Origin of the sequence: Paenibacillus sp. V4I7 (assembly GCF_030817275.1) — a bacterium.
Taxonomy (GTDB): domain Bacteria; phylum Bacillota; class Bacilli; order Paenibacillales; family NBRC-103111; genus Paenibacillus_E.
The window spans coordinates 6,571,662-6,629,332 of the sequence record NZ_JAUSZD010000002.1 but is presented as its reverse complement, the minus strand read 5'-3'; the positions used below and the strand labels follow the sequence as shown (position 1 = coordinate 6,629,332).

Here is a 57,671-nt window from a genome sequence, read left to right as displayed (position 1 = left end):
GGGCATTATCTTTATTGGAATGGGATTAAAGCTCCTTCAAACCAAGGCTCCTCAATAATTCGCATTAGCGGAAAAATAGAACGAAAGCTATGAAGCGACCCTCAGGGGTCGCTTTATAGCTTTCCAGGAACTTCTCAGCGGCTCAGTCCAGCAGCTTCTTCAGTAATTGGGTCCGGTTCGTTGCGTCAAACTTAGCGAACATTGACTTGATATGCTTCTTCACAGTGACTTCGCTGATGTATAGGCTTGCTGCGATTTCCCCATTCGTACAACCTCTCTCCAGCAGCTTTGCGACTTCTTTTTCTCGGGGAGTAATGTCCATTCTTTCCGATATCCGGTCATATGAACGATCCTCCTGTAAGATTTGCATAGCTTGTGGTAGAGGAGCTTTTTCTTGCTCTAGAAGCTGCTGCTGCCCAGTGATGGCAAGCATCCGATGAATATAGCTAACCACCTGCTCGTTCTGCAGATCCAAAACAAATGTATCCGTAGGCGTTATGCCATCATAATTAAAGTGCCTGCCGTTCGGGACTACCTCGAAGCCTAGACTCTTGTGCGCCTCTATAAAATACGTGATCGGAGCGGGGGATTCAACGATCAATTCCCCTGTGAAAATCAACGAATGGAGCAAATGCCCCATCGCTGCCTGCTGGGAGGCATCAGCGAAATCCGCCGTATCGATCGTTTCGATAAACCAACCGGCGCGCGTGTGTGAAGGCACAGATAAACGCTCGCTCATCTGCGGTGATAAACTGCTGAAATAAGCGGAGGAGCGGGGTGCCCGCTTTAAATATGGCAGGGTATCGCGGTGGATCGGAATGATGACGGCAAGCCCGATAATTTCCCCTGCCGCATCCCTCATAACACGCACGACGTCAAAGCCAAGCGAGAAGAGCGCTTCAAAATCTAACTTTTGTACCGTGAAACAAGTTTCCTTCGACGTGAGGAGAAAATTGAAATGTCCGTTTGTATGGGGGTCATATAGTTCAATTCTGGTATCCTTGGCGTTTGCCACCCTTTTGGCTGCGTAGGCTTCCAGCTCCTCACGGTGGTGGCTGCCGACCGTTTCATAGTGTCTTGGCGAGAGCTCGAACCAGTTCATAAACGCACGAATCAGGGAATCACCAATGTAATACATCAGCTCGATGGCTTCCCTTGGATCGGGTACCTGTTTGCTGTTGTCGGTCAAGCGCTCATAATAATACAGCAGCGCCCTTGCCCTGATTTTTTCATACAGCTGGGGAGTACGGGACAGAAGCTCGCGATTGACTGCGTCTCTCATTAAACTGTGTACCGTCCATCCCCGATCCACCCTTCGGATGAAGGAGAAGCGAATAAGCTGATAAAATTCAGACGCTGCGATCTCTCGCTCCATTACGAAGGACAAGCTTTCCTGATTGAAGTGCCGGAGAACGCAGGATGCTTCAATGAAAGGCCGTAGATGCTCCCCAGGAACCTCGCGGAGCCACTGGCTGACGAGATAAGGCAGCGAGTCATCGCCGCCCGGATGCTCAGCTTTGTCTGAGTAGTCGGGTTGGCTGAACAGGAAAGCGATCAAGGATAGTGTCAAGGGGTGTCCCTTGGAATAGCGCCAAATTCGCTGGATAGTCTCTTCGTTCGTAATGTATGTATTTTCCGCAAACCGGGCGACAGCCGCATAATCCAGCTCTGATAAGGGCATGCGCATAATAAGCGGTCTCCAGGCAGGGGAAAGATGCCACGCTTCATTTAGCGGGTATCTACCGGCAATAACGGTCAGAACGTTGTTGTTCAACTTCTTCAGAAAATAATCCCGAAGCCATTGGTCCATACTCTCCATCTGCTCATAGACATCAATAAACAGAACGATCGGCCGTTCCGAGGACAATCGATTAAGCGCCTGTAGACACATAACGGGAAGGTCTGATGCTTCCATGGCTTCGGGGCTCTGAGCAGGAAGCAGGGTAAGGATGTGTTCACATAACGCCTGGGGCGTTTTGACGAATCCCTCACTGTCGATCGACAGGGTGAAAGCCCCTTTAGCCTTAGCCTGACGCTGAAATTCATCTAACAGAGAGCTTTTGCCAATGCCTGCGGTACCGTAGATATTCACGATTTTTTGGGGTCTAGAGGAATCCTGAAGCAGCTGCAAAAAATCAGAAAGTTCTCGCCTTCGTCCCACTAACCATCTGCTCTCTAATTCTTCATACTGTTCATCGATCATGTTTTTCTAATCACCTACTTATGGAGGTTTCATGTAAGCCTTTATTTCCCATTTTACACGGACTGCTTCATGCGGTATAGATGCAAAATTTGCTAGGGGTATCCTTTTGGATACCCCATTTGCATCTCATGGGATAATTATGCGTCGTCGTTCACCGTGATATCTTTGATACATATTTGTAGAAAGGTTGGGTGAGCAATGAGGCGTCGCTTACGGCTGGGAAGTGTTGGTCTCTATGCCCGTGACAGAGGAAGGTTGGCTGTGTTCTACCAAACAATCTTTGACATGAAGCTGATTGCTGCTGATGCGGATTATGAGGTTTCGCAGCTAACCCTCGATGAAGAGGGTGGCTTGTGCAATTTAAGTATCGTGAGTAACCCTATTGCGGTGCAGATAGTATTCCATGCAGGTTCACTGCTTGAAATGAAGGAACTATGGGAGCGAGTTAAATCCAAGGGTGTCCCTGCGCGTGGGCTGTATGTTCAGCCTGAAGGGATCTCTTTTCGTTTCCCTGATCCCGAAGGTAACGAGATTATGGTGTTATGGCCGCAAAACTTGGGACGCTGAGAATTCATAGAATAATGGTTGTTTTACTTATTTTTAGTATATTTATGACCTCATCTTTTCCGTTATGGAACAAGGAAGTGGTTGCGGCAGCGACCGGCAATAAAGAGGCTGCAGATCAAGGGAACTGCGACCCTTAGGGAGGCTTTGCCGGAATGGGCCAAGGTGCAGATAGAAGAGCTGTTCGCAGCTGGCCTGATTGACGGTTATGAGGATGGTACTTTTAAACCAGACCGTTTGGTTACTAGAGCCGAACTGACAGCTTTATCGAGTCGCGCTGCTGAAGTATTGTGAATAACAATCCGATCCAGTATCGGGATCCGTGCGGCTTGTTCTGTGTCGGAGCAAGTGCGTATGAAGGCTTGGGCGGCGCAGGCAAGATATGTATCACAGACGAAGGGTTCTCTGCCTGCATTGAAGCGGGTGTCGGAGTCGGCGACAGCTTCGAAATCAACCCGTTGGAGGATTTGTCCAATACCGAGCTAGTGGCCGAAGCAACGTTTAAGGCTTCCTGGGGACCGGCTTCCTTCTCGGATGGAATTAAGCTAACAAGCAAATGGAACGGCGATTGTCCGGAATTTTCGTTGGGTGCTAAGGTTGAGATTGGACCCTTCGGCTATGACTTCATGAGTCCAACCGAATCGTCGATCAGTCTCGAGCAGGAGCATTTCATTACAAAAGTGAAGGATGTCAAGCAATTGTTTAAAAAGACGGGTACCAGCTTTGAAGCAGCGCTGAAAACGAAAGCCTGCGCGCAATATAAGTGGTAATACCTTTTACAAGAACGGCTGCGGCAGGGAATCCTGCTGGAGCCTTTTTTTGTGTAGAAGTTTCTCCGGCACGGCTGGGGGGTATTACCAAAATGTTTATAAAGAATGGAATCAGCTTTTATGGAAGTTCACGTTGAAGAAAAGCTGAAAGACGGTAAAGTAAGAATGAACGTTAGACATTTTATAAAAAGGAAGGTGAATGGCTGGATGGATAAAATAAGCCATTAAACCGAACTATTGGAGTTTATCCAATGTTTTTCCCATTCCGGCATGTCCATAACATCTACTATTGGATATTTCCAATCAAAATGCCTCCAAATATTAATTTTCATGGAAAAATCGTAGATTACATTGGAATTTTTTTTCAATTAAAGTAGGATATCCAAAGTCTGATAATGTGTTTCATTGGATTTCGTCCAATGAAATTCAGATATTACAGCCCATGTCTAGTATCATGCCAAAAAAAGCGACCCCGCAGGGTCGCTATCACTATGCACAGATATTTACTTCGCAGCGTCGTAACGTTTGCCAACTTCGTTCCAGTTGACAACGTTCCAGAAAGCCGCGATGTAGTCAGGGCGTTTGTTTTGGTAGTTCAGGTAGTAAGCATGCTCCCATACGTCAAGACCAAGGACCGGCGTTTCGCCTTCCATGATCGGGCTGTCTTGGTTAGGCAAGCTGTATACTTTCAATTTGCCAGCTTTGTCAACAGCTAGGAAAGCCCAGCCAGAGCCAAAACGTGTTGTAGCTGCTGCAGCGAAGTCTGCTTTGAACTTGTCAAAGCCGCCAAGCTCGCTCTCGATAGCTGCTGCTAATGCGCCAGTAGGTGCACCGCCAGCTTCTGGTCCGATTGTTTCCCAGAAAAGGGAGTGGTTGGCGTGTCCGCCACCATTGTTGCGAACGGCAGTACGGATATCTTCAGGAAGGCTGTTCAGGTCAGCGATCAGGTCGTTTAAGGATTTGTCATGCAGAGCAGGGTGTTTGTCCAGAGCTGCATTCAGGTTGGTTACATAGGCGTTATGGTGACGATCGTGGTGAATTTCCATCGTTTTTGCATCGATGTGTGGCTCAAGTGCGTTGTTTGCATACGGAAGAGCTGGTAATTGATGTGCCATTGTATAAATACCTCCTAAAATTATGTAGTTTCAACTTCATTATGAAGGAATTTCGATAATAAAGCAACATGTATGTTTACTAAGTCAGACGCCGCGGCGCTCAATTTCCTGGATGATTTGACTGTGAATATGGGTTCCTTGTTCATTGAGCCAAGGGGATAAATCACTCATTGCTCTGTGATTATAGTGGAGTTCGATCTCCGTCCATTCACTAGGCTTCATTGAGCTTAACTCCTGAAAATCACGTATATTTCGTGGGTATGACGCCGCGGACTCATCTTTGTTTGACATGGATTCACCTCCATTCCTTGCACATCCTTCTATAAAATCCGACGTTAGCACGATTTTTATACATGAGGTGATATCTTTTAGACGATAAATATGCTAAATATTTGAAATAATTTGGTGAAAACGCTTGCATTTAAGCGCTTTCAAGAGGAAAACCGAAAAAAACTAAGTTTTTTGTGAATTTTAACACATTTTTAGCAGGATTCCGCACTTTTTTGTCGTATTTACTACTTTACCAAAAAATTATTCCTAACAAATAAAAGTGGAATTGGGAGAGAACCGTATGCACGTTCGTTCATTTCAGCTTGGTGATACCTCTTCGGTGAAGACACTTCTGCAGGATGTTTTATCGGAAACCTGCTATGAAGAAACGATTGAAGCTTTCGCACGTCAACTATCATGGGATACAGAGCTTGTTTTAATCGCTCAAGAAGAAGAGCAAGTTGTAGGCATGATTATCGGTACGATTGATAACAACAATGGCTACTACTATCGGATCGCAGTTGCAACAGAGTATCAACGTAAAGGTATCGGTAAAGCTTTGATCGAAGCAATGAAGCAAAGGTTCCTTCATCGGAACGTGAAGAAGATTATGGTAACGGTGGATGTTCATAATGAAATGGTGCTGCCTGTGTACGAGTCTGCTGGTTACAGCACATCGGACTTTTCCCGTACCGCACATCGTCTCAGCATTGTGAAGAAAGTCAGTGTTTAACTGATCGTTCGGATATCCATGAAATGAATAGATTTGGAACGAGGGAAGCATATCTGTGCCGCCATTGCAATTGGGGGTCAGATATGCTTTTCTATATAATATGGGAACTTTTCGGCAGCTACCAATAGAGGAGCTTTGGACATGGATAATTTCGCGCCGTATGTGATAAAAAGCTTCAAACATGATGGCCATCTTCACCGGATGTGGCTGACGAATTGGCGAGTACCGCAGCACATCCTCCATGCCGATCACCAGAAGCAAGAAATGATGGTGTTTATTAACAGCCAGACCAAGATTCAGGAAGCTGACGGCAAGGAGTGGGTTAGCCGTATTCCAGGGGTATCTTTTTTTATTCCCAAAATGTGGTTTAATATTGTTGCGCTTATAGAAGAAACAGGTGTTAGATATTACTGCAATGTCGCATCTCCCCTGTATGTGACCCAGCAAGTACTGACTTATATTGACTACGACCTTGATGTTATTCGAATGCCGGATCGTTCCGTGCATATCGTAGATCAAGATGAATATGAACGCCATAAACTGAATTATCACTATTCTTCTCTTGTGGAAACGAAGGTGAAGGAAGGTCTTGCAGCTTTACTTGCGCTGGTGAACGCGGACAAGCCGCCGTTTCAAGATGATATGGTTATGTATTATTACGAGCAGTGGGAAAAGTATAGAACGGAGGAGCATAAATGAGCTTCTTTGTAGGACGCACTGAATCGAATAAAGCAGCTTCTCAGCCTAAGAACTATCATGAGGCTAAAAGCCTAACCCATGAGCTATGGGATTGGACGAAATCCATTCTTGTAGCTCTTCTTGTCGTTATTCTCGTACACCAATTCGGATTCAATCTCTCCACGGTTCGAGGTCACTCCATGCAGCCAACCTTGCAGGAGGGGGAATGGTTGTTCGTGAACAAAGCCATTACGTACGTGAAGGCACCCAAACGCGGAGAGATTGTCATTCTCAAAGAGTCTGAGGAGTTTGTCACAGTGACGCATCCTTTCTTGGTTAAAAGGATTGTCGCAATTGCTGGCGACGAGGTGCAGGGCCGAGCCGGTTTTCTGTATGTAAACGGCGACAAGATGGAGGAGCCGTATACAGATACGCTCATCGAGGACGGAGACTTTGGACCGACACGCGTCGGGCAAGGTCACGTCTTCGTGATGGGCGATAACCGCCATGCGGCGGCAAGTGGCGACAGCCGCAGGTTCGGGGATGTTCCGACGGGTCTGATCCAAGGCCGAGCTGAATATGTACTGTGGCCATTCGCAATGGCCAAGAAGCTTTAAAGTTAACGGACGCGAAAGAAGAGAGAGGTGAGAGGGTTGGCGGTTTCCATAGCAGCAGGAACAGATGCGGATTGGCGCAAGCTTCAACAAGAGATCGTGGAAGCCGCGTCGTCCCTCGGTATTGATAAGATCGGCTTCACGTCAGCAGAGCCGTTCACGGAACTGAAAGAGATCCTTCTCCACCATAGGGAGAAGGGGTTTGAATCCGGCTTCGAGGAGCCGGATATCGAGAAGCGGGTACATCCAAGCTTAAGCTTCGACGCTCCTCAGTCGATCATTTCCATCGCTGTTGCGTACCCGTCGAAACTGCCGAACCCACCCCGATCCGAGCCTGGGGCTTATCGGGGGATTATTTCGCGCTCCTCGTGGGGGAGCGACTACCACGACGTGCTTCGCGATAGGCTCGCGAAGCTGGAGGCTTTCATCGCACAGCGCGTGCCTGATGCGAGACTGCAAAGCATGGTTGATACCGGTGCACTGGTCGACCGCGCCGTGGCCGAGCGGGCTGGGATCGGTTGGACCGGCAAAAACTGCGCCGTCATCACCCCCGAGTGGGGATCGTGGGTTTATTTGGGCGAAATGATCACGAATATACCGTTTACATCCGATACATCTATTATGGATCAGTGCGGGGACTGCACGATTTGCATCGATGCCTGTCCCACTGGAGCGCTAGTCGGTCCAGGGCAGCTGAATTCAAGCCGCTGCATCTCTTTCGTCACGCAGACCAAGGGCTATGTCGATGACGAGTTTAAGCTGAAAATCGGCAACCGCCTCTATGGCTGTGACACCTGTCAGATCGTCTGTCCGAAGAACAAGGGGATGAACTGGACGCATCATCCTGAGCTCGAGCCTGACCCCGAGAAGGTCAAGCCGCTGTTAATCCCCTTGCTGACTATGTCGAACAAGGATTTCAAGGAGCAGTACGGGCGCATTGCAGCGTCCTGGAGAGGCAAGAAGCCGATCCAGCGCAATGCCATTATCGCGCTCGGGAATTTCAAGGACAGGACAGCTGTATCCGTCCTTAGAGAGCTGCTGCTGACGGATCCTCGCCCTGAGATCAGGGCTACGGCAGCGTGGGCGCTAGGTCGGATTGGCGGCGAAGACGCGGCAGCTGCTCTAGATAAAGCTCAAGAAGCCGAGCAGGAAACCGCTGTTATGCAGGATATCGAGAAGGCGCTCGACGTAATAAGCCATTCTACAGCTGATAAGGGGGAGAAAGAGCAGATATGACACAGCAACAGACACAAGCTGCGACCGTCCTTTCCTATACGGAGGTTAATTCTCCAATAGGTCCTCTTGTTCTAGTATCGACCTTACAGGGAATTTGCAAGGTTGATTTCGGCACCTACGAACAGAACCAAGAGAAGCTGCAGCAATGGGCTAACCGCTGGTTTGGCAGGCATGAGCTGCAAGAGAATGCCTCACGGCTCGAACCGATTGTACAGCAGTTGGAGCAATACTTTAGAGGAGAACGTTTAAGCTTTGAGGGTGAACTGGATTTACAGGGAACTGAATTTCAGAAACAAGTCTGGACAGCACTGCTCTCTATTCCATATGGAGAGACAGCTTCCTATAAACATATTGCAGAAACCATAGGCTCGCCGAAAGCCGTCAGAGCGGTTGGTGGAGCTAACAATAAAAACCCAATTCCCGTCATTATCCCTTGTCATCGCATTATTGGCGCTAGTGGCGACCTTGTTGGTTACGGCGGAGGTCTCCCAATAAAAGTGCTCTTGCTCGATTTGGAACGGAGCCCGAATACGGTAATAACTAATAAATAAAACGTGGAGTGAATCCTATGAAATATGTGCATTTGGATTCCGTTGAGCCGGGTCAAATTTTGGGCCGAACGATATTTGCCAGCAATGGAGCTGTTTTGCTTTCAGAAGATGTGCAATTAACGGTGTTTATGATTAACACGCTAAACCGAATCGGAGTCACAATGATTTACATCAAAGATCCGAACCTAGAGGATGTAGAAATCCCGGAAATCCTTTCGGATGAAACCAAACGTATCGTTATGCAGCAAATGGGTCAAACGTTTGCGGCTATCCAGTCGGGTAAGGAATTTAACTCGCGTGCTATGAGCATTTCGATTAATACGCTGCTGGATGAGATCATGAAAAATAGGGATGTCCTCGTGCAGTTGACGGATATTCGTACGCAGGATAACGAGATGTATATCCATGCAACGAATGTCTGTATGATGGCCGTGCTCATTGGGATTAATATGGGATTCAATGGAACCCAATTGAAGGAACTAGCCATTGGTGCGCTTCTGCATGATGTGGGTAAGGTGGAGCTTGTTTGCGATGATGAGTCGCCCGACATGAAGAAGCATCATACTTGGCGCGGCTTCGAGCTTCTGAAGAACAAGCGTGAATTCAGCCTGCTCATTGCCCATGTAGCCTTCCAGCATCATGAAACGCTTAACGGTCAAGGGGTTCCAAGAGGACTTATGAGTGAAGATATTCATATTTATGCGAAAATTACGGCCGTCGCGAATAGGTACGATAATCTGCTCTTTGATGTCTCCTTAGGGCGCCGGATGCTGCCGCATGAGGCTTGCGAGCATATGATGGCGGTAGCGGAGACCCAGCTTGATCGCGATGTCTTGATCCAGTTTCTGAAAATCGTCTCGATCTATCCGACGGGAGCTTCCGTTCGTTTGTCCAATCGGGAGACAGGTGTCGTGGTCGGACAGCATAGAGGACTGCCAAGCCGTCCAATTGTGCGAATCGTGAAGCAAAATACGATGGATAAAGAGCTAGATATCAAAGAAATTGATTTGGCCAAGCATACGACCATTTTCATCGAACAGGTTCTGTAATAAAGGGATAGTCATTTGTAAAGAGATGAACAGAAATGATATGATAAGGCAAGCAATCGATATCAATTTGTACATGCAGGGGGCATAAATATGTGGAGTTATCTGATTCCCATTCTCACGTTAATTGTTGGCTTGGTCGGTGGGTTCTTTATCGGCGTATTCTATTTAAAAAGACAGCTGGAATCCATGCAGAACAATCCGGAAATGCTGCAAAAAATGGCGAAGCAAATGGGCTACAACATGAATAAGCAGCAACTGAACAAAGCACAGCAAATGATGAAAAACCAAAAGTGGAAATAGGACGTAGGGTTAGAATAACCCTTCAAAAGGGCTCTGCTGTTTAACCGTACGAACGGTGGGCAGCAGGAGCCTTTCCTAATATAGAGTAGGACATACCAGTACTATTCAGAGGTGGCTCAAGCGATGGCTAGCAACAAAGACCGCATCATGGAAGCAGCCATGGATTTATTTCATGATCATGGTTTTCAAGGAACGGGTCTGGAAGATATATTGACGAGCAGCGGGGTATGCAAGAGCAATTTTTACTACCATTTTAAAAGTAAAGAAGAACTAGGTTTGAAAGTTATTGAGCGCAAGGTTCAGGAGATGCGGCAATCTGTGATGGAGCCTAGTTTGGGTAATTCGCAATTATCGCCGAAGCAGCGGGTGCTGGCATTGTTTGAACGCATGCTGGCTTTTTGTGAGGAGCATGAATGCCGCAGAGGCTGCTTCTTCGGTAATCTGGCCTTGGAGCTGAGTGACAGCTCTGAGGAGCTGCGTAAGCCGCTGAGCCGCTTTTTTAGGGAGTTGGAGGCTGAGGTAGAATCCTGTTTGCAGGAAGGTAAGAGACAAGGCGAGCTGCTGCTGCAGGGGTTAACCCCAGTGGAGCTGGCGACCCCGATAGTATCCCTTCTACAGGGTGGGATGCTGCTTACCAAAACGCACAAAGACAGCAGAGCGCTGCGAGACAGTATCAAGGTTTTGACCGTTTGTATAGGGTAGAGGAGAAGAAAGAGGAGTGATAAAAAGATGGCGTCTATTGACTACAAAAATACAAGAGTTGCTGAAAATCGGGAGCTGATTGAACAGCATGTCCGAGAGATTTTACGGCTGATTGGCGAGGATGTAGATCGGGAAGGATTATTGGACACACCTGCTCGCGTAACCCGTATGTATGAAGAAATTTTTTCGGGCTATGAGGCGAATCCGCGCGATGTGATGGGTGTAACTTTTGATGAACAGCACGAAGAGTTGGTTATTATTAAGGACATTATCTATTACAGTCAATGTGAGCATCATATGGCGCCCTTTTTCGGGAAAGTGCATGTAGGGTACTTGCCTAGCGGAAAAGTGGCTGGACTTAGCAAATTTGCTCGTCTGGTTGATGTGGTCACTCGTAAGCTGCAGGTGCAGGAGCGGATTACTTCAGAAATCGCCGACATTCTAGATGATGTGCTAAAGCCGCACGGCGTCATGGTTGTCGTGGAGGGAGAACATATGTGTATGTGCTCCAGAGGCGTGAAAAAATACGGAAGTCAAACGATTACCTCGGCTGTTCGCGGTTCTTTCCGCACGGACTCAACACTTCGTACCGAATTTCTGTCTTTGTTGAAATAAAGCAATGCGTAAGAGGGATGTGCATGGAGACAATAGTCTTGTGCAGCATCCCTTTTTTTGTTCAGGAAGCGCGTCATGACTTGTTGCGAGGTAGACGATATAGTATTATTTTACCACATAAGTAAGTTTAAAATTTTCGAAGAGGTTTATCTCGCGGTCGCTCAACTTTGAATGCTCGAGGGAAGTTTTCTCACATAATTCAAGATCCCCAAGGGACTATCGTACATGCAGTAGCATAAACTGATAGGAAACATGAAGAGGTTTACGGAGTGGCTAATTGAACAAATAAACTACGAACTATACCGGGCGTCCGGCAACAGCACTAGAGGAGGCAAGCTTATGAACAACATACGAAAATATCGGCCAGGTGAGGCCGGTTCCTCTAAATTGAGTGAAGAACGGGATGAATTTGAGCGGGATTATGCGAGGTTAATTCAATCTCCGACCTTTCGTCGGCTGCAGGGTAAATCTCAGGTGTTCGGCGCAGGATCAGGTGATTACTATCGAACACGTTTAACACATTCGCTCGAAGTATCCCAAATTGCCAGAGAAGTGGCGAAGCGTTTAGAACGGACGAATCCTTTTTTGAGTAAAAGAGAGCACCCTGGCTTGATCATTGATCCTACTGTCGTTGAGTGTGCGTCGATCGCTCATGACTTCGGTCATCCGCCTTTCGGGCATAAAGGGGAAGAGGTTCTGAATCATATTTTAATGAGGGATCATGACTTAAAATATGAAGGCAACGCCCAAAATTTCCGTATCCTGATGTTTCTCGAAAAAAGAGCAGGCAGTGAAAGCGGCCTGGATCTTACAGCTGCAGTTCTTCTTGGAATTAATAAGTATCCATTTTTGATTGAGGAAGAAGGCCGACTTAAGGGTGTCTATGCCTCGGAGTGGGAAATCATTCGTGATCTGCGCTCGCAATGGAACATGCCGGAGGGCACTTCGACCTTGGAAGCACAATTGATGGATTTATGCGACGATATTGCGTACTCCACCCATGATATTGAAGATGGAATTCGTGCTGGTAAAATTCAAATGAACGCAACCTTTTTTGAGGATCAAAGACTGATTCGTCATGTGGTCATGGAAATATTAAATGATCCTAATAAGCATAAATTCGGCTGGGAGCAAGTCAATATCGAGCAAATGGTCAGGCAAGTTCTGTCAGACTATCTGGACCAATGGGAGCAAATTTTCTCAGAGTGTAACGGGGAAGAATCGCGTACGCGCAGAGAGATGAAAGCACGCTGGGTGAGCTCTTTCGCAAGTAGCCTGGACATACTGGATGACCCTGACCGAGGCTGGAAAAAGGTTGCGCTCGTGAAAGACGGAGCCGAGGATATGAATCTGCTGCGAACGATGGAAATCCTCAAGAAGCTTGCATGGGTCACGCTGATCAAAGACTTTCGCGTGCTGCGTCTGCAAAAACGCAGCGAGATCATCGTCGAGCGCCTGTGGGACAGCTTCATCGACAAGGACAAGGGGCAGTGGATCATGCCTCCCGACTGGATAGATAGCTACGAGCGCCGTAATGCTATCTGGAGCTGGCCGCGTTTCGTCGCGGATTACATTTCCGGTATGACCGACGCCTACGCGGAGAAAGTCTACGCCGAATTGTTCGCAAGCAAATCCGGCTCGATTTATGAGATGGATTAGTTGGGTGAAACGATGCGAAAGCGAGTAGGCGCGGTATAATTAGACGCAAAAAAATATCGGCCCGCGAGGGGCCGATTTTATAGGGAGGAGGGAATACCAAGGTTAGCTTGCATTGGAATAGTTGTGATACCGTTAAGGAAATTCATCGTTCGGCGCATATACGATTTCGGCTCTGCTCGGTACAGCAGCTCATGCTGCGCTTTTGGGATGATCCACAGCTTGGATTTTGAGTCTTTTTGCTGCTTGAACATATCTTCTACCAGGCCATAGGGTGCTTTGTAATCTTCCGTTCCATGGATGAAGAAAATCGGCATCGGATAAGCTGTTGAGGTTACTTTGTTGTAAGGCACTTCTTGCAAGCTTACACCATTGAGCAAAGGGAAGAATAAGCGTACAAGCGGTAAAGATGGAAATTTAGGCACGTTAACGACTTGCTTCATATTATGATAGAGTGTGTCTGGATTAAGCAAAAAAGTGCTGTCCAGAATCATCCCCGAAATATCGTTGCCACTTTGAAGAGCAGTCTGTAGTGCTGTTCCTGCTCCCATTGAGAAGCCCCAAATATAAATAGGACCGGTAGATTCCTGCTTGATATAATGGATGGCGCCAAGCAACTCTTGCGATTCTTGAATGCCGCCAGTCATAATTCGTTTGCTGTTAGGGTGCACATAGCCATAGTCGAACATGAGAACATTGTAGTTTTGCAAATGAAGTTCGCGGGCTAAGTTGTAAATGGGAACCCAAAGTTCTTCGCGATTACCGCCGTAACCATGGGAGAAGATAACAGTTTTGTCGGACTTACCAGGAATGAACCAACCGTCTAGGTTTGACGTACCATTCAGACTTGGGAAGGTCACATTGTTGTAAGGAAGACCAACGGCCCTCATCGGATCCGAATATAGCGGGTCAATATGCGGCCGAGCCAGTGTCCAAGCAATATAGGCGTGAAAACCAAGAAGTAAAGAAGTGCATAGAATTAGAAATGAAATGAGGATGGTAAAAACCAGCCTTTTTTTGCGCAAAATCGGTCGGGTGACCACTTGCTCCATTGTGGGTTGTAGTGAACCAGTTCCAGGGGATAGAGATGTTGTTGACATCGTAGTACCCTCCCTCCATTAAAATTAGTGAGATTATGCTTCTGCGGGTTAGAGGTTAAAGGGAGAATAAATTATTTAAATATTCAGATAAGTATTCTATTAACTTAATATTATTCTGTATGCGCTTACAAGTCAATGAGATTGCGCTAATTGTAAGCCCTTTGTAATCGTCCTGTAACAATGAGAAAACAGATGTTTGACTATATATAGGGATCTTTGGTCAAGACCAAAGTCTCTCCTTATAGGGATCTTTGGTCAAGACCAAAGTCTCTCCTTATAGGGATCTTTGGTCAAGACCAAAGTCTCTCCTTTACGGGTTAAAAGAGTTTCGTTATACTAAATATAACTGAGTTTCATATAGTGAAACTTTTTCACACGGATGAAAGTGGTGTAAAGCGATGGAAGATGGCAAGCTGACGGTGCGTGCTGTAGAGCGTGCTTTAGATATTTTGCTTTGTTTTACAGGGGCGTCGGAATTGACGCTGACCGAAATAGCAAGTCGTGCCCAGCTTCACAAAAGCACGGTGCACCGCCTTCTGGCATCCCTAGAAGGCAAAGGCTTCATCATGCGAGATGGCTCGACGGAAAAATACAGACTCGGTTATCGGCTATGGGAGTTGTCCGCTAACCTCTCCAAAGAGGGAGACCCCGGCATCATTCTGCTGCCGGAAATGGAACAGCTGCGCGATCAACTCGGCGAGACGATCTCGCTGTACGTGCAGGACGGACTGGTGCGCGTACGCGTCCAAGCCGTACAGAGCAACCACGCCATTCGCCGCGTTGCCCCAGTCGGGGCACGAATGCCCTTATACGTCGGCGCCTCGAGCAAGGTGCTCGTCGCCTTCGCTGAGCCAGGGCTGCAGGAGCAGCTTCTAGCCTCGGCCGATTGGCCGACAGGGCTAGATCAGACTGCATTCCTGCAGCAGCTCAGCGACACCCGACGCGCTGGCTTCGCCACGAGCGTCGAAGAGCGCGAACCCGGTGCGGCGGCTGTGTCCGCACCAGTTCTGGACCGCGGTGGCCGGCTCGTCGCCGCCCTCGCGGTCTCGGGTCCAGCGAACAGGCTCACGCTGGAGCTGATGCAAGAGCAGGCGCCGCTCATTGTGGAGGCGGCGCGGCGTATGGGAACGATGCTGCGCTAGCGCATCGTCCTTTTAGGCGGCTTCGTGCTGGCGCGAAGCCGCGGCCCTACTCGTCATCCGTCGTCAGGATGACGGATGCTTTGCTTCTAGGAGGTCATACTAGAAGAGGGAAAGGGAGTGGCAAGTGATGAATAAGACAGCCTCGATGCTGGCGATCTGGATCAGTCTTGCCAGTAATATCGTACTGACCGCCATCAAAATCATCGTCGGCCTCAATTTCAAAAGCCAAGTGCTTATCGCCGACGGCATCCATAACGCGGGAGATGTCATTGCGACTGCAACTGCTTATAGCTCGATGCGCGTTTCCTCCAAACCAGCGGATGTGGATCATCCTTACGGGCATGGCAAAGCTGAGGTACTAGGAGCCTTCATTGTCGCTATCATTTTAGGTGGAGCAGCCATTTACATGGGCTACCACTCTATTCATGCTTTATTTGAGCCAGCGGGAGAGGCGCATATTATTGCATTTATCGCGGCGATCATCTCGCTAGTTTGGAAGCAGATTCTTTATGTCTACACGAAACGTATCGGCAATAGGGTCAATAGCAAAGGATTAATTGCCACTGCTTATGACCATTTGGCCGATGTATATGCTTCCATTGCGGCTTCGATTGGCATAGGTTTGGCTTTAATCGGGGATCACTACGACTATAATATATTGGCTTATGGAGACCCCGTGGCTGGTATCATTGTCTCGTTTTTAGTGCTGAAATTGGCGTACGAAATGGGCAGCGAGTCTTTCGACATTCTTATGGAGCGCAGTGTAAGTACGGCGTACATTGAACAATACGCGGCATTGATCCGAACTGTACCAGAGGTCAAACGAATCGATCGCCTACGAGCCCGTGAACACGGTCATTACATACTAGTGGACGCCAGACTTGCTGTTTCGGGTGAATTAACCATCCAAGAAGGCCATGACATTAGCCGCCTTATTAAACAAAAGATCAAAGAAGCGCATAGTGATGTGGATGAGGTGCTGGTTCATTTGAATCCTTGGTATGAGGAGTCAACTAAATCAGGCAGCGACTGATCTTGTAACTCTTGATCTAACCCCCACATTTAAAGCGAAATTGATGTACATTTTACATCTATGTAAAAACACCTCTACACGAGGTCGCTCACATGGAGCGGTTTCGGTAGAGGTGTTTGTGTTTGCTTCTCATACATCTTTTTCTTCTTTAATTACTTCGCAAAAATATGACTCCCAATCCGCACAGTCTGCGGACGTGACCAAATCCAAGCGCTCGTCGCTGTATCAGGATTAAAATAATAGATGGAACCCCTAGTAGGATCCCAGCCCCGAACAGCATCCTGCGCTGCCATGTAGGCTGTCTTATCGGGCTTCAACCAGTATTGGCCGTCACTAACGGCGGTAAAAGCCCCAGGCTCAAATATAATGCCTTGAATGGTAGTCGGGAACTTACTCGATTGTAGACGATTCATGACAACGGCCCCAACGGCAACTTGTCCCTCATAGGATTCACCGCGAGCCTCGCTGTAAATCACCTTCGCCAACATATCCAATTCAGCTTGATTCACCGAATAGTTACGTAAAGCCTCCCATGTGTTCGCTCCAATGATGCCGTCAACGGTTAGACCATAATTATATTGAAAATTGCGAACAGCAGCGGCTGTAATCGGACCATATCTGCCATCCGCATTTTGTTGATAGTAGCCTAAAGTCTCGAGTCGGAACTGAGCGTCCCAGACATCACCGTTTTGACTGCCTTGCTTCAAAGTACCTGCTGCAGAAGCCGGCTGGCTCCATTCGCTTACGGTAAAACCTAGACCCATTGAAGCTAACAGCACGACAAGGACGAGTTTTTTTATCAACTTCATCTTCATCTCCCCTTTCGTTCTATTAGTATAGGTGCCGAGGAGGGGAGGCTCAACCCGCAGTTTTTGGTAATCCACACCAAACGCTTGGTGCTCTAAGGGAATTTAGGTTGTAAATATGGTTCAAATTACTTGCTGATTTGATCTTTTGTAAAAAATAAAAAGCCCGAGACCGCCAATAAGGCAATCCCGGACTTTTGCTGTGTGCAATGCGTTTTGTGTGTGTTTGCTGTATGCTGTATTAGTTTTTCTCAGAAATGATTTGACGAAGAACGGTTTGCAGGATACCACCATTACGGTAGTAATCTACGTCAACCATGCTGTCCAGACGCACAAGTACATTGAACTCGAAAGTTGTACCATCTTCACGAGTAGCTGTTACTTTTACAGTGGAACCTGGTTGTACATCGTTGCTCAAACCAGTGATATCGAATGTTTCGCGACCTGTGATACCTAGTGTTTTCCAACCATTTCCTTCAAGGAATTGAAGTGGAAGAACACCCATACCAACAAGGTTACTGCGGTGAATACGCTCGAAGCTTTCCGCGATTACGGCTTTAACGCCAAGTAGGAATGTACCTTTTGCCGCCCAGTCACGGGAGCTTCCAGTTCCGTACTCTTTACCCGCGATAACTACGAGGTTTTGGCCTTCAGCTTGATACTTCATAGAAGCATCGTAGATGGATTCAACTTCGCCAGTTGGCAGGTAAGTTGTTACGCCGCCTTCTGTTCCTGGTGCCACTTGGTTACGAATACGGATGTTCGCGAACGTTCCACGCATCATCACTTCGTGGTTACCACGACGGGAACCGTAGGAGTTGAAGTCTTCTTTTTTCACACCATGGTTAATCAGGTATTGGCCTCCAGGGCTGTCAACTTTGATGTTACCGGCAGGGGAGATATGATCCGTTGTAACGGAATCTTCCAAGAGTGCTAATGTTTTGGCATTGCGAATATCTGCGATATCATCCAGAACCGTACCCAGATCCGTGAAGAACGGAGGCTCTTGAATGTATGTGGATTTGTTGTCGAACTCGTACAGGTCGCCTTCTGGAATTGCGATTTGGTTGAAACGCTCATTCGCACGGAATACGTTGCTGTATTTATCACGGAACATGTCAGCGCTCATTGCTATGTCAAGAGCTTCTTGAATCTCTTGGTTTGTAGGCCAAATATCTTTGAGGTAGACAGGTTGATTGCTATGGTCGTAGCCGATTGGATCGTTAGCCAAATCAATGTTCACTGTTCCTGCAAGTGCATAGGCAACAACAAGCGGAGGTGATCCCAGGTAATTTGCTTTCACTTGAGCATGTACGCGGCCTTCGAAGTTACGGTTACCGGAAATAACGGCAGCCACAGTCATATCGTTATCGATGATGGCCTTGCTTACTTCTTCTGGAAGCGGACCAGAGTTACCAATACAAGTTGCGCAGCCGTAGCCTGCAACGTGGAAGCCAAGTGCTTCTAGAGGCTCAAGCAAGCCTGCTTTAATCAAGTACTCGGTAACAACCAGGGAACCTGGTGTCAATGAGCTCTTAACGAAAGCTGGTTTTCTCAAACCGCGAGCTACCGCTTTTTTCGCCACAAGTCCGGCACCTAACATAACGCTTGGGTTGGATGTGTTTGTACAGGAAGTAATCGCCGCGATGACAACTGCGCCTGTACCCATTGTGACAGTTTCGCCGTTTGGATAAACAACATCAACGACTTCTTCGATTTTCTCATCGGTAAGGCCATAGCCGCCTTTGTCGATAGGTGTACGGATGATGGAGTTGAAAGACTCCTTCATGTTCGTAAGCTCGACACGGTCTTGCGGACGTTTAGGACCAGCTAAGCTTGGTACTACAGCGCCAAGATCAAGTTCAATGATATCAGTGAACTGAGGATCTGGTGTGCTGTCTGTACGGAACATGCCTTGTGCTTTGTAGTAAGCTTCTACGAGTGCGATTTGATCTGCGTCACGACCTGTACTTCTCAGGTAGTTCAACGTTTCGTTGTCGACTGGGAAGAAACCGATTGTTGCGCCATACTCAGGAGCCATGTTCGCTACAGTTGCACGGTCAGCCAAAGAAATGTTGCTTAGACCAGGACCGAAGAATTCAACAAATTTACCAACAACGCCTTTTTTACGCAAAATTTGTGTAACAGTCAGAGCCAAGTCAGTTGCTGTGGCGCCTTCTGCCAAGTGGCCTGTTAATTTGAAACCAACAACGTCCGGAGCTACGAAGTAAAGCGGTTGTCCAAGCATACCAGCCTCAGCTTCAATACCGCCTACGCCCCAACCTACAACACCAAGTCCGTTGATCATTGTCGTGTGGGAATCTGTACCTACGAGGGAATCAGGGTAAACAACAGTTTCGCCATCGATCGTTTTCGTAGCTGCTACGGAAGCCAGGTACTCCAAGTTAACTTGGTGAACGATACCTGTTGAAGGTGGAACAGCACGGAAGTTGTCGAATGCCGTTTGTGCCCAACGTAGGAAACGGTAACGCTCTTCGTTTCTTTCGAACTCTAGGTTAATGTTGTAGTCAAGTGCATCCGGGGATCCGAAAGCATCGACCATAACAGAGTGGTCAATAACAAGGTCTACAGGAACGAGTGGGTTGATCCGTTTTGGATCTCCGCCTTCACGAGCCATCGTCGCACGCATTGCCGCAAGGTCAACAACGACGGGTACGCCTGTGAAATCCTGAAGAACGATACGAGCAGGAATGAAAGGAATTTCTTTGTTTTCATCGCGGCCTTCAGCCCAACCAGCGATTTGTTTAACATGTTCACTTGTGATGGCACGACCGTCGAATTGACGAATAGCGGCTTCGAGCAAAACGCGAATGGAGACAGGCAGATTGCTAACAGTTCCGTGGCCTTGATTTTCAAAGTCAGGAAGACTGTAATACTGGAACGATTTCGTTCCCACAGTTAACTGCTTACGCACAGAAAAAGAGTCCTTGTTGGACATGGGTAATTCCTCCTCAAAATATGTTATCCATTGGTTTCATCTAGTGAAACTCAATTTCATTAATCCCTCTACATCAAGTATAGCGTTTCGCTGTGTATGAGTAAAGATTAATTTCAATCATTTTTACCGTCAAAATGTCATATATTGAATCAATTCAAAGCAATTCGGGCTCGTCCTAAGGAGGATACCAAGATGTCCTGGAAAACAGCGCTCTATAACTACGTTCACGCTAAGAACCAGGCAGAGATCGATGGCTCTGCTGCACCTTTGGAAGCTTATGTCTCAGACAGCGCTTATGTACGGAAACAGGATGTCAAGGTACGTAGGCTCCTGAACAGTTACCGTGACCGTGATGCTAAATTGCTGCGTGGAGAAACAAAGCTGCGTCTTACTGGTGTCAAAGAATCACCTCAAGTGATTATCGCGGATATCCAATTACATCGGTTTCTAAACTATCGGATTGGGTCCATCGATCATCTTGAGGAACGTATTGAACCTGAACGTGTGTTCATAGATAGTACAGCGAACCGCTGGCAGGTCCGGTACACAGAACCTCTCCATGGAGAAAAGTCGCTTCCGAGCAAGCAGCGAGGCGTCTTTTTGCCTGACCATGAAGGTTTTGTGGATGGGCTCCGCAGAGCGCCCTCACTTCCTTATATCAATCATAGTATACTCAACAGCGGTGCTCAGGAATCAGCTCCTCGCAAAATCATTTATAATCGCGCCAAAGCGGTCCATTATGCAGAAACTTGGTGGCAAACCCCGAATCCCAAATACGAGGAATTTGAAGTCGATTGTACGAATTTTGTATCGCAGTGCCTCTTTGCAGGCGGGGCTCCTATGGACTATACTGGGAAAAGGGATTTGGGCTGGTGGTATGCTGGCAAAAAAGGCAATCAAGAGCTTTGGAGCTTTAGTTGGGCTGTTGCCAACAGTCTTCAATCATTCCTATCACATAGCCGCAAAGGTCTGCAAGGTCGTGCGGTAGATGATCCGCGAGAGCTTCAACCGGGAGATGCAATTAGCTACGACTGGGATGGCGATGGCCGCTATCAGCACAATACGATTGTGATAGGCAAAGATGCCAACGGGATGCCGCTGGTCAATGCGCATACATATAATAGCCGTAATCGCTATTGGGCTTATAAGGATTCACCTGCTTGGACAGAGAGAACGAAGTACGCTTTCGTTCGGGTTGCTGATGTAATGTAATAGGAAGCGTAAACGCAAATACTAAACGGAGGTACGTAATGAGCCGCAAAATACGAATTGGACTAATTTATGGGGGGAAATCCGGAGAACATGACGTGTCCCTGCAAACAGCTTTGGCGGTTATGAAAGCTGTGGACTTCAATAAATATGAGATCACACCGTTTTATATATCCAAAAAAGGTGAATGGAGAAGCGGTGCCCCCCTATTAGGTCCGGCTGAATCTAAGGAAGTATTGACTTTTAGCAGTGGAGAAACCGCTGCAGCCGCACCTGCTTCCAATGCTTTGGCACCCATATTTGGGGCCATTCAGACAAAGGGCGATGTAGCCATAGCTGCAACGAATACAGCTGGCACGAAGGACACAGGCTTAGACGTTATTTTCCCGCTGTTACATGGTACTTTCGGCGAAGATGGGACCATTCAAGGATTACTTGAAATGGCGAACATTCCATACGTAGGCGCAGGCGTGCTTGCATCTGCTGTCGGGATGGATAAAGTCATGATGAAAAAGGTATTTGCACAAGAAGGGCTTCCACAGTGTGTTTTCCGCCATTTCACTCGTACCGAGTGGGAAAAGAACCGTGCATATCACTTGATAGAACTTGAAACGGCTATCGGATATCCATGCTTCGTGAAGCCGGCTAATCTTGGCTCCAGTGTTGGTATTTCCAAAGCAAGAAATCAAGAAGAATTAATTAAAGCGGTCAATTTCGCTTTCCAATATGATCGCAAAGTTATTATTGAAGAGAATATCGATGCCCGCGAGATTGAAGTAGCCGTTTTGGGCAATGATGAACCTATTGCTTCTGTTGCTGGTGAAATCGTGTCCTCGAACGAATTTTACGATTACAAAGCAAAATATATGGATGGCAAATCAGCAATGGTTATACCTGCGGACATCCCCGAAGAAACGTCCGAACAGATCAGACAGCTGGCGCTTCAAGCATTCCTTGCAGTGGATGGCAGCGGCTTATCGCGTGTTGATTTTTTCTTAGGCAAAACCGATCATAAGATCTATATCAATGAAATCAATACAATGCCAGGCTTTACACCATTCAGTATGTACCCGCTGCTATGGAAAGAAACAGGTAAACCCTACAAAGAGCTGCTCGACGATCTTATTCGTCTCGCTATCGAACGGCATACAGCGAAGCAGAATATCCAATATTCTTTTGATGTGGAGTAGATGCATATGGGATTTCAAACAGAGTTCAATTCAGTCTGTAAGTTTAAGTCCGCACAGGAGCTGTATGAGCTACTAGAGTACGGCCGCGGCAAAATGGTGAAGAGCGGCTTCCGCGTCTTCCCGACCGGTCAGAAGGTCATTGCTTACACACCTGAGAATCAGGCAATTGCCATTGTCCGAATCGTTGCCTCTATCGCGGAAATTAATTTCCAAGGTGATGAAGTGACGCAAGTGGAGATGGAGCTCATTCGCCGTCTGACGGAAGAAGAGTCACGGATTCAGACCTCACTTGCTTATGAGATGTTTTTTGGTGAACAAGCATAGCGTATATAGAAGACATCGTCCGATACGGACGGTGTCTTTTTTTGAATACTTCATACAGAGGTTTATCTCAACTTTGTGAGTGCGGGGCTCGACTGATCGATATTGTTGTTTTCCGTTCCGTAAGGATGATTTACATCACTAAAGTATGCGCGAATGTAATAAGACCACCATGCAAAAGCCGCTATCACCATAGGTACTACAAGAACTTAGTACTTATTCTATCTAGCTTGAAGAACTACAATGTACCTATAGATATTCAGATTGGAGCGTGAAAAGGATGAGACAAAAATTCTTGACGGACAGAAAGTTTATTGCCTATTGGCTTTTCAATATTGGGTTAGGTATACCTACTCCATATGTACTTATTTATATGATTTTTGGGTTTTATGGCTTTATGTCGCCTCCATCGATGCAAGATCGGTATATGGCGGCGGGGGTGCTTTGCGTCTACTTGTTGGTTTGGTTTATCGGAAACTACATGTGTTTACGAAAAGAAGATCGAGGCACCAAGTTCGGTATGTTAGCGTTAAGCCTGCTGCCACTGGCGATTTCGTCTTTTATAAGCTTCAAAATCATAGCATCCATCTCATCCTAATTAGTTGAGTTGTGTATGTGCAGCTGCTCCAGAGGGTACCCTATGAAAGGAATTTTTTCATCAACCATAACAAATGCATTCGTCCAACAGGACGATGTAAGCCGTTTATCCTTGCATACTCTTCTTGGAGGTTAACCTTGCATGATTATTCGCCTTGGGTATGTGGCTATGTCGACGGTAGTCAAGAACGCTTCTCCTTCCAAAACGATGACAGTCACGAACTTCAGTAAGCTTTTGGATCGAGACGCGGCCATTCGGAAGCTAGAGCGACTTGGCGCCGAAAATTTGCATAATACGCTTAGATTGCTAAGGCACAACCGTGCGCATGACATCATGGTGTTTCGTTTTTCCTCCAGGCTGATCCCTCTCATTGGACATGAAATGTTAGGTGACTGGGACCCCATTGCCACGCTTTCTGCGGAATTCCAAGAGCTTGGCAGCTACGCTAAGCAGAATGGCATGCGCGTAAGCTTTCATCCAGATCATTTCACCGTCCTGAGTACGCCAAAGGAAGATGTTCTGCAGAAATCAGTGGAGGATCTAGAGCGGCATACGGCTATGCTTAACGCGATGGGGCTGGGTATGGAAGCCATGTGCACAATTCATATAGGTGGTTCCTACGGCGATAAAGAGAAGGCGGCTAAGCGATTTATTCAGAATTTTTCCGCGCTGCGCCCTGAAATTCAGAGGAGGATCACACTTGAGAATGATGATAAAACCTTTACAGCGCAAGAGACACTTGATATTGCAGAAAAAGTAGGAGCGCCTATGGTGCTCGATATTCATCATCATGCGGTCAATAACAACGGGGAGGATGCGGCAGATCTGTGGCCGCGGATCCGACAAACGTGGTCGAGACAGGAGAGTGAGCAGTCGGAACAGGCTGCAAATGTCCTCCCACCGAAAATCCACGTTTCAAGTCCAAAAAGTGAAACGGATCTAAGAAGTCATGCTGATTACGTGAAGGTAGGACCTCTTTTGGCATTCTTACGTGCGATAGCTCCAACCACACCAAATCTCGATATCATGATTGAGGCAAAGATGAAGGATGAAGCGTTATTTCGCCTAATGGGAGACCTCAAAATGCAAGAGGGAGTTTCGGTTCTCGATCAAGCCTCCATCCAGCTATAACCGTTCAGATTTAATTCTTGAATTGTTGGACAAAATGGGGTACTTTGGAGAGTGGGAATGAACGACGCACAATCCATTGTGAGAGGGGCTTCTTAATACATGAGTCAATTGTTAACCGGAAAAAATATACTTGTAATGGGTGTTGCCAACGACCGCAGCATCGCTTGGGCTATTGCTCAATCCTTAGCGGCACAAGGAGCCAATCTTGTTTTTACGTTTGAAAATGAGCGTGTTGAGGAACGCGTTCGCAAGCTCGCAGATACGATTCCAGGCTCAACCCTGATGCCTTGCAATGTAACTGTAGATGCTGAGATCGAAACACTTGCATCTACACTCAAAGAGAAGTTCGGTGTGCTTCACGGTCTCGTACATAGTATTGCTTTTGCTAAAACCGAAGAGCTGGACGGGCTATTCGTTGACACATCGCGTGATGGTTTCGCATTAGCGCATGACATCAGCGCTTACTCCCTTGTAGCGGTATCGAAACGGATTTACCCGCTGATGACAGAGGGCGGCAGCATCATGACGATGACCTACCTCGGCGCTGAGCGCGCGATGAAGAACTACAACGTCATGGGTGTTGCCAAAGCAGCGCTGGAAGCTAGCGTGCGCTATCTGGCGAATGACCTCGGTCAATTCGGCATTCGCGTCAACGGTATCTCCGCTGGCCCGATCCGTACCTTGGCTGCCAAAGGCATCAAAGACTTCAACTCCATCCTGCGCCAAGTGGAAGAGAAAGCGCCGCTGCGCAAAACAACGGATACAGCCGAAGTAGGCGACACAGCGATGTTCTTGATGAGTAACCTTTCCCGCGGTATCACGGGTGAAGTTATCTATGTAGACGGTGGATATCATATCGTTGGCATTTAAACCAGCATACTAAGAAATTCCGTATTGCCTTATGGGTGATACGGTTTTTTTATGCAAAAAACAGGCTGATTCTTGTTAAAATGTAAAATTATACGAATATTTTGGGATGAAACGCACTAGTATTTAAAACGTATAATTTACTATACTGGAATTACCAATTAAATTAATGAAAAAGAAAGAGTTGATATAAATGGTTGATAGTAAGGTTGAGCCTTTCGTGGTGGGCAGTAAGAGCTTTACAGCGGTGGCCATTAATACGGCAGCTAAGGCTGGGCAATGGATTAAGAGCAAGCTGGGAGACATTAATCGTGTGGATACGAAGTACTCCTCTCAAGATTTGGTCACAGAGGTGGATAAAGGTTCGGAGAAGCTAATTCGTAATTTGATTATGACTCATTTCCCAGATCACTCCATTCTTGGTGAGGAAGGCGTGGAGCCTGGACCAGAGGCTTCGGCCAAAGCACTTCAAGCAATGAGCGATGAGGAGTATCTCTGGATCGTTGATCCGATTGATGGGACGACGAACTTTGTTCACGGCTTTCCTTTCTATTCCGTTTCGATTGCGCTGGCACATAAGGGTGAAATTATTGTAGGTGTCGTCTATGACCCTTCGCGTGACGAGCTTTTCGTCGCTGAAAAAGGGAAAGGCGCCTATATGCACGGCAATAAGACCGCTGTTTCGCTCGATAGCAAGCTATCCGAGAGCTTGGTGGCAACCGGCTTCCCTGCGGACCGTGACGGCGCGCTCCCGATCAATCTTAAAGGGACGTTGGCTTTGGCGCCAAAAGTCAGAAATCTTCGCTCGGGTGGATCAGCAGCGCTGCATATGGCTTATGTCGCAGCAGGACGATTAAGCGGGTTCTGGGAGATTGGTCTCAGTGCATGGGATGTTGCTGCAGGCTCGTTGTTGATTCAAGAATCCGGCGGTAAAGTGAGTGATACGGCTGGAAATCCATACAGGCTAGCCGTACGAAACGTGCTTGCTACCAACGGTCAAATTCATGACGAACTTCAGCAGGAGTTGGCTGGAGCGGGAGCGACAGGTTTGTAAGGAAGTGTTTTCGTTGCGGGGGCTACAATTCAGTGGTTGCGTGACGGTCTAAAACTTATTGAGACTAGCATGGAGAAGAGAGTCACAATGTGGCTCTCTTTTTTCTGCGCTATGGGCAGGACGGAAGAGAAGGAGGGAAATTTTTGAAATTAACCATCGCATGATCGAAGATCTCGAGCGCCATGGACGGTAAGTCAAGTCTGGTATAAACGCTCAACTTGCTCTATAATATGAGATATATCGTTTATTTAAACGTTTCAATTAACTGGACACGCACAGGCGTGATCGGGAAATGGATGGAGAGCTTCTATGACAGCAAATACGCAATCGCATTCAGGATCTAGCCCGGATATCATCACTTTTGGGGAAACGATGGCACTGCTCATGCCCTCCGGCGGCAAGGGACTGGAATACTCTTCTGAGCTTCACAGCTTGTTTGGTGGTGCCGAAAGTAATGTAGCTATTGGTATCTCACGGCTTGGCGGCAAGGTCGGCTGGTTCGGACGGTTAGGCAAAGATCCATTAGGTCGCCTGATTTTCAAAAAAATCCGTGGTGAAGGCGTCGATGTTTCACGTGCTGAGTTGACAGCAGAAGCTCCTACGGGGCTGATGATGCGTGAAGTACTTATGGGCAAAACGTCTGTCTACTACTATCGCAAAAATTCAGCAGCGAGTCAGATGAGTGCGAAGCATTTGGATGAGGCTTATATCGCTGGGGCCAAAATATTGCATATCACAGGCATTACTCCTGCCTTGAGCGAGTCTTGTAAAGAGGCGGCTTTCGAAGCTATTCGAATTGCGCGTAAGCATGGCGTTAAGGTCAGCTTTGATCCTAATTTGCGTTTAAAGCTTTGGAGTATCGAGGATGCACGTCCCGTGCTGTTAGAACTGGCTAAGCTGTCTGATATTTTCTTACCTGGTTTAGATGAACTGAAGCTGCTCTACCAGACAGAGGACTGGGATGTTATCGTGAGTAAGCTGCGTGAATTATCAGCGATATCCATCGTCAAGGGTGGGGAAAATGAGACGTACGTCGTAACCTCAGATAGCGTTACAGCAGTTCCTTATTTCAAAGCGGAGCATGTGGTTGATACCGTTGGAGCGGGTGATGGTTTCTGTGCGGGCTTTTTGGTTGGCTTGTTAAAAGAGTATGAATATGTGGAAGCCGTGCGCATCGGTAACCTTGTGGGCTCCTTGATCGTTCAGACCGAAGGGGACTGGGAAGGCGCACCGACTTGGGAACAAGTGGATGCTGTACTTAACGATGTTAAACATATAGAACGTTAAAATGCTTGAAATAGAAGGGTGTAGATTCTAATGAAAAAAATTAAACTTATCCAACAAATAACAAGTGAAGGTGTCGTTGCCGTTCTACGCGGCGATACGCCAGAAGAAGTCGTGGAAATGGCCGATCAAGCCATTGCCGGCGGTATTAAGGTCATCGAGGTCACAATGACCGTGCCTTTCGCGCTGCGCGCTATCGAGGAGCTTGCGAAGCGCTACTCGAGCACAGCGCAGGACGCGGCCAAGTACGCGATCATCGGGGTGGGCACAGCCCTGGACCCTGAGACGGCGCGTGCCGCGATCCTCAGTGGGGCCGAGTTCGTTGTCGGCCCATCGCTTAACCCAAAAACGGTTGAGCTTTGCAACCGTTACAGAGTGCCCGTCATGCCAGGGTGCATGACGATTCAAGAGATTCAGACGGCGCTTGAGCTCGGCGTCGATATCGTCAAGCTCTTCCCGGGCAATCTCTACTCGCCCGCGATGATTAAGGCCATTAAAGGTCCGCTGCCGCAGGCGAACATCATGCCGACCGGCGGCGTCTCGCTGAGCAACCTCGGCGAGTGGATCCAGGCAGGCGCTGTTGCCGTCGGCATCGGTTCCGATTTGACTAGCGAAGCCGTCAAAACGGGTAACTACAGCCTTGTCGCCAAGAAGGCGGCTCAATATATCGAGGCCTACCAAACGGCCAAGAAGTAGGAAATGCGTACGCTCCGTCGAAATGATGACGGAGCGTATTTTTTTTGAAACATGAAGGTTTGGTAAATCATATTTAAAACAATTACTTGCTTCCTCACGTAGATAGTTTGATTGATGAAAGGAAAAAAAACTATGAGTCATGGCAAAGCGAGGCTGCTGCTGCAAGTCGATGATCTTCAGAAGTCGGTGTCTTTTTATACAAGACAGCTTAGTTGGGAATTGGTGGAGGCAGCACCTGCCGGTCATGCAGCATTGCTTCGCATTTGGTTGAACGATGAAGTTGTATTGATACAGAGAGGTCAACGAACCAAGCAGGAGGATGAATTACAAGAGGCTTACCTAGCTCGTTGGTTGCAGCCTAAGCCCTCCAACCCGCAAGCGGGGGATCTCGTTTATATAGGGGTGAGCTCCGTTAACGAAGTGGAAAAAAGCTTGCAAGAAAACGGATGGAATGAGCTGAGAAAAGAAGAAGAAACGGGGCATATTCGTAAGGTTTTTGTTCCCGCCGTTGATGGGTATACCTTTGTTTTCTGGGAGGAGCTATTTGCTTCGGACGACGAAATTAAGAAGATGTACGCTGATGGAATCGTTGAGTTGGAATGTGCCGTAGATGGCTTGTCTGAGGAGCAGCTCAATTTAACGGAAGCTCCGGGTAAATGGTCGATTCGTGAACAAGTGCTGCACCTAATTGATTTGGAATTAGTCACGATCCACAAAGTGAAATTTGCCTTAGCAGAGCCGGGGCGTACCTACGAAGGAAATCGTTTTTCACAGGATGATTGGAGTGTTAGTCTTCAATATTCGGCGAGGCCAATTACATACGAAGTGCAGTTGTTTCGTAGTTTGAGACAGCATATCCTTGGATTATGTGAACATCTCCCCGGTGCGCTTGGGCGGACAGTTATAACTACAAAAAATCGTGAAGAGTCGGTTGTTAGATTGCTTAAGATGATGGCGGGACATGCTAGGCATCATGTACAGGCTGTGGAGCGAGTTCGTGAACTCCATAGCTGTTAATTGCGGCATTCAATATATAAAATACGAGCAGAAAAACCCAAGCGCACAAGCTCTTGGGTTTATTTGTTGATTTTAGGTAAGCGAATTGATATGATAAAGAGTAATTAGGAAAAAATGTAATAAATAACATTATTATCCTAATATAATTATAGCATCAAGACAACCTTCGTGTCAAATTTGCATTTTACATGGTCTGAAGAGAGGTGTTGTAATGAATTTAACTGAGCAGGATTGGGCAGCAGAGGAACAGAGAGTTCAAGAAGTAACAGCAAAGATGCACATAAGAATTACAGGGTTAGAAGATCAGGTTGGTAAGGTTCAATCGGATGTTGTTGAGATTCGCAAGCATTATTGGGATGAAGTCACCATGGATCTAAGCACAACGGAAGACGCGGCAGAATCGATTGCAAGTATGCGGCAGCAAGCGGAGGTGCTATCTGAGCGAGAACGTACTCATCGACAGGCAGCAGCAGCTTTAGGCAAGTTAAATAGACTTGTGAAATCCCCTTATTTTGGCCGCATCGATTTCATCGAACGACATGAGAGACAAGGAGAAGCCATTTATCTTGGTATAGCTGGCTTTTTGGATGAGCAGGAGGATCACTATCTGGTTTATGATTGGCGAGCACCCATTTCCAGTCTTTATTACGATTATGCGCCCGGGGAAGTAGCCTTTACTACACCGAACGGCATGGTAGAAGGACAAATGCTGTTGAAACGCCAATTCGTCATTCGCGACAGCCATATTCAGCTGATGTTTGATACAGGAGTGACGATCGGAGACGAATTGTTGAAGCAAGTGCTCAGTCGAAGCTCTGACTCGCAAATGAAGACGATCGTGGCGACGATTCAAAAAGAACAAAATCGCATTATTCGAAACGACAAAGCACAAATGCTCATCGTGCAGGGGGTAGCTGGCAGTGGGAAAACTTCGGCTGCTCTGCAAAGAGTCGCCTACTTACTATATAAGCACCGAGATCAGTTGAGTTCAGACCAGATGGTGCTATTTTCACCAAATCCGCTTTTCAATCACTATGTATCCACGGTATTGCCGGAATTAGGCGAAGAAAACATGCAGCAAACGACCTATCAGGCCTATTTGGAGCATCGATTGGGTGAAGAGTATGATGTGGAGGACTCGTTTACGCAATTAGAGTATGTGTTAACGAGGGGGCGTACATCTGAAAAGGTGGAGAGGGCCCAGGAGTATATCCCACAGGGGGATGAGGAATGTGCTTACAATGCTCGTTTAAGCGGAATTTATTACAAGTCATCGTCGGAGTTCCTTGCTGTCATGCATGCTTATCAGGGGCGGTTGATGCATACTGATATGCTATTTTACCCTGTTAAGTTTCGTGAAAAGGAAGTGTTGAGCGCTGCCCAATTGGTGGAGCGGTTTTACAGCTATGATCCGGCCCTTCGGCTGCCGAACCGATTGGAATTGATGCGGGGCTGGATTCTGGATCAGCTAGAGCACTTTGCAGAGCTTGAGCTTGAAGAAGCTTGGGTTGAGGAAGAGATTGAACTTCTTAGTAGTGAAGAGTATCACCTTGCTTATTTGCGGATGCGAAAAATGGAGCGGGGGCAGGGAGTCACATTTGATGATTTTGATCAAGAGAGGTTGCTGCTTGCACGCGACGTTATCAAGGAGCATTTGAAACCAGTGCGGAACGCTGTGAAGCGGCTTAAGTTTGTAGATCTGAGAGGGTTGTATGGGCAATTGTTTCGTGAAGAGGAAACTATGCATGAAATGAAAGTTGGTAAGGGGAGTCTGATAGAGAATCAAGGGAGTCCGGTAAAGAATAAGCCGCCCTATTGGTCCGCAATCTGCGAGCGGACGCTGAAGGAGCTGGCGCAGGCCAGGCTGCCGTATGAGGACGCGACGCCGTTCTTATACATGATGGAAGCGGTCTGTGGCTTCCAGACGAACGGCTCCGTGCGCCACGTCATCATCGACGAGGCGCAGGATTATTCCCCGTTTCAGCTCGCCTACCTGAAACGGCTTTTCCCGCGCTGCCGGATGACAGCGCTAGGAGATCTGAACCAGGCGATCTATTCGCACGCTTCCGCGTATAGCGAAATCGATCCGATTGCCGCTCTGTACGGGCCGGAGCAAACGGAGGTTATCCGTTTGCTCCGCAGCTACCGCTCCACGCGCGAGATCGTGGAGTTCACTCGAGGCATCGTGCCTGGCGGCGATGCCATAGAGCCCTTCACCCGCGGCGGTGCTAAGCCGCGGGTGATCAAGGTCAGCGATCGCGGATCGCTGCATAGCCTGCTGGCAGCCGAGATTGATCGGCTGCTAGGCGAAGGCTATGCCTCCATCGCGATCATCGCCAAAACCGCGAGCGAGAGCAAGCTCGCGCACCAAGCCCTAGAGCCCCAGCTGCAAGTGCCTCTGGGGCTTATCACCAAACATAGCCCGACCTTCGATTCGGGCGTGCTCGTCATCCCTTCGTATCTGGCGAAGGGGGTAGAGTTCGATGCCGTACTCATCTATGACGGTTCCCGTCATCAGTACGGACATGACAATGAGCGCAAGCTGTTTTACACCGCGTGCACCCGGGCTATGCACGAGTTATGTATGTTCTCGCTAGGCGAGCCAAGCAGCTTTATAACGGATCAGCCGCCAGATACGTATGAGTGGGTTTAAAGTGACTTTACAGCCTCACCTCTTTGGAATTATGAAAGGGGTGAGATTATGTTATTTATGAGGTGCCTGAAATCGGGATCCATCGTCATATATGCTCAATTGTGGTTGCTGGAATGAATGAATCCATATACGCGGTTGATTGATGTTGTAGAAAGTGCAACAATTGCTGCCTAAATCTCGCCTCTCTCCCTGCGTTGTTGCATCATGCATAACAATTTGGTCCTATACAGGCGCTGGATGAGTAACGGGTATGGATCCAGCTTCAGCCCGCGATTGCTCGTAATTCCCTATCTGTCATATTTCCTCCCTTCGGTGAAGTTGAAAAAATATATAAAATATATACTACATAACAAATTGGTAGAACCCGAATAGAGTATCTAAATATTATCCTACGGAGGTTTGACAGAAATGGTTTGGAAATGCTGGGGTCTATATGCTATATTTAATATGAGCTCTTTATAACTATATAGGAGAGTAATCTTGGAGGCTTGTAGTAGGATGAGCACAGACAGGGAACCGCTATATATTCAGATTCAAAATCATTTTAAAGAACTGATCAGCTCTAGAAAATTGCAAGAGGACGACAAGATTCCGACTGAGAAGGAAATTCTCGAACAGTTTAATGTTAGCCGGATCACGGTAGCCAATGCGTTGAACGAGCTTGCTCGGGAAGGCTGGATTTACCGCATTCCGGGTAGGGGAACCTTTATAAAGGGTATCCCAGAAAGCTATATTCCTCTAGCGAAGAAAATGGCCGTTCAATCGCCGCCCGCTAATCACGCGGCACGTCCGAAGATCGGACTTATCTTTCCGTTCGTTGACGATTTTTTTGCAATCCGGTTGATCCGGGGCATTACTTCCGTTCTTGAGAATAGCGGGTACTCGCTGCTAATGATGTTCTCTTTCAATTCAAAGGAGCGGGAAAAGGAAATCATTCGGGATTTGAAAGATAAAGTAGCTGGCTTGATTATTTTTCCGGTGGATGCCGAGGTCTATAATGAGGAAATCATTACACTTAAAATGACGGATTATCCTTTCGTCCTTATTGACAGATATTTGCCTGGCGTAGAGACGAATACGGTATATTCCGACAGCGCTTTGGCAGCCAAACTGGCTGTAGATCACTTGTGGGGCCTCGGTCACCGCAACATCGCGATTTGTTCCGATTCACCTCAACCGACTGTATCTGTGGAAGAACGGGTGGATGGCTACATTAGCGCACTCAGAGATAAAGGCGAGATGATCAATCCTGCGTTATTCTTGACGGACTTTGCATCCCAGCCCTCATCGGATAATCCTGAGCACCCTCTGTACCGGTTTATCAAGAACCGGATGGCAACCGCATACATTGCGCTGAACGGAAACCTGGGCGTACACATTTTGTCTATTGCCAAGCGTGAAGGGCTCCGCGTGCCGGAAGATTTGTCCATTGTGACCTTTGATAATCCGAGTCCATTGATGGATGAGCTAAGTCTGTTCACATATATCGACCAAAACGAGGGCGAAATAGGGGCTAGGGCTGGGGAGCTGATCATTGACACTATAAAGGGGAATCGAACCCACCTTAAAAATAGCAGAGTGGTTTTGGAGCCGAGATTGGTTGTCAAACAAACGTCGGGTCCAGTACTTCCGCAAGAATAAGAGAACGAAAGAGACTGATCTCTGGCATGCAGCCGAGGTCAGTTTTTTTGCTTGTATTTTTCTGCTCAAAACATTAAAATAATTGATATATATGATATATTTATTATTGTTATATGTTTAAAGTGACCAAAGGCGTATAACATTAAGCATTAGCTTCATACATAATGATCGAAGGATGGTGCAGATCTACATGCCATACACGCCAATAAAGGTGGAAACCCTTAAGCAAACGCTAAATCGAATCGAAAATCATATTTACCTGCCGGTAGCTCCTCTTTCGGCCATCGCATATGTAACGAAGGAGCCCGTATCCTTCGAGGAAAGAATGTCGGGACAGTTTCTTGAAGTTCGCCCGGGAGAGAAGTGGGGAGAGCTGTGGGATTGTGCCTGGTTTCATTTCCAGGGTCAAGTGCCGAGAGAGGCTGCGGGGAGCAAGGTTGTACTTGTGTTAGATGTCAACGGAGAGCTATGCCTTGTCGATGAGGAAGGAACACCGACGCAAGGGCTCACTAACGTGAACTCAGAGTTTGACTTAACGCTTGGTTTGCCTGGCAAACGCGTCGTGCAGTTCGCATCTAGCGCATCGGGGGAAGAAGTCATCGATCTCTGGGCTGATGCTGGCAATAACGACTTGTTCGGGCATTACCGGAGCGGAACGCTGAAGGAGGCTCAAATAGCCATCTGCAGCGAAGCTACAAGACAGCTATATTACGATTATGAGGTGCTGCTCGATCTGGCCAAGCATCTAGAGGATCAATCGGCAAGAAGAGCACGTATTCTTCAGGCTCTTTATGACGTTCATCTACTACTCAGGGATATGTCAGAAGAGAACGTGGCGCAGGCAAGACGTATTCTGGCTCCGGAATTAAGCAAGCAGGGCGGAGATCCAACACTGACGGCTACTGCGATTGGACACGCGCATATCGATCTGGCTTGGCTGTGGCCAATTCGGGAGACTTATCGCAAAGGGGCTCGGACTTTCGCCACCGCGCTGCGGATGATGGAGCAATATCCCGATTATGTATTCGGAGCTAGTCAGCCTCAATTATACGAGTGGATCAAGCAACAGCATCCGAAATTATACGCCCAGGTCAAAGAGCGCATAGCGGAAGGACGCTGGGAAGTGCAAGGTGCCATGTGGGTGGAGCCGGATTCCAACATTGCGGGAGGAGAAGCACTTGTCAGGCAAATTCTCTTTGGGAAACGTTTTTTTCAGAGGGAATTCGGTCTCGATATGAAGATGCTATGGGTTCCCGACATTTTTGGTTATTCGGCCAGCTTGCCGCAGCTTCTGCGGAAGTCCGGGGTCGAGTACGTCATGACACAGAAGCTATCGTGGAACGTCCATAACGATCATCCGCATCATACGTTTCTCTGGGAAGGGCTGGACGGAAGCCGCGTGTTAACGCATTTGCCGCCAGAAGATACCTACAATGGTCCGGCGCTGCCAAGGTCGATTCTTAAGGCTGAAAGGGATTATTTGGATAAAAATGTATCCGATCATTGCCTTGTCGTGTTCGGAATCGGAGACGGTGGTGGCGGACCAGGAGAAGAGCACCTGGAGCGCCTTCAGCGTGAGCAGAATCTCCAAGGGCTTATTCCGGTGAAACAGGAGCCGGCCCTGAACTTTTTCGAGAAGCTGGCTATGAATAAAGAGAAATATAAGACATGGAAAGGTGAACTCTACCTAGAGAAGCACCAAGGAACGTTAACCAGCCAAGCCCGCAATAAACGATATAACCGGAAGATTGAAAAGGCGTTGAGAGAGCTGGAATTCGCTGCTTCGCTCCATTTCGCGTACGGTAACGAGTATCCGACCGAGGAGCTTGAAACAATCTGGAAGGAGGTGCTGTTGTACCAATTCCACGATATTTTGCCTGGTTCTTCTATTAAGCGTGTATTCGACGAATCCCTTGCACGTTACGAAATTTTACTAGCTAGAGTAACGGAGCTAACTGATCAGATGTATCGCGGCTTTGCATCCTCCATAGGGACGCATGGAGCAGTACGTCCGATGGTCTTCTTCAACTCCCTTCCATGGGAGCGCTGCGAATGGATGCAGCTAGACAATCAATGGATACAGGTAACGATTCCTGCTATGGGCTATCAGGTTATAGACTCGGCAGCGTTATTTCCATACTCCTCATTCGAAGTGACGGCCGTGAACGATACACTTGAGAACGAGTTGATCAAGATCGGCTTCGGTGCTGACGGAAGCATATTATCGATCATCGACAAAGCGCTTGGAAGAGAAGTAATCGCTGCTGGTGAATCTGCGAACGTGCTGTCCATCTATCACGATGACGGCGATGCTTGGGATTTCCCTGGCGATTATGCAGGTACGAAGCCTGCGCATCTGAAGCTCATGCATTCGAAGACCTACATCAGCGGGCCTAAAGCGGTGGTTGAGCAGGAGTATCATTACGGCAAGTCGGTACTCACGCAAAAAATCATTCTGACGGCGGGCAGTAAACGAATCGATTTTGAAACGGATGTCGACTGGCAGGAAGACAGCAAGATGCTGCGTGCGTCTTTCCCAGTCAACGTATATACCGATCAAGTGAATTGCGATATTCAATTCGGTCATCTGAAACGGCAAACTCACCGAAACACGCTGTGGGATTACGCGAAGGACGAAATAAGTGCTCATCAGTGGATCGATCTTTCCCAATCGGACTTCGGCGTTGCTCTCCTGAACGATTGCAAGTACGGCTACAGTGTTAACCGCAATGTCATGGATATCAATTTACTTCGTAGTCCATCCCATCCGGATCCAACTTGTGACAGGGCGCGTCATCAGTTCGTATACGCCATATTGCCGCATGAAGGGGATTTCATCCAGGCGGAGGTCTTCAAGCAAGGCTATGAGTTAAACGCTCCAATTACAGTCGTCTTGGCAAGTGAAGAAGAAGGCGGATTGCCGAAGAGGTTCTCAGGCTTTGAGATTGAAGGCCCCAAGGTCATGATTGAAGCGGTGAAAAAAGCGGAGGACGAAGATGCTCTCGTGGTTCGCCTTTATGAAACTTCGGGAATGAACGGCGAAATTAAGCTTTCGGTTCATCTTCCTCATCGAGAGGCCCTGCTTGCAGATTTAATGGAAAATCCATTGGAAACGCTGAGCGGTGATGAAGGACACTACCTGCTCTCCTTTACGCCGTTCGAGATTAAAACCGTACTCATCCGTTTGTTGCATTAAATGCCAAGCTAGGTCTTCCTAGTGCTTGAAACCAAAGAGCCCGATAACCGCGTTTCACTAGAAACGAGATTACCGAGCTCTTTGTGTTGGTCCCTCTTTCGACGGGGGAGGGGAGTTACTTACTTCTTATGTTCCGCGTCGTACTCACTGGCGAATTCCTCCAGAGCCTTCACCTTACCATGTGGATGCTGAGCTTGTTTGCGGCTTTTCCATGCTGCTTCATCGCGGCGTTTCGAGTGGCTCATAGCTAAAAACCTCCTATGGTATGCGGATGGGTGCTTCACTAATAAAATGCGATGGTTGAACGTATTTTATGCACCCGATGCAAACTCTTTCCATGAAAAAAAGCTCCACAAGACCAGTGAAGGTCTTGTGAAGCTTTTTGACCACATAAGAAAGTATAAGTTTTCGGTACCCGAAAACCGCTTTCTTATTGGCGATAAAACCTACATCTAAACGCGGTCGCTCATCATTGAATGGCCTCGATAGAGGTTTTCTCAATGTTCTACTCCGTAGCAACAGATTGGTCAGCTTGCATGTTAACCGGTGAGATACGGATGAAGTTAGCTTCAAGATTGCTTAGCAAACCTTCGATTTTTGCTGCTGCATCGGATTGACCGGATTTAGCAAGCTCAGCGTGGTAAGCTGTGAGCAATTCAGAAAGATCTTTTTTGCTTTGTACGCCAATGGTTTCAAGTTTAACTTTCGCTCCTTTGGCAATACGACGTTCGATTGCTGCTTGATCTAGACCCATTTCTGGCACGAGACGTTGGTAGATCACGCCGCCTGTCATACCTGCGCAAATCCATGGACCTGGATCGCCCATAACAACGGCACGGCCGTTTGTCATGTACTCGAACGCGAAGCCTTTGAGGTTCGCACGAGCGGCAAGTCCGCCAAGCTCATCACGAAGTGGAGTTGTAATCTCTCCACCGAATACAACGTCTGCACCAGAGAAACGGATACAAGCGCGTGTATCTGCACTGCCTTGAATCAAGAACAAACCTTTTTGAGCGCCGTAACCGAACGATTTACCAACGCTGCCGTTGATGAAGGTGTTGTTTTTGCCAAGTGATTTAACAATCGCAACTTTACCACCGAAGGCCATTTTACCAAGACCATCCTCAGCGCCGCCGTGAACAGTAATGTCTACGCCACGAGCATTGAATGCAGCTAGACCGTTTCCTGGTACGGAACCGTCAATCAAGTTCAGCTCGACTGTTGGCAATTCATCGTAGCTGCCGTCGAAACGATCTCTTACGCGATGGCTGGAGTAACGAGCTCCGAGAATACGGGACTCGGCATCCACTTTGGACCAGTTGCGTACGATTGGAGCATCAAGAGCCAAAGATTCTGGGAAGAATTCTAGACCTTCTGCACCTGCAGCGATACGGATATCGGATGATACAGCCGCTTCTTCCATTGCTCTTTCAGCATCGGAGATGAACTGAAGTGGAGCCGGACGAAGGATGTCGGACAAATCAATACGATCTACGTGGCTGATTTGTTCCAATAGATCGGAACGGCCAACGAGTTCTTGTAAGCTTTTGAAACCAAGGGAAGCAACGACTTCACGTACTTCTTCACCAATACCGCCAAACAAACGAACCAAGCTGTCTACAGCTACATCGAATTGACGAGGTACGAAACGGCGAAGACCTTTTTCTTCCGCTTCTTCCATGGAATCGATTTGTGTAGCAATACCAACGTGACAAGTATCTAAATGACAGCCGCGGCAAGTTGTACAGCCGATCGATTGCATCGCGATACTACCGAATCCTGCACGGTTCGCACCGAGCATAACCATTTTAACAACGTCAGAGCCTGATTTCAGACCGCCATCGGACCACAGCTCAACGCGGTGACGAAGACCAGCTTCAATCAAAGCAACGTGAGCAAGCTTCGTACCGATCTCTGTTGGAAGACCAACGTGTGTCAAGGAGTGAATACGAGCCGCACCTGTACCGCCGTCAAAACCGGAAAGTGTGATAACGTCAGCGCCTGCTTTCGCTACACCAACCGCAATCGTACCGATACCTGGTACAACCGGGATTTTAACGATAATTTTCGCTTTACGACCGCTACCTTCTTTAAGCTCGGAAATGATTTGCGCCAAATCCTCGATCGAGTAGATATCATGGTTATTAGAAGGAGAGATCAGGTCAGAACCAATCGTTGCGTTACGAGCAGCAGCGATTTTCGCTGTTACTTTGGATCCTGGCAAGTGACCGCCTTCGCCCGGTTTAGCCCCTTGACCGATTTTGATCTCAAGGAAAGCGACTGCGTTAGCTAATTCTACGTTAACGCCGAAACGTCCGGATGCGACTTGCGCACCGCGCGTTTTTTTGTAACGGCCGAGCATATCTTTAATCTCTCCGCCCTCGCCGTTCATGGTAACCATGTTCAGGCGTTCGCCGGCTTCAGCGTAGGCACGGAAAGCTGTTTCATTTTGTGAACCGAATGACATCGAAGAAATCAGCATCGGCAAGGAATGGCCGCCAATGGAGATATCAACTTGTGACGGATCGAGTGCCTTGCGGCCTTCGCTCAGTGCTTTGTCAATGTTGAATCCAGCAATGTGACGAATGGAAATCGGGTTCTTCTTCTCTTCTTCACGCAGCTTGTCGCGGTAGTCGCTATAAGGAGCAGCGCCTGAAGCGGCGTCGCCTAATGCTTTCCACATACGTTGGAAGAAACGGAAGTTTTTCGCTGCTTTTGCTTTTGGATTTGTAAAATCGGTATAACGTAATTCGGCATCAGCTTCGAGCTGGGCAAAGCCAGTTCCCGCTTTTTCGCTACCGAGGTAGTTCACGATATCTAATACTTCAGCAACTTCCGGATGGAAGCCGATGGAGGAGAAGAAGCGTGTGTAACCGCGAAGCTCATGAGTACCGATCGTGGAAATAACTTTCTCCAAACCTTTCGTCAGTGCTGCATACACTTTACGTGCAGCTGCAGCATGGCCTTCTTTATCAGAAGCCGTTGAGAACAACAGGTATGGTGAGATAACGTCTGCGCCAAGACCGCAAGCTACAGCGATATCATGCAAGCTGCGAATTGCAGCGGAACGCAGGATCAAAGTAACATGGCGGCGCAAGTTGTCGCCGAAACCGAGTTTTTCCGCACGAAGTGCGATATCGATTTTGGAAACGGCAAGATGCGGCTCAAGCCACAAACGGTCATTTTGATGAGCTTCTGCATCGTCAAGTACGATCAGTGCAGCGCCATTGCGGGCAGCGGCGATAGCAGCAGCAGCCAGAGCGTCCAAGCCGTCACTCAGAGAAGTTCCGCGAGCGAAAGTACTGGAAAGCACGGCTACAGCATGATCTCCTTGTGCACGGAACAGGGCCAACAATTGCTCATAAGAAGGTTGTGACAGGTGCTCTTCGCTATCTACGCCATTCGTACCTTCGAGTACAAGTGGAGACAGAAGCTCAAAACGCAGGTTGCTATCTACTTGAGCATAAACAGGAGTACGAGTACCAGCAATGATACGTGTGGAGAAATGCTCCATCTCACGGTCACGGTCAATCGCAGGATTCGTAACAACAGCTACGCTTTCTTTAATAAAGTCAGGCACGTTCTGGCGTTCCCAAGCAAGGGCAGCATGAGGTGAATCGTGACCCAGGGAGCGGATAGGTTCAGCACCTGTTTCAGACATCGTTTCGATGTGTTGAATACCGTCACGATCCCAACCAAATGCACTGTACAATTGATCTGTCGCTACAATGTTCTCATTTAGCTCAGCTTGAGCATCTGTTTTGACTGGATTTAGATATTTGCGAAGTCCGCCAATATTCAGACGTTTGCTAGCGCGTTCGTACACTAATGTTTGCACTTCATGGTAAGGAATAACTTGAACGTGTTCACCTGGTGTAAGCACAACGCCTACTTTTTCACCTGGTGCAATTGGTTTCGGATCTGCGACCATTTCGCCAACTGTAATAACACCTTGCTCCGAGGAGAAGTATAAGGAAGTATCGCTCTCAACCATCCATACCGGACGAAGACCAAGCGCATCCACACTGAAAATACATTCGTTGCCATAACGAGAAACGATACCAGCAGGACCTTGAGCAAAATGACCCCATACTTGACGGTAGTACACATATAAATCTTGAAGCTCCGGACGGAACTGTTTCATTTCATTAATAATAGGAGGGAACACCATTTCCATCGCTTCGAAAAGGGACAATCCAAAACGGTGAATGAACGTTTCAATCGTTCTGTTCATATCTTGGGAGTCAGAACCGCCGCTAACCAGCGGTACACCAACCATGTCTGCCTCAATACGAAGTTTCTTAACCGTGTTAATTTCACCATTGTGCCCGAGTAGGGAGAACGGTTGAACGCGGAAGAAGCTGGATAATGTGTTCGTCGAATAACGGTTATGACCAATAGTAACCTGGGAAGCGAACAAAGAATCACGTGTATCGTTAAAGTATTTAGGAAGGATGCTTGCAGCTCCTAATACTTTGTAAGCCGATGTAACATTGCTTAGTGTAGCAACGTGAACGTTGTAACGATCTTCAATCGCGATGTGCAGTTCAAAAAGGTGATCGGCAACTTGGCCTTCCGTTTTGTTCGCAATCGCGGCGATTTGCCAGAAAGTAGGCTCATCGTTCAAGCCGTTAGGGCCTAAAACGCTGCTATCGACTTGATTCTCTTGCTCGAGAATGATGGATACATCATGGGAAGCAAAGAGCTCGCGAATGCCATTCTGGATTTCGGTAACGGTCAGGTCAAGCTTGCGCGGAACAAAGATATGTCCAACAGAAAAACGGTTGTCGTAGGCAAGTTTGCCGTCAAGACCCGCATCTGTTAATTTCTTTTCCCAAAGAGCACGTGGAATATCCGTTAAAATCCCGCAACCATCGCCTTCACCGTTGATAAAACCCGAACGATGCTCCATTTTTACAAGGGCTTCAATCGTTTTTTGGATGTTATCACGGGAAGGGTGACCATTCTTTTCAATAATACAAATAATACCGCAGCTGTCGTGTTCGACTCCTAGTAGATCTTGAAAACGGCCTTCATTACGCATCAATTCATTCATTGCTCAGGTCAGTCGCCTGACCGTCACCTCCCATACATATTTAAACTCCTCTTGCACTACGCTTCTTGCATTCTGGCATTAATGAGCCCGCAACCCTAGCATTTTCAAGGAAATACCCACAAAGGGGTCAAAACCGAAATATGCAAGAATGTGAATAAAAATGCAATATTATTGAATAGCATACCAATTTCAAGGAAATAATCCCCTCGAAATGAGGCTCTAATCGACCCGTCTTAAAGTAAGGCATTACACACAAAAATCGGCAAAGAATTTGTAAATCATGCCCTAAATTTCTAGGAAAATACTGTGAAAACAAGACATTTCGCGAAAAGGGTAAAAGTAATCTTAGAATAGCATGAAAAAGTTCATCCGACAATAGTTGCAGATCGAAATCGCAAATGTAAGCGTTACCTTTTTTGCATACTGGTGAATAAAACCATATTTCTCATGGCTTGGGGTACTCTTAAAATACGAACGAACTACAATCCATATAGGATCATAGTTCGTTTCTGGGACATGTAGTGGTAGAAGTTGGAGTTGTTTAAGCTTATGAAAGTTGTTGAGATTGTGAAATATGATGACCGTTAGAGCTAGAGCTAGAGCTAGAGCCAGGGCAAGGGCAAAAGCTAGAGCAAGAGCAAGAGCAAGAGCAAGAGCAAGAGCTAGAGCTAGAGGAAGAGCAAGAACCAGAACCAGAACCAGCCCAGACTGAGACCGAGACCTTGGTTGGAGAGCTAGAGCAGCTATTGGTCATGGGGATAAAGTGGTTCTATTGGATAAAATCCAATGGAATTGCCTTAAAAAGTAGGGAATCACAGATTTGATTGGATATTTTCCAATGGAAGTGTGAATTTTAGGGTGTTTAAGTCGATTTCATTATATTTTGTCCAATGGAAGCTTGGGTGGGTTCATACAATTCGATAGTTTTGTCCTAATTTGCGTAACCCGTAACATCCAACTAGAACAGCTAGTTGGTAACATCTAACCCGTGGCATCTAACCAATAACACTTAACACATAGTAATTAAAATAACTTGAAACCTCAAACCAGTAATACTTAACCAATGACACTTAACCAATGACACTTAACCCATAACCCATAACTATAACCCAAAACCCAAAACCCTAACTCATAACTCATAACTCATAACTCATAACTCATAACCCATAACCAATAACCCCTAATACCTAATACCTAACACCTAACACCTAACACCTAACTCATATCATCTAATCTGTAACATCTGACCAATAACACCTAACGCGTAACAGATAAACATGAGAAGTTATTCTAGCGAGTTTTCATAGTTTTGAAAGCTTGATCAACAGCATCGAGCGTCTGCGCAATGTCGTCATCCGTATGGGCGATGGTCATGAACCACGCCTCATATTTCGATGGAGCGAGGTTAATACCTTGCTCCAGCATAAGTCTGAAGAAATCAGCGAAGCGTTCGCCGTCGGTATCCTGTGCTTCGTCAAAATTCGTGATGGGATGGTCACAGAAGTGGGTGGAGAAGGCGCCGCCGATGCGATTAAGCGTCAAGGCGATACCATGCCTTGCGGCGGATTCTGCGATGCCGCCCGCAAGTGTTGTGCCAAGCTGCTCGAGCTTGGCATAGACTCCAGCCTGCTGGAGCACCTCCAAGCAGGCGATGCCGGCCGAGATGGAGGCGGGGTTCCCCGCCATCGTGCCTGCTTGATAAGCAGGTCCGAGCGGAGCGACCTGCTCCATCACGGCCTTGCGACCCCCGTAGGCACCGATCGGCAGCCCGCCGCCGATCACTTTGCCGAGGGCCGTAAGGTCCGGCTCCACGGCGGCGAAGCGCGCCGCCGCCTCGGAAGTACCGCCCTCCACAAGTGGGAGGCCGGGGTAGGTCTGTGCCGCTCCATAATGGAAGCGGAAAGCCGTGATGACCTCGTCGTAGATGACGAGGGCACCGTGTCTGCGAGCAGCAGCGCAGAGCTGCTCGAGGTAGCCGGCATGGGGCATGACCATGCCGAAGTTGCCGACGATGGGCTCCACCATCACCGCGGCGATCTCTTCACCCCAACGCGCAAGCGCGGCCTCGAGTGCCGGAATGTCGTTGAACGGCACCGTAATGACCTCTTGCGCGATGCTCGCGGGCACGCCCGCGCTGTCCGGCGTGCCAAGTGTGGACGGCCCGGAGCCGGCCGCTACCAGCACTAGATCCGAGTGGCCATGGTAGCACCCGGCGAACTTAATGATCTTGGTGCGCTTCGTGAAGGCGCGCGCCACGCGAATTGTCGTCATCACGGCCTCTGTGCCGGAGTTGACGAAGCGCACTTTGTCGAGCGAGGGAATCGCCGACTTCAGCATCTTGGCGAACTCGATCTCGAGTTCGGTCGGTGTGCCGTACAGCGTGCCGTTCTGTGCGGCGCGGCAAATCGCCTCGGTCACGTGCGGATGCGCGTGACCGGTAATGATAGGGCCATAGGCGGCGAGGTAGTCAATGAAGCGATTCCCGTCCACATCCCAGAAGTATGCGCCTTGGCCACGCTTCATGAAGACAGGCGCGCCGCCGCCGACGGCTTTGAATGAGCGGGAAGGGCTGTTAACGCCGCCAACGATATGTTTTAGTGCTTCTTGATATAACTGTTCGGATAGTTTGCGTTCCATGAGAAGAATCATTCCTTTACGCTATGTAGTCGTTTATCGTCTTACAAAAAGCCCCTACTCGAAGGGCCCTAAGCCCTTTAGTCAAGTAGAGGCATATAATCTCAATTGATTCACTTCGTCGTCTTCACCGCAGACTTCGGTGTAGGCGAAGGCGATGGCTTCGTAGGGCCAGAGTCAGCCTCAGCATTCCCTGCAAAGAGGTTCTTCACATAAAGCTGCAGTTTCTCTTTGTTCGCCGTAATGACAGCTGCGCCGCGGACATTTTTTTCAATCAGCAGCTCGGTTGGCGGCAATTGGGAGCTGACGATTCCGTCCGCTTTCGCCTCAAAACCAAGACCTCCAAGCTTCAGCATATCCGTCACACTGAGGTTCGTATCGATATAAGGATCAATGGCATTTAGAATTCTTGGCAGCTTAATTAGGGAAGAGGTTGTTTGCATTTTTTGTGCGACCGCAGTTAAGAACTTCCTCTGACGTTCTGTACGCGAGAAGTCGGACAAAGCATCGTGTCGAAAGCGTACATACTGCAAAGCTGTTTTGCCATCGAGATGCTGAAGCCCTTTTTTCAAATTAATATCATAGACATGATCATCTTCCGAGTCCGAATATTTCATATCTTTCTCGACGTCAATATCAATCCCGCCAACGGCGTCAATAAGTGCCATGAATCCTTTAAAGTCGGTATAAACATAGTACTGAATAGGGATACCGAGCAAATCGCTGACCGTTTTCATCGCTAAATTCGGACCGCCTGATGTAATGGCTGTGTTGATACGATCTTCGCCTTCACCTGGGATCTTCACATATGTATCTCTAAGGATAGAGAATAGGTGAGCTTTCTTGGTTACGGGATCAATCGAAGCTAGCATTATACTGTCTGAGCGGGGCAGCTCATTTTTCGTCATCCCGCGCGAATCTCCGCCTAGAAGCAAAATGTTGACTCGCTGTTTGCCTTCCCATTTAGGTGGGGTGAATTTATCCCCTTTATCTTTAATATTCTGGGCAATCATGTTACCACTGCCTTGTGGATTGTTCGAATTATGGGAGATATTGTTCGCGAAATTATAGAAAGAATAAGAATAATAACCAGCTACTACCATAAGCAGCAAGCCGATCAGGAGCAAGGTTCGTTTTATGACTCTCAAGGTTCTGCGCTCCTTTCGTAGGTAGAGGTAATCTGTACTTTTTTTTCTTACAGAATTCATGTATCATGAGTGTGTTGTACAATTCATCTTTATGATCCATATTATAGAGGTTATGAAACTTCGATAGCAAGTTACGGCGATTTTTGCCATAAAATGTAGCCGAGTCTACACAGACAGGGGGTAAGTTCATGTTAGCGATTGATGTTCAAGATCTGCGCAAGGAATTTCAAGTTCAGCAGAGCCGCGGGGGTTTAAAGGGCGCATTTCAAGATTTATTTCAGAGAGAATATAAGCAAATTACAGCTGTGAAAGATATTAGCTTTCAAATTCCTAAGGGCGAAATTTGTGGATATATAGGTGAAAATGGAGCTGGCAAGTCTACTACCATCAAAATGCTGACGGGGATTCTAGTTCCCACATCAGGACATATCAAGGTCAATGGTTTCGTTCCATTTAAAGAGCGTGAGAAATTCGTAGCCGGAATCGGTGTTGTTTTCGGTCAACGCAGTCAGCTCTGGTGGGATATTGGTGTCGTAGAATCGTTTCAACTATTGAAAAAGGTGTATCGCGTATCAGAAGCCGATTACAAAAAGCGTCTAGACGAGCTCGTCGATCGTCTCCAACTATCTGATTTGCTATCACGTCCCGTTCGTAAGCTAAGTCTAGGTCAGCGGATGCGCTGTGAGTTAGCCGCTTCCCTTATTCATAATCCAGCGATTCTGTTCCTCGATGAACCGACCATTGGTCTAGATATCGTAGTGAAAACAGAAATTCGCGAATTTCTCAAATCGCTTAATCAGCGCTACGAAACGACGATCTTGCTTACAACGCATGACCTGCAGGATATTGAAGCATTGTGTTCCCGTGTTATCATGCTCGATGATGGCCGAATTATTTATGATGGCGGACTCGAAGAACTGAAGGTGAAATGGGGCAAAGGCAAGGAAGTCGTGCTGCAATTTGAGCATCAAACGACTTTAGCTCGTCTTCAAGAGCTTACGCGAGGTCTAGATGTTGCTTGGCAGCTTGAAAATGAGCTGTCCGCCAAAGTGTTCATACCGCACGAACGTGCCAATGTTTCTGAGGTGCTTAGCCGTGTCGTTGGTGTTTTGCAAATTCAAGATATCAAAATCAATGAAACCAACACAGATGATATCGTCCGTGAAATTTATAAAGCCGGATCAGCCGATGTGAAACGCCCAGAGGATGTGAAGCAGCCAGAGGGAGTCGCGTCCCATGTTTAATGCTTATTTAGAAGTTATTCGCATGCGCTTCCTGATGATGCTTGCTTACCGTGTTAATTACTACAGCGGCATTTTGATCTATGCACTCAATATTGGTTCCTATTATTTTGTATATAAAGCGATTTATGGTGAGCAAGCTATGATTGGTGGCCTGACGCTAGGTCAGATGACGACTTATGTGGCGATTTCCTGGATGGGGCGCGCTTTTTACTTCAATAACTTAGATCGTGAAATTGCCAGTGAAATTCGTGATGGCAGTGTGGCCATCCAATTCATTCGTCCTTATAACTACGTTTTTGTAAAAATGATGCAGGGACTGGGTGAAGGCGTATTCCGTCTGCTTCTCTTCACAACACCTGGAATGATCTTCATATGGCTTCTCTTGCCGATTGAGTTCCCAACCGATCCAAGCTTGTGGGTTATCTACTTCGTGATGCTATTTTTCAGCTTTCTGATTAATACCCAGATTAATATCATTACGGGCTTATTCGCTTTTTTCTTGGAAAATAACGAAGGACTTATGCGTATGAAACGCGTTGCGGTTGACCTGTTCTCCGGTTTAATTATTCCTATCTCCTTTTTCCCAGGATGGTCTAAATCGGTCTTAGAGTGGCTGCCTTTTCAAGCGATTACTTACTTACCGAGCGCTGTCTTCACAGGCAAAATTACAGGTATCGCGATATTCCAAAACCTTGGTGTCCAAGTGTTGTGGTTCCTGCTTTTAATTATTCCGATCTATGTCCTGTGGATTAAATCCAAAACGCGTCTTTTCGTACAGGGGGGTTAGCAGATGAAGTTCTATATCTCCCTAGTTGTGGAATACTTGAAGAATTACATGAAAACACGTCTCACCTACCGATCCGATTTCTGGATTGAGGTTCTTTCCGACTTGATGTTCAATGGCTTGAATCTATTCTTCATTCTCGTCGTATTTTTGCAAACGCAATCGCTTGGCGGCTGGAATCAAGAAGAGATTTTGTTCATTTACGGTTATTTTATGATTCCTTATGGCATATTCATCACCTTTTTTAACTTATGGGGCTTTAGTGAACGTTATATTGTCAAAGGGGAGATGGACCGCATCCTGACGCGTCCCGCCTACAATCTGTGGCAATTGATGCTCGAAAATCTGAGTCCATCTTCGCTATTCAGCGCGTTGGCGGGTATGATCGTCATGATCTACTCCTGGGTTAAGCTTGGCATTCCGTTTCATTGGCATGATCCGCTGGTCTTTATCGTCCTGGTGATTGGATCGATTCTCATTTATGCAGGAGTATACATCTCGCTGACGTCGCTGGCCTTTTTCTCCGATGCGCCGACAGGTATTCTGCCGTTGATTTGGAACATCCAAAATTATGGACGATATCCAGCAACGATTTATAATAAATTGCTCCGAACGATCTTGACGTGGATTCTGCCTTTTGCATTCGTTGGCTTCTATCCGGCTGCTTATTTCATCGATCCAGAGAATTGGAAGTGGTTCGCCTTGCTGACACCGGTTGTTGGTATTGGTTTCAGCATCTTGGGAATTACGGTTTGGAATATTGGCGTGAAACGGTACCGCGGCGCGGGATCATAAAAGTAAATTGAAAGGCCCAGTTCTTGCTAAAAAGCAAGAACTGGGCCTTTTTTTATACATCATCATGATTATTCGTTTCGCTTAGGTGCCTTCTTCGCCTTGGAGCAAGTCAAGCAGTACCGCCTGCCATAGGCTTTGGCATAAGTGATGATTTTACGGATGATCGCTTTATCCTCCAGCTTGGTGAACGGACATGGGTCCGGATGCGTGTTCACTTCCAAGATCCACGGCTTCAACCTGCGGTCGACGGCGATGTCAATTCCGAGTTCATTCATGGCAGGATAGGAGCGGCCAAATTGCACAGCTGTTAGCTTTGCTAGCCGCTTCATCTTTTGCAAAAGCAAAGTCGTGGCTTCGCTTCCGTGCTTGGGTTCAATGAGATCAGCGGTCTTGTAGATAGTACCGCCTTGGCTGCCGTTGGTAACAGCTTTGCGTGGATGAGCGACACGCCCAGCTGTTCCGGTACATTCCCACCCACCGGAAGGCTTTTTCTGAATCATGACACGAAAATCGAAAGGGTTTCCTTCATGCTTCAAGACGTAAATGCCTTTCTGAATGAGATAACGTTTGCTGCCGCAGCGACTCTGTAGGGATTGGAACAGCTTCTCAAACGTTGGAAAGGTGAATATTCGTACCCCGCTTTGATAGCGGTAAATCCCGCCCTTTTTTTCAACTCGCATCACGCCTATACCTAGTGAGCCGGCATCGGGTTTGACATATATCATTCCGTACCTCGCCAGCATAGCTGATAACCGTTTTTGAGTAAGGGGGTGAGTGGGGGGCACGTGTTTTTGCAATTTCTTATTTCCAAGTACAATTCGAGTTTTTATCAGCTTGCTAGCAATGGTTTTGCGGGTTTTGTTCATGGATACGATCCTCTTCTCTATAGAGAAAATAGAATTTCTTTAACATATGAACTGGATGGCATATAGGTGAAAATGCCAGACCGGGTTTTGTGACAACAAGTTATGAATAAAGAACTAAGGGCGGACAGAACGCATAGGATATGTAGTCTGAAGTGTCTTGGATTATCATTTTTTTATGATGGAAAAGCGGAAAGGAGGAACAACCATTCCATGCACATTATGGAAACGATGCAGTTGATGAAACGGCAATTTCCTTGGTATCTGCAAGGGAACGATCTTGTGCAGTCGGATGAGGAATGGCGTGGAGCTTTGGCTGCGCTGCCGCTGATGTCAGCAGCTACTCTGGAGACGTTTTACTACACGGATAATAACCCATTTCTGCAGCGCTCTGATTTGAATCTTTATCGCACATCTGGCACGAGTTCCAAAAGGCGTAAAACGATTTTTTACTCAGAATCGGATGAAGAGGCTTACCTGCGCATTAAGCTGGATATTTTCCGAACGATTCTTGAAGGACACAAGTATCGGACTGCGATGGCGGATATGGGGACGGGACATGCGGAGGCGACGGCTGTAGAGGTGTTCCGCAAACTGGGTATGGAGGCCCAATCATTATCGTTCCAACTTCCTGTAGAGCAGCATATTGAAAGAGTGGCAAGCTTTAGGCCTGAAGTGCTGTATACAATGCCGTCCATACTAGATCGCATTCTGCTGGCCTCTGATGACCCTTCTGCGTATGGGATTCGACATGTTATTTTGGTTGGGGAAATTGCAGCACGAGGATGGATCAAGCGAGTAGCTGAAAGGCTCGGCATCGCTGATGAACAAATAACAGATACGTATGGTTCTATTGAGATCGGAACAATTGCTTACTTTTCCCACGAACATGGGAGGTATCTGTTGGCGGAAGGGCTCATGGCCGAGGGGGTCAGAGCGGAGTCGCTTGGAGAAGGTTTGGAGCCTCTGGCGGATGAGCAAGAGCAGGTGCTTATTCTGACGTCAACGGTGAGAGACTCGTTTCCTGCGTTGCGGTACGTTACTTACGATGTTGTTCGTGATTTGCGTCCTATTATGGTGGATGGTGTACCTAGACAAAGTTTTCAAAGTATAGTGAAGCGAATAGGGACTGATCTGAAGCACGGAGAGAAGATAAGTATCTACGACATTGAAGATGTCGTTTATCATCATTTAGGAAATGCCAGTGTTCGTGTGAATGTGGCGGGCAATTCATTACGGGTATTTGTGTACAGTCCGAATGCAACAACAGCCGTTCTGGAAAGCATTCGTTTTGATGTGGAAAACCGCATTCCAGAGATCGGCATGATGATTCGAGCCCGAATACTAGAGGGAATTCAGGTTATCGGAGGTACCTTTGATGATTCGCTAAGCCGCACCTCCGTGAAGAATAAAAAAATCTTTTATACGTGAAGGAGGGAATGCGTATGCAGCTTGAAGGGGGTATTGTTGAAGCGATCGGAGGCACGCCGCTCATTCGACTTGAGCGGTTGTTCAAAGATCAGCCATTCGAAGTTTACGGGAAGATGGAGTGGATGAATCCAGGGGGCAGCGCGAAGGATAGGCCAGCACTTTATATGCTTCGAGAAGCGATACGGCGTGGTGAAGTGACCCGCGACAGCGTCATTGTGGAATCGAGTTCAGGTAATTTGGCTATTAGTCTTGCGCAGCTATGCTGTTATCTTGGACTGCGATTCATCTGTGTGGTTGATCCCCGCACAACCGAGCAGCATAAGCAGATTATCCGCAGCTTTCATGGAGAAATTGATCTTGTCACGGAACCTGACGCGGAGACTGGTGAATTTTTGCCCGCACGGATTCGGAGAGTAGGCGAGCTGGTTGGACAAATACCGAATGCGTATTGGACCAATCAGTATGCAAGCCCTGATAATGCCAAGGCACATATGGAGACGACAATGTCGGAAATCGGAGAGCAATTGGGACCGATTGACTATTTATTTTGTGGCGTAAGTTCATGTGGAACGATTCGAGGGTGTATGGAATACATCCGAAGTCGTAGGTGGTCCACACAGATTGTAGCTGTGGATGCGGAAGGAAGTGTCATTTTTGGCGGGGAAAAAGGTTCGAGAAGGTTCCCGGGGCTCGGCGCCGGAATGATACCAGGTCTATACAAACATGATGTAGCGGACCTTGTCATTTACGTTTCTGACATGGATTGCGTAGAAGGCTGCCGCGCTTTAGTGCGGAGTGAAGCGATTTTGGCGGGTGCCTCTTCTGGAGGCGTTATTTCTGCGATCCGCAAAATGAGCGGAAGCATCCCTGATGGAGCGGTTTGTGCCGCCATTTTACCAGATCGAGGCGAGCGTTATTTGAACACTGTGTACAACGACGAATGGGTTTTGCAAGAGATAGGCTCTAATCCGAGTACCTGGTATGGGAGACTGGCGTATGATTTATTTACAAGATGACCATATCCGAGAAATCGGAATCGATTGGACGAAGCTAACTGACATCATCCAAGATGTCGTTGCCATTAAAGACAGTGGTGACTGTGTACACCCCTTAAAGCCGTACTTACGATTCCGTGAGCAGGCCAACCGGATTATAGCGATGCCTGCTTTCGTAGGCGGAACTATCGAGATGTCGGGAATTAAGTGGATTGCAAGCTTTCCGAATAATAACCGCCTCGGCCTTCCTAGAGCGCATAATACCATTATTCTAAATAAGCCTACTACTGGTGAGCCTCTGGCATTTATCCACAGCGGCTTGCTGAATGGCTTGCGGACAGCGGCGGTGAGCGGTGTCATGCTTAGTCATTATATCGCAACCAGGCAGCCTGCTGATTTGCGCATCAGTGTGATAGGGTGGGGACCCATTGGTCGGTTGCACCTCGATATGTGTATCGCGTTATTCGGAGAAAAGATTAAACGGGTGACTGTGTACGATCTGAAGGGTGTAGATCCAAGCACGGTTCCTGCTGCCGTTCAAGGGATTACTGACATCACAAGCGATTGGCGGTCCGGCTATCGAAGAGCTAACGTAATTGCCACATGTACCGTCTCTGCACAAAGGTATATCGACGAGGCTCCACCAAAAGGGGCACTGCTGCTCAATATATCGCTAAGGGATTTTTGGCCGGAAAGCGTAGCCAAGGTGAAGGCTATTATCGTGGATGATTGGCGAGAGGTATGTCGTGAAAATACGGACATCGAACAACTGCATCTGCAGTATGATTTACAGGAGCCAGATGTTATGACGTTAGCAGATATTGTGCTGCGTAATCGATTGAAAGATATTTCTGCGGAGGAGTCGATTTACTTCAATCCGATGGGTTTAGGTGTCTTCGATATTGCTTTAGCCGGGTATTATTGGAAGGAAGCGTTGGACTTGAACAAGGGCATAAGGTTAGAGAGCAGTCGATCTGTTTAATGTGAAAAGAAGCAGCACTTTTTTGACATATGATAAGGGGGTTGGGGGTGAGCAGAGCTTACCCTCTGTTTAGCTTGACTGAAATTATTTATTTTATCCACATAATTATCCACAATTCCACAGGGTAAAAAGTCCCGTTGTGTATAACTTTCACGCATAGTGTCAACATATCCACAGATCGAGATATCCACAAAGAAAGTTTGATTTTGAAACCGTATCTGTCACAAAACACTTCCCTATTTCGCCTTATGTATGAAAGCGAAACGGAGGGTGATGAACATGAAAAAATACGACACAGCGATTATTGGTGGAGGCTTAGCTGGATTAATTGCGGCCATCGAATTAGCTAAGGATGGAAATAAAGTGGTTGTTTTGGAGAAATCGGGGCGCTTGGGAGGCAGGGCCATTACGAATAAGAAAAATGGTGTTTCCTTTAACTTAGGCGGGCATGCGTTATACCGCGCTGGGAAAGCGTACTCGATTCTACAAGAGCTTGGAGTTCACATAGATGGGGGTGCGCCTTCATCCAAAGTGAATGCCATCTGGAACAATCAAATTCTGCCAATGCCAGCGAGTCCGATGAGTATGTTATCATCTAAGCTTCTATCATGGTCTGGCAAAATGACTCTCCTGCGAATGGTGATGAAGTTAAACAAAATCGATTTAACCACATTAAGCAATTCAACCTTGAGGGATTGGGCTGAAGGTGAGATTCCTGATCCGATGGTACGTCATATTTTCTATGCGCTGTGCAGAACCGCCACATACACGCACGATCCAGACTATCAGCTGGCCGGTCCCGTACTGGCACAAGTACAGCGTTCACTTAAGGGGGTCCTATACCTCCATGGCGGCTGGCAAACGATCGTGGATCAGCTTCACGACAAAGCGGTTCAAGCGGGGGTGCATATCGTTAGCGGCAAAGATGTGAAAGAGATCGTGCATCAGGATGGCAAGGTTCAAAAGCTTAAGCTTGCTGATGAGGAATATCTAGAAATTTCAAACGTGATCAGCACCGCTTCCGCTTCTGAGACCTACAAGCTCGTTCGTGATGCCGATCATACGGTACTGAAACGTTGGAAGGATGAGGCACGTCCATCGAAAGCGGCATGCCTTGATTTAGGATTGAAGAAGCTGCCCGTCCGCGGACGAGATGTTGCGATCGCTCTGGATCAACCTATCTTTTTCTCCCATCATACCTTCCAAGCCAAATTAAGTGATGACGGTACATTGGTTGTGCATTTGGTGAAGTATAACGGACCTGGGGAAAGCGATCCTAAGGCAGACGAGCAAATACTAACTGCTACCATGAATACACTTCATCCAGGCTGGGAACAAGAAGTTGTCGCAAGACAGTTCCTACCCAATATTACGGTTGTCCACGACTATATGCATATAGGTAAATCAGATAGGTTAACAGGTCCGGCTGTTCAGGGTATTCGTGGCCTTTATGTGGCTGGGGACTGGGTCAGTCATGGTGAAATGCTTGTTGACGCATCAGCGGCAAGCGCCAAACGAGCGGCAGAGGCTATTTTAAAAGAAAGCCATTTAGCGTAAAATTGTCATATCATCTAAATAGAGTGAGGAGCTGTGCGATATGGAGTTAGCCGGATCTTCCGAGCAGGTATATACATCGTATAAACCGCTTTTGTTCTCACTAGCCTATCGAATGCTGGGGAGTGTCATGGATGCTGAGGATGTCGTGCAGGAGGCATTTCTATATGTGAATGAGACGAATCCGGCGCATGTCCACAATCCTAAAGCGTATTTATGCAAAATCGTTACCAATCGGTGTATCGATAAGCTGCGTTCCGCCAGCAAAAAGCGCGAGGTCTATGTAGGTCCGTGGCTGCCAGAGCCACTTATAACGCGTGAAGACAATCAGACAGAACCTGATCTCTATTATTCGCAAAAAGAGTCTCTTTCGACCGCGTACCTATTGCTGCTGCAGCAGCTGTCTTGGGTAGAGAGGGCGGTATTCTTATTGAGAGAGGTACTCCAATACGAGTATGACGAAATTGCCGAGATTGTTGGGAAAAGCAGCACCAATTGCCGGCAAATTTTTCGCAGAGCCAAAAGCGCCATCAGCAGCTTTCCAGATCGTGGCGATGATCCAAAGGTGCTGCAGAAGCAGCCTGTAATAGAACAAACTTCAGCCGCCGTGGAACAATTCGTGCAGGCTTTAGTATCTGGCAACATCGGTCAATTGTTGAACATCGTCAAAGCGGATGCCGTCCTTTACTCTGACGGTGGAGGTAAGGTTAAAGCGGCTGTTAAGCCTATTATGGGGGCAGAACGTATCGCCATGTTTTTTTCAGGGCTGCTTTCCAAAGTGCCGCCTGGCTTCAGTTATTCTTTAGCGACTGTGAATGGACAAATGGGCATTGTGGCATACGATGAGGGTCTACCCTACAATGTAATTTCCTTTCATGTTGTTGATGGTCAGATAGATGCTATCTATCTCGTAGTTAATCCTGACAAATTGAGGCACTTATAAATTAGCTCTTGTTCAACCTTCTTTCGCGTGATCTCTCAGGGATTATGCGTAATAAGGTTTTTTTGTGTCTAGAGTTGGCATCATAAAAAAGGTTTATTATGAAACAATTGGAAATTTTATGCGTCTAAGTAGTAAAGAATCTAAAGATTTGAGGTGTAGTTGATCGATGAAGTCCATACTCTTATTGCTTGTATTTGCATTTGGTTTGTCTAGTATCGGGCATCAAGGTGACATGGCCGTTCCTCCAACTGAGGTGGAAAGAGTTTATGAGCTGCCATCCCCGAATCCTGCAGCTCCGCTGCCTGAAAACTTCCAAGATCGAATATTTCATTTAGAAAATGTGTATAGACAATTGTCAGTTAAGCCAATGAGTATTTATAAGTCTGAGAGAGAATACCCCAATGGTGCATTTCATCTTCAGCTTCTTAAGCTAGGTAATCATCGTGAGGAATTGAGCTTACAGGAGAAAGGCCAGATTAAAGAAGCCATCTATAAGGCCATAGGGTCACGTTTCTCACTTGATATTACAACTTTGGTTATATCGAAAGAGGAGGAGTTGGTTGGGGTTATATCCGAAATAGATAGGGAGGATCAAAAGATGCTCCTTGTTAATCCTGAGGCCTGTTTAGATAAGGAATGCAAGGAAATAGATAAATTTTGGGTGAAGCTCGAAGAAGATGCCGTTATTGTAACGAATAAAAGCAACGGTTCCAATAAGTATGAGGATCTAAAACTAGGAGATTTGCTCCATGTGTGGACTACACAAGCAGTATTGCAAAGCTATCCTCCGCAATATACAGCGCTTGATATTGAGGTGGTGGAACCTGAAGATGAGACACCAGTTGCACTTTCAGCTTTAATGAAGACAGATTTTAATGGCATTAAACAAATCGATGTCAGATTCGGCGACGGTAAAAAGCTCGTCATTACAGATTCAAAGTCTCTAGAGGAGATATCATCAAAATTGAAGAGAATTGAGCTTGTCCGAGCCAATGATAAAAGAACATTTTATGGGTTTCTGTACGGGATGGAATTAACCATTGGGGATAACAAGTTTCAGTATGGTACTAGTCTAAGGTTTGATAACATTAAATATAAACGAAATTCAGTTACAACCGAACTAGACGACTATATCGTAGCGCTTGGAAGAGCCAGCATTCCGAATTTATTGCCTGGCATACAAAGATAAAAAAAGCTGCTCACGAAGTCTTTGCGACTCGGAGCAGCCTTTTCTTGTCACTTCTTATCAAAGAGCTTTTCGGATCACCTTTTTATAGTGCAGAACGGAGAGTATGCCGAATATCGAGTATAAGACGGTATACAGCACCATTACAATTATCATTGGTGTCCATAGCTCTGCACCGAAAAGAAACCATCCCGACTGGACGGCGAAATAGCTGTGGATCAGCCCAACGACCAATGGGATTCCGAAATTAAAGATTTGTTTGATCTGAATGCCTTTTAACAAATCGTCCTGCGTAAAACCAAGCTTCCTTAAAATCGTATACGACGGCTTTTCATCTTCGCTTTCATCCATTTGTTTGAAATAAAGAATGCAGCCTGATGTAATCAGGAAGGTTAGTCCAAGGAAGCCAACGATGAACATAATGAGTCCCATTCTATTTTTCTGGTCATTCGCCATATTTTGGCGGGAATCATAAGCCCGATTTTGATCAAAGCCCAGATCGTGAAAAATCTGGTTCGCTTCAGAAAGCTGCGCTTCATTCTCAATATCAATTCCCAAATACATGGATGATTCTTTTTGAATCGCGGGATTCATATCTTGCTTTAAACGCTTAAATACCGAATCGTCGACGATAGCGACTGGCTGGCCGCCATTCGAAAAGTACCATGAAACCATGTATTGCTTCTTAGAGCCTAAATAAGTTTGTGGAATAACGACTTGTTGTCCGCTAAATTGGATCTGGCCGGAATTTTTAAATTTCATAAATTTTTCCAATAGATCATTGGTACCGGTAAAAATCGTTTGTTCTGAAGTCAGATCGATGAATGGCGCGTCCTTGTCACTGACAATAGGAATCGTCATGTTACTAGGATCAAGGAGAAGGCCGTCCATATCGGAAGCCAAGATATCCCGGAGATTGGCCTTGACCTGAATGACCTCAATCGCTGTATCCCTGTGCTTGACTTGTTTAGCATCTAACGCTGCTTTAAACTTGTTGGCATTTTCTACCTTCGTAATGGCAAAGTGGGCTGGCACGTTATTTTTGGCTGTTTTTTCCGTAGAATAATAGGAAATGTAGCTTAAAGATAACAAGCCGATGGAAA

50 protein-coding genes (2 of these 50 cut by a window edge) are annotated in these 57,671 nt (G+C 47.1%); 38 read left to right on the top strand and 12 right to left on the bottom strand.

Annotated elements, in window-relative coordinates; all coding sequences use genetic code 11:
- Positions 1-58: the end of a LysE family translocator gene (locus QFZ80_RS31005; protein WP_307562550.1), read on the top strand. Its footprint begins 578 nt before the window's first position; the window shows 58 of its 636 coding nt (coding positions 579-636); the start codon falls outside the window, past its left edge; the stop codon is at positions 56-58.
- Between the two features lie 84 nt (positions 59-142).
- Here the strand turns inward: QFZ80_RS31005 and QFZ80_RS31000 are convergent, their stop codons facing one another.
- Positions 143-2,203 (bottom strand): AAA family ATPase, encoded by a 2,061-nt coding sequence (locus QFZ80_RS31000; protein ID WP_307562548.1) that lies wholly within the window; start codon positions 2,201-2,203, stop codon positions 143-145.
- Between the two features lie 198 nt (positions 2,204-2,401).
- Between QFZ80_RS31000 and QFZ80_RS30995 the strand changes: the two genes are divergently transcribed.
- The 3 genes from QFZ80_RS30995 (at position 2,402) to QFZ80_RS30985 (ending at position 3,537) form a co-directional block, all read left to right on the top strand.
- Entirely contained in the window at positions 2,402-2,770 is a 369-nt protein-coding gene (locus QFZ80_RS30995; RefSeq protein WP_307562547.1) for a VOC family protein, read from the top strand.
- A gap of 81 nt (positions 2,771-2,851) precedes the next feature.
- Entirely contained in the window at positions 2,852-3,061 is a 210-nt protein-coding gene (locus tag QFZ80_RS30990; RefSeq protein ID WP_307551786.1) for an S-layer homology domain-containing protein, read from the top strand.
- Positions 3,058-3,537 carry a hypothetical protein gene (locus tag QFZ80_RS30985; protein ID WP_307551787.1) on the top strand — a complete coding sequence of 160 codons (480 nt, stop codon included), beginning with the start codon at positions 3,058-3,060 and terminating at the stop codon, positions 3,535-3,537. The genes QFZ80_RS30990 and QFZ80_RS30985 overlap by 4 nt, the downstream gene beginning before the upstream one ends.
- A 503-nt stretch (positions 3,538-4,040) precedes the next feature.
- Here the strand turns inward: QFZ80_RS30985 and QFZ80_RS30980 are convergent.
- Positions 4,041-4,652, bottom strand: a complete 612-nt coding sequence (locus QFZ80_RS30980) for a superoxide dismutase (RefSeq protein ID WP_029194504.1) — start codon at positions 4,650-4,652, stop codon at positions 4,041-4,043.
- Positions 4,653-4,736: 84 nt separating this feature from the next.
- The gene (locus QFZ80_RS30975) at positions 4,737-4,943 is read right to left on the bottom strand and encodes a hypothetical protein (protein ID WP_307562546.1); all 207 of its coding nucleotides are present in this window, start codon (positions 4,941-4,943) and stop codon (positions 4,737-4,739) included.
- 280 nt (positions 4,944-5,223) lie between these two features.
- Here QFZ80_RS30975 and QFZ80_RS30970 point away from each other — a divergent pair, with 280 nt between their 5' ends.
- The 10 genes from QFZ80_RS30970 (at position 5,224) to QFZ80_RS30925 (ending at position 13,059) form a co-directional block, all read left to right on the top strand.
- Entirely contained in the window at positions 5,224-5,655 is a 432-nt protein-coding gene (locus tag QFZ80_RS30970) for a GNAT family N-acetyltransferase (protein WP_057303466.1), read from the top strand.
- A 141-nt stretch (positions 5,656-5,796) separates the two neighbouring features.
- Positions 5,797-6,354, top strand: a complete 558-nt coding sequence (locus QFZ80_RS30965) for a DUF402 domain-containing protein (RefSeq protein ID WP_307562545.1) — start codon at positions 5,797-5,799, stop codon at positions 6,352-6,354.
- A complete protein-coding gene (gene lepB / locus QFZ80_RS30960; RefSeq protein ID WP_307551791.1) occupies positions 6,351-6,950 on the top strand; it encodes a signal peptidase I in 600 nt (199 codons plus the stop codon). The genes QFZ80_RS30965 and lepB overlap by 4 nt, the downstream gene beginning before the upstream one ends.
- Positions 6,951-6,986: 36 nt before the next feature.
- The gene (queG, locus tag QFZ80_RS30955; RefSeq protein ID WP_307562544.1) at positions 6,987-8,183 is read left to right on the top strand and encodes a tRNA epoxyqueuosine(34) reductase QueG; all 1,197 of its coding nucleotides are present in this window, start codon (positions 6,987-6,989) and stop codon (positions 8,181-8,183) included.
- Positions 8,180-8,734 carry a methylated-DNA--[protein]-cysteine S-methyltransferase gene (locus tag QFZ80_RS30950; protein ID WP_307562543.1) on the top strand — a complete coding sequence of 185 codons (555 nt, stop codon included), beginning with the start codon at positions 8,180-8,182 and terminating at the stop codon, positions 8,732-8,734. Before queG ends, QFZ80_RS30950 begins: the two co-directional genes overlap by 4 nt.
- A 17-nt stretch (positions 8,735-8,751) precedes the next feature.
- A complete protein-coding gene (locus QFZ80_RS30945; RefSeq protein ID WP_307562541.1) occupies positions 8,752-9,783 on the top strand; it encodes an HD-GYP domain-containing protein in 1,032 nt (343 codons plus the stop codon).
- A 90-nt stretch (positions 9,784-9,873) separates the two neighbouring features.
- Entirely contained in the window at positions 9,874-10,083 is a 210-nt protein-coding gene (locus QFZ80_RS30940; protein WP_036632513.1) for a YneF family protein, read from the top strand.
- Positions 10,084-10,206: 123 nt separating this feature from the next.
- Entirely contained in the window at positions 10,207-10,785 is a 579-nt protein-coding gene (locus QFZ80_RS30935) for a TetR/AcrR family transcriptional regulator (RefSeq protein ID WP_307562539.1), read from the top strand.
- Positions 10,786-10,812: 27 nt separating this feature from the next.
- Positions 10,813-11,400 (top strand): GTP cyclohydrolase I FolE, encoded by a 588-nt coding sequence (folE, locus tag QFZ80_RS30930; RefSeq protein WP_029194495.1) that lies wholly within the window; start codon positions 10,813-10,815, stop codon positions 11,398-11,400.
- 339 nt (positions 11,401-11,739) lie between these two features.
- The gene (locus QFZ80_RS30925; RefSeq protein WP_307562537.1) at positions 11,740-13,059 is read left to right on the top strand and encodes a deoxyguanosinetriphosphate triphosphohydrolase family protein; all 1,320 of its coding nucleotides are present in this window, start codon (positions 11,740-11,742) and stop codon (positions 13,057-13,059) included.
- Between the two features lie 77 nt (positions 13,060-13,136).
- Here QFZ80_RS30925 and QFZ80_RS30920 read toward each other — a convergent pair whose 3' ends face one another.
- Positions 13,137-14,156 carry an alpha/beta hydrolase gene (locus tag QFZ80_RS30920; protein WP_307551804.1) on the bottom strand — a complete coding sequence of 340 codons (1,020 nt, stop codon included), beginning with the start codon at positions 14,154-14,156 and terminating at the stop codon, positions 13,137-13,139.
- A gap of 398 nt (positions 14,157-14,554) precedes the next feature.
- Between QFZ80_RS30920 and QFZ80_RS30915 the strand changes: the two genes are divergently transcribed.
- The gene (locus QFZ80_RS30915; protein ID WP_307562535.1) at positions 14,555-15,298 is read left to right on the top strand and encodes an IclR family transcriptional regulator; all 744 of its coding nucleotides are present in this window, start codon (positions 14,555-14,557) and stop codon (positions 15,296-15,298) included.
- Between the two features lie 127 nt (positions 15,299-15,425).
- Positions 15,426-16,331: a cation diffusion facilitator family transporter gene (locus QFZ80_RS30910; protein WP_307551810.1), complete on the top strand. Its 906-nt coding sequence runs from the start codon at positions 15,426-15,428 to the stop codon at positions 16,329-16,331.
- A gap of 152 nt (positions 16,332-16,483) precedes the next feature.
- Here QFZ80_RS30910 and sleB read toward each other — a convergent pair whose 3' ends face one another.
- Complete coding sequence (sleB, locus tag QFZ80_RS30905) at positions 16,484-17,140, bottom strand: spore cortex-lytic enzyme (protein WP_307551812.1); 657 nt, start codon at positions 17,138-17,140, stop codon at positions 16,484-16,486.
- Positions 17,141-17,378: 238 nt separating this feature from the next.
- Positions 17,379-20,096 carry an aconitate hydratase AcnA gene (acnA, locus tag QFZ80_RS30900; RefSeq protein ID WP_307562533.1) on the bottom strand — a complete coding sequence of 906 codons (2,718 nt, stop codon included), beginning with the start codon at positions 20,094-20,096 and terminating at the stop codon, positions 17,379-17,381.
- A gap of 192 nt (positions 20,097-20,288) precedes the next feature.
- Between acnA and QFZ80_RS30895 the strand changes: the two genes are divergently transcribed.
- From QFZ80_RS30895 to QFZ80_RS30835, 13 genes are all read left to right on the top strand, one after another.
- On the top strand, positions 20,289-21,308 hold the full coding sequence (locus tag QFZ80_RS30895; RefSeq protein WP_307551817.1) for an amidase domain-containing protein: 1,020 nt from the start codon (positions 20,289-20,291) through the stop codon (positions 21,306-21,308).
- 38 nt (positions 21,309-21,346) lie between these two features.
- Positions 21,347-22,495, top strand: coding sequence for a D-alanine--D-alanine ligase (locus QFZ80_RS30890; RefSeq protein WP_307562531.1), 1,149 nt, complete (start codon positions 21,347-21,349; stop codon positions 22,493-22,495).
- 6 nt (positions 22,496-22,501) lie between these two features.
- Positions 22,502-22,819 carry a hypothetical protein gene (locus tag QFZ80_RS30885; protein ID WP_057303481.1) on the top strand — a complete coding sequence of 106 codons (318 nt, stop codon included), beginning with the start codon at positions 22,502-22,504 and terminating at the stop codon, positions 22,817-22,819.
- A gap of 277 nt (positions 22,820-23,096) precedes the next feature.
- Positions 23,097-23,414, top strand: coding sequence for a hypothetical protein (locus tag QFZ80_RS30880; RefSeq protein WP_307551820.1), 318 nt, complete (start codon positions 23,097-23,099; stop codon positions 23,412-23,414).
- 141 nt (positions 23,415-23,555) lie between these two features.
- Positions 23,556-24,545 (top strand): UV DNA damage repair endonuclease UvsE, encoded by a 990-nt coding sequence (uvsE, locus tag QFZ80_RS30875; RefSeq protein ID WP_307551822.1) that lies wholly within the window; start codon positions 23,556-23,558, stop codon positions 24,543-24,545.
- A gap of 99 nt (positions 24,546-24,644) precedes the next feature.
- Positions 24,645-25,415 carry an enoyl-ACP reductase FabI gene (gene fabI, locus QFZ80_RS30870; protein ID WP_029194483.1) on the top strand — a complete coding sequence of 257 codons (771 nt, stop codon included), beginning with the start codon at positions 24,645-24,647 and terminating at the stop codon, positions 25,413-25,415.
- A 190-nt stretch (positions 25,416-25,605) separates the two neighbouring features.
- Positions 25,606-26,466: an inositol monophosphatase family protein gene (locus tag QFZ80_RS30865; RefSeq protein ID WP_307551825.1), complete on the top strand. Its 861-nt coding sequence runs from the start codon at positions 25,606-25,608 to the stop codon at positions 26,464-26,466.
- A gap of 309 nt (positions 26,467-26,775) precedes the next feature.
- Positions 26,776-27,753: a sugar kinase gene (locus QFZ80_RS30860; RefSeq protein WP_307562529.1), complete on the top strand. Its 978-nt coding sequence runs from the start codon at positions 26,776-26,778 to the stop codon at positions 27,751-27,753.
- A 30-nt stretch (positions 27,754-27,783) separates the two neighbouring features.
- On the top strand, positions 27,784-28,446 hold the full coding sequence (locus QFZ80_RS30855) for a bifunctional 2-keto-4-hydroxyglutarate aldolase/2-keto-3-deoxy-6-phosphogluconate aldolase (RefSeq protein ID WP_307551828.1): 663 nt from the start codon (positions 27,784-27,786) through the stop codon (positions 28,444-28,446).
- A 132-nt stretch (positions 28,447-28,578) separates the two neighbouring features.
- Entirely contained in the window at positions 28,579-29,463 is an 885-nt protein-coding gene (locus QFZ80_RS30850; RefSeq protein WP_307562528.1) for a DinB family protein, read from the top strand.
- A gap of 211 nt (positions 29,464-29,674) precedes the next feature.
- Complete coding sequence (gene helD, locus QFZ80_RS30845; RefSeq protein WP_307562525.1) at positions 29,675-32,116, top strand: RNA polymerase recycling motor HelD; 2,442 nt, start codon at positions 29,675-29,677, stop codon at positions 32,114-32,116.
- Positions 32,117-32,614: 498 nt separating this feature from the next.
- Positions 32,615-33,757, top strand: a complete 1,143-nt coding sequence (locus tag QFZ80_RS30840) for a GntR family transcriptional regulator (protein ID WP_307551834.1) — start codon at positions 32,615-32,617, stop codon at positions 33,755-33,757.
- A gap of 190 nt (positions 33,758-33,947) precedes the next feature.
- Positions 33,948-36,953: an alpha-mannosidase gene (locus QFZ80_RS30835; protein ID WP_307562523.1), complete on the top strand. Its 3,006-nt coding sequence runs from the start codon at positions 33,948-33,950 to the stop codon at positions 36,951-36,953.
- 119 nt (positions 36,954-37,072) lie between these two features.
- Here the strand turns inward: QFZ80_RS30835 and QFZ80_RS30830 are convergent, their stop codons facing one another.
- The 4 genes from QFZ80_RS30830 to QFZ80_RS30815 all read right to left on the bottom strand — a co-directional run bounded on the left by QFZ80_RS30830 (position 37,073) and on the right by QFZ80_RS30815 (position 45,746).
- The gene (locus tag QFZ80_RS30830) at positions 37,073-37,198 is read right to left on the bottom strand and encodes a DUF6254 family protein (RefSeq protein WP_307435385.1); all 126 of its coding nucleotides are present in this window, start codon (positions 37,196-37,198) and stop codon (positions 37,073-37,075) included.
- A 260-nt stretch (positions 37,199-37,458) separates the two neighbouring features.
- A complete protein-coding gene (locus QFZ80_RS30825; RefSeq protein WP_307562521.1) occupies positions 37,459-42,009 on the bottom strand; it encodes a glutamate synthase-related protein in 4,551 nt (1,516 codons plus the stop codon).
- 1,290 nt (positions 42,010-43,299) lie between these two features.
- Positions 43,300-44,646: a glutamate-1-semialdehyde 2,1-aminomutase gene (locus tag QFZ80_RS30820; protein ID WP_307562519.1), complete on the bottom strand. Its 1,347-nt coding sequence runs from the start codon at positions 44,644-44,646 to the stop codon at positions 43,300-43,302.
- Between the two features lie 110 nt (positions 44,647-44,756).
- Complete coding sequence (locus QFZ80_RS30815; protein WP_307564282.1) at positions 44,757-45,746, bottom strand: LCP family protein; 990 nt, start codon at positions 45,744-45,746, stop codon at positions 44,757-44,759.
- A gap of 233 nt (positions 45,747-45,979) precedes the next feature.
- Between QFZ80_RS30815 and QFZ80_RS30810 the strand changes: the two genes are divergently transcribed.
- From QFZ80_RS30810 to QFZ80_RS30800, 3 genes are read left to right on the top strand one after another with little or no spacing between them, the layout of a single operon-like run.
- Positions 45,980-47,035: an ABC transporter ATP-binding protein gene (locus QFZ80_RS30810; RefSeq protein WP_307551842.1), complete on the top strand. Its 1,056-nt coding sequence runs from the start codon at positions 45,980-45,982 to the stop codon at positions 47,033-47,035.
- A complete protein-coding gene (locus QFZ80_RS30805) occupies positions 47,028-47,822 on the top strand; it encodes an ABC transporter permease (RefSeq protein WP_307551845.1) in 795 nt (264 codons plus the stop codon). Before QFZ80_RS30810 ends, QFZ80_RS30805 begins: the two co-directional genes overlap by 8 nt.
- Before the next feature lie 3 nt (positions 47,823-47,825).
- Entirely contained in the window at positions 47,826-48,614 is a 789-nt protein-coding gene (locus tag QFZ80_RS30800; RefSeq protein ID WP_307551847.1) for an ABC transporter permease, read from the top strand.
- Between the two features lie 68 nt (positions 48,615-48,682).
- On the opposite strand, the gene QFZ80_RS30795 is transcribed toward QFZ80_RS30800, so the two are convergent.
- Positions 48,683-49,480 carry a YheC/YheD family protein gene (locus QFZ80_RS30795; protein WP_307562517.1) on the bottom strand — a complete coding sequence of 266 codons (798 nt, stop codon included), beginning with the start codon at positions 49,478-49,480 and terminating at the stop codon, positions 48,683-48,685.
- Positions 49,481-49,690: 210 nt separating this feature from the next.
- On the opposite strand from QFZ80_RS30795, the gene QFZ80_RS30790 reads away from it, so the two are divergent.
- The 6 genes from QFZ80_RS30790 (at position 49,691) to QFZ80_RS30765 (ending at position 56,571) form a co-directional block, all read left to right on the top strand.
- Entirely contained in the window at positions 49,691-50,908 is a 1,218-nt protein-coding gene (locus QFZ80_RS30790) for a phenylacetate--CoA ligase family protein (protein ID WP_307562515.1), read from the top strand.
- Between the two features lie 14 nt (positions 50,909-50,922).
- Positions 50,923-51,924, top strand: coding sequence for a 2,3-diaminopropionate biosynthesis protein SbnA (gene sbnA, locus QFZ80_RS30785; protein WP_307562513.1), 1,002 nt, complete (start codon positions 50,923-50,925; stop codon positions 51,922-51,924).
- A complete protein-coding gene (locus QFZ80_RS30780) occupies positions 51,905-52,885 on the top strand; it encodes a 2,3-diaminopropionate biosynthesis protein SbnB (RefSeq protein ID WP_307562512.1) in 981 nt (326 codons plus the stop codon). Before sbnA ends, QFZ80_RS30780 begins: the two co-directional genes overlap by 20 nt.
- Before the next feature lie 279 nt (positions 52,886-53,164).
- Positions 53,165-54,442, top strand: coding sequence for a phytoene desaturase family protein (locus QFZ80_RS30775; RefSeq protein ID WP_307551858.1), 1,278 nt, complete (start codon positions 53,165-53,167; stop codon positions 54,440-54,442).
- A 40-nt stretch (positions 54,443-54,482) separates the two neighbouring features.
- A complete protein-coding gene (locus QFZ80_RS30770; RefSeq protein ID WP_307551860.1) occupies positions 54,483-55,382 on the top strand; it encodes an RNA polymerase sigma-70 factor in 900 nt (299 codons plus the stop codon).
- Positions 55,383-55,548: 166 nt separating this feature from the next.
- Entirely contained in the window at positions 55,549-56,571 is a 1,023-nt protein-coding gene (locus tag QFZ80_RS30765) for a DUF3221 domain-containing protein (protein WP_307551862.1), read from the top strand.
- Positions 56,572-56,628: 57 nt separating this feature from the next.
- Here QFZ80_RS30765 and QFZ80_RS30760 read toward each other — a convergent pair whose 3' ends face one another.
- Positions 56,629-57,671 carry the 3' portion of an FtsX-like permease family protein gene (locus tag QFZ80_RS30760; protein WP_307562510.1) on the bottom strand. The gene runs 904 nt beyond the window's last position, so the window shows 1,043 of its 1,947 coding nt (coding positions 905-1,947); its start codon lies off the right edge, out of view; its stop codon occupies positions 56,629-56,631.

What these genes read in the sequence shown, in the direction of transcription:
- QFZ80_RS31000 (WP_307562548.1), bottom strand. Translation starts at nt 2,203, where the DNA reads ATGATCGATGAACAGTATGAAGAATTAGAGAGCAGATGGTTAGTGGGA.
- QFZ80_RS30995 (WP_307562547.1), top strand. Translation starts at nt 2,402, where the DNA reads ATGAGGCGTCGCTTACGGCTGGGAAGTGTTGGTCTCTATGCCCGTGAC.
- QFZ80_RS30980 (WP_029194504.1), bottom strand. Translation starts at nt 4,652, where the DNA reads ATGGCACATCAATTACCAGCTCTTCCGTATGCAAACAACGCACTTGAG.
- QFZ80_RS30975 (WP_307562546.1), bottom strand. Translation starts at nt 4,943, where the DNA reads ATGTCAAACAAAGATGAGTCCGCGGCGTCATACCCACGAAATATACGT.
- QFZ80_RS30970 (WP_057303466.1), top strand. Translation starts at nt 5,224, where the DNA reads ATGCACGTTCGTTCATTTCAGCTTGGTGATACCTCTTCGGTGAAGACA.
- QFZ80_RS30965 (WP_307562545.1), top strand. Translation starts at nt 5,797, where the DNA reads ATGGATAATTTCGCGCCGTATGTGATAAAAAGCTTCAAACATGATGGC.
- lepB (WP_307551791.1), top strand. Translation starts at nt 6,351, where the DNA reads ATGAGCTTCTTTGTAGGACGCACTGAATCGAATAAAGCAGCTTCTCAG.
- QFZ80_RS30950 (WP_307562543.1), top strand. Translation starts at nt 8,180, where the DNA reads ATGACACAGCAACAGACACAAGCTGCGACCGTCCTTTCCTATACGGAG.
- QFZ80_RS30945 (WP_307562541.1), top strand. Translation starts at nt 8,752, where the DNA reads ATGAAATATGTGCATTTGGATTCCGTTGAGCCGGGTCAAATTTTGGGC.
- QFZ80_RS30940 (WP_036632513.1), top strand. Translation starts at nt 9,874, where the DNA reads ATGTGGAGTTATCTGATTCCCATTCTCACGTTAATTGTTGGCTTGGTC.
- QFZ80_RS30935 (WP_307562539.1), top strand. Translation starts at nt 10,207, where the DNA reads ATGGCTAGCAACAAAGACCGCATCATGGAAGCAGCCATGGATTTATTT.
- folE (WP_029194495.1), top strand. Translation starts at nt 10,813, where the DNA reads ATGGCGTCTATTGACTACAAAAATACAAGAGTTGCTGAAAATCGGGAG.
- QFZ80_RS30925 (WP_307562537.1), top strand. Translation starts at nt 11,740, where the DNA reads ATGAACAACATACGAAAATATCGGCCAGGTGAGGCCGGTTCCTCTAAA.
- QFZ80_RS30920 (WP_307551804.1), bottom strand. Translation starts at nt 14,156, where the DNA reads ATGTCAACAACATCTCTATCCCCTGGAACTGGTTCACTACAACCCACA.
- QFZ80_RS30915 (WP_307562535.1), top strand. Translation starts at nt 14,555, where the DNA reads ATGGAAGATGGCAAGCTGACGGTGCGTGCTGTAGAGCGTGCTTTAGAT.
- QFZ80_RS30910 (WP_307551810.1), top strand. Translation starts at nt 15,426, where the DNA reads ATGAATAAGACAGCCTCGATGCTGGCGATCTGGATCAGTCTTGCCAGT.
- sleB (WP_307551812.1), bottom strand. Translation starts at nt 17,140, where the DNA reads ATGAAGTTGATAAAAAAACTCGTCCTTGTCGTGCTGTTAGCTTCAATG.
- acnA (WP_307562533.1), bottom strand. Translation starts at nt 20,096, where the DNA reads ATGTCCAACAAGGACTCTTTTTCTGTGCGTAAGCAGTTAACTGTGGGA.
- QFZ80_RS30895 (WP_307551817.1), top strand. Translation starts at nt 20,289, where the DNA reads ATGTCCTGGAAAACAGCGCTCTATAACTACGTTCACGCTAAGAACCAG.
- QFZ80_RS30890 (WP_307562531.1), top strand. Translation starts at nt 21,347, where the DNA reads ATGAGCCGCAAAATACGAATTGGACTAATTTATGGGGGGAAATCCGGA.
- QFZ80_RS30885 (WP_057303481.1), top strand. Translation starts at nt 22,502, where the DNA reads ATGGGATTTCAAACAGAGTTCAATTCAGTCTGTAAGTTTAAGTCCGCA.
- QFZ80_RS30880 (WP_307551820.1), top strand. Translation starts at nt 23,097, where the DNA reads ATGAGACAAAAATTCTTGACGGACAGAAAGTTTATTGCCTATTGGCTT.
- uvsE (WP_307551822.1), top strand. Translation starts at nt 23,556, where the DNA reads ATGATTATTCGCCTTGGGTATGTGGCTATGTCGACGGTAGTCAAGAAC.
- fabI (WP_029194483.1), top strand. Translation starts at nt 24,645, where the DNA reads ATGAGTCAATTGTTAACCGGAAAAAATATACTTGTAATGGGTGTTGCC.
- QFZ80_RS30865 (WP_307551825.1), top strand. Translation starts at nt 25,606, where the DNA reads ATGGTTGATAGTAAGGTTGAGCCTTTCGTGGTGGGCAGTAAGAGCTTT.
- QFZ80_RS30860 (WP_307562529.1), top strand. Translation starts at nt 26,776, where the DNA reads ATGACAGCAAATACGCAATCGCATTCAGGATCTAGCCCGGATATCATC.
- QFZ80_RS30855 (WP_307551828.1), top strand. Translation starts at nt 27,784, where the DNA reads ATGAAAAAAATTAAACTTATCCAACAAATAACAAGTGAAGGTGTCGTT.
- QFZ80_RS30850 (WP_307562528.1), top strand. Translation starts at nt 28,579, where the DNA reads ATGAGTCATGGCAAAGCGAGGCTGCTGCTGCAAGTCGATGATCTTCAG.
- helD (WP_307562525.1), top strand. Translation starts at nt 29,675, where the DNA reads ATGAATTTAACTGAGCAGGATTGGGCAGCAGAGGAACAGAGAGTTCAA.
- QFZ80_RS30840 (WP_307551834.1), top strand. Translation starts at nt 32,615, where the DNA reads ATGAGCACAGACAGGGAACCGCTATATATTCAGATTCAAAATCATTTT.
- QFZ80_RS30835 (WP_307562523.1), top strand. Translation starts at nt 33,948, where the DNA reads ATGCCATACACGCCAATAAAGGTGGAAACCCTTAAGCAAACGCTAAAT.
- QFZ80_RS30830 (WP_307435385.1), bottom strand. Translation starts at nt 37,198, where the DNA reads ATGAGCCACTCGAAACGCCGCGATGAAGCAGCATGGAAAAGCCGCAAA.
- QFZ80_RS30825 (WP_307562521.1), bottom strand. Translation starts at nt 42,009, where the DNA reads ATGAATGAATTGATGCGTAATGAAGGCCGTTTTCAAGATCTACTAGGA.
- QFZ80_RS30820 (WP_307562519.1), bottom strand. Translation starts at nt 44,646, where the DNA reads ATGGAACGCAAACTATCCGAACAGTTATATCAAGAAGCACTAAAACAT.
- QFZ80_RS30815 (WP_307564282.1), bottom strand. Translation starts at nt 45,746, where the DNA reads ATGGTAGTAGCTGGTTATTATTCTTATTCTTTCTATAATTTCGCGAAC.
- QFZ80_RS30810 (WP_307551842.1), top strand. Translation starts at nt 45,980, where the DNA reads ATGTTAGCGATTGATGTTCAAGATCTGCGCAAGGAATTTCAAGTTCAG.
- QFZ80_RS30805 (WP_307551845.1), top strand. Translation starts at nt 47,028, where the DNA reads ATGTTTAATGCTTATTTAGAAGTTATTCGCATGCGCTTCCTGATGATG.
- QFZ80_RS30800 (WP_307551847.1), top strand. Translation starts at nt 47,826, where the DNA reads ATGAAGTTCTATATCTCCCTAGTTGTGGAATACTTGAAGAATTACATG.
- QFZ80_RS30795 (WP_307562517.1), bottom strand. Translation starts at nt 49,480, where the DNA reads ATGAACAAAACCCGCAAAACCATTGCTAGCAAGCTGATAAAAACTCGA.
- QFZ80_RS30790 (WP_307562515.1), top strand. Translation starts at nt 49,691, where the DNA reads ATGCACATTATGGAAACGATGCAGTTGATGAAACGGCAATTTCCTTGG.
- sbnA (WP_307562513.1), top strand. Translation starts at nt 50,923, where the DNA reads ATGCAGCTTGAAGGGGGTATTGTTGAAGCGATCGGAGGCACGCCGCTC.
- QFZ80_RS30780 (WP_307562512.1), top strand. Translation starts at nt 51,905, where the DNA reads ATGATTTATTTACAAGATGACCATATCCGAGAAATCGGAATCGATTGG.
- QFZ80_RS30775 (WP_307551858.1), top strand. Translation starts at nt 53,165, where the DNA reads ATGAAAAAATACGACACAGCGATTATTGGTGGAGGCTTAGCTGGATTA.
- QFZ80_RS30770 (WP_307551860.1), top strand. Translation starts at nt 54,483, where the DNA reads ATGGAGTTAGCCGGATCTTCCGAGCAGGTATATACATCGTATAAACCG.
- QFZ80_RS30765 (WP_307551862.1), top strand. Translation starts at nt 55,549, where the DNA reads ATGAAGTCCATACTCTTATTGCTTGTATTTGCATTTGGTTTGTCTAGT.